Here is a 55,291-nt window from a genome sequence, read left to right on the forward strand (position 1 = left end):
TGGGCCGGAAGGGGCCACGCGGACCGGCTGGGCCGGAAGGGGCCACGCGGACAGGCTGGGCCGGAAGGGGCCACACGGACCGGCTGGGCCGGAAGGGGCCACACGAGTTCTATAGCAGATTGTTGCTGATCTATCACTATGCGTGGAAAATTCCGGACAAGAGGTGCCACTGGATTCGTCCATTTGAGACACTGCCGGGCATGCCAGCGACGGATCTTCATCTGGTCGTCGACATCGCCGCGTGGTGGATCACCGCGGTGTTCGAGTCCGGGACCGTGGTGCAGCCCGTGCTCTTCGACGGACGGGCCCGCCTACCCAGTGGAGTCTTCGACAACTCCGGCACCTGGACCGCCGGGCGTAGCGCCCTGATCGACGGGCTCCGGCGACCCGAGTCGTACCGCCCTGATCCGATGACCCTGTTACGGCACGGCGGCCCGGTCGAAGCGGTGGCCGCCGCCCTGGCCCACGTGGCCGCGGTGCCCGGCGGCCGGATCACCGCGCTGACCGTGATCACCGCGGACGCCTGGGCCCCACCGGCCCGGCACCGGCTGGAACGGGCCGCCGCCCTGGCCCGCCTCCCCCGCCCCCGGGTGGTCAGCACCGCCGCCGCGGCCGCCGGGATGACCGGCGCCGAGCTGGCCGTGGTCTGTGTGACCGGGACCGCCTGGCCGGAACTGACACTCGTCGACACCCGCGACGGCTACCGGCATCTGTCCACCGCCGCGGTCCGGGCGCCGGGGGTGCCGGCCGTCGACGAGGTGCTGCTGCGGGTGGCCGCGAGCCGGGCCGGCACCGACGCGGACCCGGACAACTGGCAGGTCAGCCGGGAGGTCGAGCAGGCCCGCGCGTTCCTGGCGGTGCAGCCCCGGGCGTCGATGCTGCTGCCCGAGCCGCACGGGGCGGTGGAACTGAACCGGGATGATCTGGCCGCGGCCACCGCCGTACATCTTAAATGTCTCCCCGACGCGGCGAAACAGCTGCTGGCCGACGCGGGCGCCGATCCGGGCACGGTCGGCGCGGTGGTGCTGGTCGGTGAGGACGCCGACCAGGTCGGCGCGGCGCTGGCCGAGGCGGCGCTGGCCCCGACCGTCACCGTGCGGGACTCGCACACCCTGCTGCGGAGTGTGGCCGGGATCCGGCCGCCGGGCCGCCCGTCCTGGCGGCCCTGGCCGCGCCGCCGGATCTGACCTGCCGGACCCTACTGGAAGACGATGGTGTGGTTGCCGTGCCGGATCACCCGGTCCTCGGCGTGCCACAGCACCGCCCGGGACAGGACCGCCCGTTCCACGTCGGCCCCCTGACGGCGCAGCTCGGCGACGCTGTGCGCGTGGTTCACCCGGACCACGTCCTGCTCGATGATCGGGCCCTCGTCGAGGTCCTCGGTCACGTAGTGGGCGGTCGCCCCGACGAGCTTCACCCCCCGCTGCGCGGCTTTGGCGTACGGGTCGGCGCCGATGAACGCGGGCAGGAAACTGTGGTGGATGTTGATGATAGGGACCCCGACCCGCTCGATGAAGTCACCGGACAGGATCTGCATGTAGCGGGCCAGCACGATGAAGTCGACGTTGCCGGTCAGCAGCCGCAGGTGCTGCGCCTCGGCGGCCGACTTGTCCGGCCCCTGCGACGGTACGTGGAAGAACGGGATCCCGAACGAGCGCACCTCGTCGGCGGTGTGCGCGTGGTTGGAGATCACCATCGAGATGTTGATCGGCAGTTCGCCGCGCCGGTGCCGCCACAGCAGGTCGAGCAGGCAGTGGTCGGCCTTGGAGGCGAAGATCGCCACCCGTTTCGGCACCGACAGGTCCCGGATCTGGTACTCCAGATCGAACCCGTTGTCCAGCTCGGCCCGCAGGTCGGCCTCGATCGCCGGCAGCGCGGCCTTGAGCCCGGCCCGGCCGAAGACGGTCCGCTGGAAGAAGGCGCCGCCGTGCGGATTATCGGAGTACTGGTCGAGGGAGACGATGTTCGCCCCGTGCCGGCCCAGCACCGCGCTGAGAGCCGCGACGATCCCGGTCCGGTCCCGTCCGTGCACGATGAGGACCGCTTGGTCGGCGGTGGGCTGCACCGTGTGCTGTGCCGGGGCGTTCTGGGTCAGGGTCACGTCGGGGCGTCCTTCCGGGTCGCGTGGTTCTTGAGCCACCGAAGTCTAGGAATCTAGCCGGATCTCGGCGCTCGGTGGCCACCTCGTGAGATAGCCCTCCGCTTTGGCTACCGTGTCTCTCGTAGGGTGTCCGGGTGCGACGTAGAACCAGCCCGGCGGCACCGACCGTGCCGGACCAGCTCGAACCCGCCCTTCCCGGCCTGGAGTCGGAGGACTTCCACGAGAAACGGTTCTTCGACGGCGCCGACCTGATCGGGGTGTTCGCCCAGGACGTCGAGTTCGCCCAGTGCCGGTTCCGGGCCGCCCGGCTGGCCGGGGCGGTGCTGCCCAAGGTCCGGTTCGGCGACTGTCTGGTGGAGCGTTCCGACTGGTCCAACACGCGCGCCGAGAGCGGCACGATGGAGCGCCTGGCGTTCACCGGCTGCCGGATGACCGGGCTGGCGTTCAACGGCGGCCTCCTGCGCGATGTCACGTTCACCGATTGCAAGGTCGACCTGACCAACTGGCGGTTCGCCAAGTTCGACACGGTCGTGCTGTCCGGCTGCAATCTGGCCGGCGCCGACTTCACCAGCACCGACCTGCGCGGCGCGTCGTTCGTCGACTGCGATCTGACCGGCGCCCAGTTCCACAACGCCACCATGCGTGGCGCCCGGTTCCAGCGCTGCGAGCTGGCCGGCATCGGCGGCATCACCAGCTGGGCCGGCGCCGTCGTGCACCCGGACGACCTGCTCGGCCTCTCCTACGCCCTGGCCGGCGCCCTCGGCATCGAGGTCAGGGCGTGAGACCCACCTCGTGGGCCCACACCGCGATCCCCACCCGGTTCCGGGTCCCCAGGCGGGCGTGGATCCCGGTCAGATAGCCCTTCACCGTGCCCACCGACAGGTGCAGCTCGGCGGCGATCTCGGCGTTGGACCGGCCGGTCCCGACCAGGCGCGCCACGTCCCGTTCCCGGCCGGTGAGGATCTCCGCGCCCGGCCGGTCCGGGCCGGGCGACCGCGCGCCCAGCCGTTCCAGCAGCCGGACCGTCACCTGCGGGCTGATCAGGGTGTCGCCGGCCATCGCCGCCCGGATCGCCTCGATCACCAGAGTCGGTCCGGACCGTTTGAGCAGGAACCCGGACGCACCGTGGCGCAGGGCGGCGTGTACGTACTCGTCCAGGTCGAAGGTGGTCACCACGACGACCCGGATCGGATCGTCGACGCCGGGACCGGCCAGCTCCCGGGTCAGGCGGAGACCGTCGATCCCGGGCATCCGCACGTCGGCGAGCACGATGTCCGGCCGCAGGTGGCGGGCCAGTTCCAGAGCGGCGGCCCCGTCGGCCGCCTCGCCCACCACGGTCATGTCCGGCTGGGCGTCGAGGATCAGCCGGAACGCCGCCCGGATACCGTCCTGATCGTCGGCCAGCAGGATCCGGATCGGTGTCATCGCCGGTCACCTCCGGCCCGGCGGCCGGAACCGGCACGCAGTGGCAGGTCGGCGCGGAGGCGCCAGCCGCCGCCGTGCGGGCCCGCGACCAGCACGCCGCCGAGGGCTGCCGCGGCCGCGGCCAGTTCGGGCAGCCCACGTCCACCACGCGCGGTCCGGGAGACGGCCTCCGGCACCGGGCCCACGGGCGTGGCCGGCGGGTGGTCGGTGACCGTCACGGTCAGCATGCCGGCGCGGGTGCGGGTCACCGCCACCGCCACGCCGGCCGCCGCCGCGGCATGCCGGCGCACATTGGTGAGCCCTTCGGTCACGATCCGGTGGGTGAGCGCCGCGACCTCGCTCGTGACGGCGTCCGCTGGAAGCGGTTCCATGTCGAGCTCGGCGCGGACCGGGCCGGCCCCACCGAATCGGGCCACCAGCAGGGACAGCTCCCCCAGCAGGGGCGTCCGGCCGGAGGCGGGTGACTCACCCGGCGCGGGCGGTTGCCCGCCGAGCATGTGAACGGTCCGGTCGAGGGTGGCCAGAGCGTGCTGCCCGGCCTGCTCGATCCGTTCGAACAGCACGGCCGCGGTCGCCGGATCACCGCCGGCCACCCGCCCGGCCTGCGCCGTGGCCAGCATCTCACTGACGTCATGAGCGACGTAGTCATGCAGGTCACGAGCGAGCGAAAGCCGTTGTCCCCGGAGGGCCTCGCCGGCGGCCCGGTCCCGGCGCCGGTCCTGGCCACGCAGGTGCAGCCCGACGGCCGCCGCCCCGGCCGCCGGAAGACTCCACAGAGCGCAGGCCCCGATCGCGGCGAGCAGCGACGGCGGCCCGGTGACCCGCAGCACCAGCAGGGCCGCCGCCGCCCCGGCCGCCCCGGCCCCGAACAACGCCGGCCACGGCCCGGGCCCGATGGGCCATCCGGGCCACGACGAGGATCAGCCCGGCGGACTCGGTCAGCAACGGCACCAGTGCCGGCCCCCACACCGGAGGCGAACCGTCCGGGCTCCGCCCACTCAGCGTGCCGAGAACCGAAACCACGACCGCGACACCCACCTCGGACAGCGCCCCGGGACCCCCGGCCGGGCCTCTGCCCCGGAAGACCATGACGGCCGCCAGGACGGCGAGGACCATCGAAGTCACCGTCATCACGATCCCACCCTAATGAGGACATCCCGCTGGACGGCACCTGCCGATCGGCCGGTCCCCGGACGCCCGAACCGGGTCCTCCGGCCTTTCGGCAGGTGCTGGCGGCGCATGCTCCGCGCCGACGCTGGGTCCATGCGAAGAAGACGAATGAACGCAGCGGCGGTGCGCCGAACCCGGGCGGGACGGACGCTGTCGGCATGGTCGGCCGTGACCGCGGTGATGGGGCTGGTGTGGGCGGCCGGTGGGCCCGGGTTCCCGTTCGCCGGCGGCTTCCGGGCGGCCCGGATGGGCGCGGTCCTGCCCGATCTCGATCCGCTCCCGGCCGGGCTCGCGGTCACCGCGCTCGGCCTGGCCGGTGTGTGGGCGGCGGACAAACGGGCGGTGCGGTACCTCGGCCCACCGGTCGCCGTCCTGCTCCTGCTGATCGTTCCGGACGGCCGCCTGCTCCTGGCCGTCGGTGAACTGCTGGTGGGAGACCCCGGCCGGGTGGAGGCGGCGGCGCCGGCCCAGGCCTGGTTCGCGGCGGGCGGGGTGCTGTGGGCCTGGCCGGCCGGCGTCTCCGCCGCCCCGGTGATGCCGAACCGGTGGTCCGGGCACGGCCGGTGACCCTCCTGGCCGCCGCATTGCCTTTCGGGTACGCGATCCCGAGAGCGCTGTGGGCCGCCGGTCATCCGTTCGGGCTCGACGCGGCGACCACCGCGATGGTGTCCTCCCCGTCCGGGCGGCTGCGTGAGCTGGTCTTCTCGATTGCGGCGGCCACTGGTGGGCTGCTGACGCTGGGGCTCACCCAGCGCTGGGGCACCCGGTTGTTCGGCGTTCCGGTGCCGCGGATGCTCGCTGTCGTACCGGCGACGGTCGTGTCCGTGCTTCTCACCGCGTCGGGCGTGACCATGTGGCGGGCGCTGGCCGGATTCGACCCGGCGAACTGGGCGGCCTGGGCCGGCAACCTGGTGTGGCTGCCGTGGGGTGTGACGCTGGGGCTGGCCACCCGGGCATACCACCGCCGCCGCCGCTCAGGCGAGGCCGGCCTCGCGGGCCAGGATCGCCGCCTGTACGCGTGACGAGCAGCCCAGTTTCGCCAGCACCCGGGACACATGGGTCTTCGCGGTCGCCTCGGTGATCGACAGGTCGGCGGCCAGATCGGCGTTGGACAGGCCCCGGCCCAGGGCGGCCAGCACGTCGCGCTCACGGTCGGTGAGGCCGGGCAGCGCCGGTGGGGCGGGCGGGGCCGCCGGGGTGGCCACGAACGCGGTCAGCAGCCGCCGGGTCACCTCGGGGGCCAGGAACCCGTCGCCGGCGGCGATCCGGCGGACCGCGTCGACCAGGGCGGCCGGCTCCACCGACTTGAGCAGGAATCCGGCCGCGCCCGCCCGCAACGCCCCGAAGAGGTATTCGTCCAGGTCGAAGGTGGTCAGGATGAGCACGTCGGCGAACCCGGCGGTGGTGATCTCCCGGGTGGCGGTGATGCCGTCGGTGCCGGGCATCCGGATGTCCATCAGCACCACGTCGGGGCGCAGCGCCGCGGCCTGCCGGACCGCGACCGCGCCGTCGGCGGCCTCGCCGACCACCACGATGTCGGTGGCCTGCTCCAGCATCAGCCGCATCCCGGCCCGGATCGCGGCGTGGTCGTCGGCGAGCAGCACCCGGATGGGCGCACCGGTCGCGGTCATCGGATCGTCTCCCCCGGCATGGCCGGCCCGGGTGTCAGCGGCAGGCTCGCCGTCACCGTCCAGGCGTCGCCGTCGCGCCCGGCGGTCAGCACGCCGCCGAGCAGGGCGGCCCGCTCCCGGATCGACCACAGGCCGGTGCCGGCACTCAGCGCCTCGTGATCGAGAGCGGTCGTGGTGGTCAGCGTGTTGGTGACCGTGACCAGTGCCCGGTCGCCGCTGGGCCGCACGTCGAGGCGCACCTCGGAGCCGGGCGCGTGTTTGGCGGCGTTGGTCAGCGCCTCCCGGACGATGCCGTAGACGGTGTGCTCGACCACGGCCGGGGCGTCGTGCACCGGCCGGATCCGCACCGTCATCCGCAGCCCACCGGCGGTCGCCGCCTCGATCAGGTCGGGCAGCCGGTCCAGGCCGCCGGGCAGGGACGGCTCGTCGGCCGCCCGCAGCAGCAGGATCATCGAGCGCATCTCCTCCAGGGCGGCCAGGCTGCTGGTCCGCACCGCCTGCAGGGCGGCCCGGTCCCGGCCGGTGTCGGGCGGCGCGGCCAGGGCGGCGCCCGAGTGCATGGCGGTGGTGGCCAGGTGGGCGGCGATCACGTCGTGCAGGTCCCGGGCCATCGCGCCGCGCTCGGCCAGGACCGCCTCGCGGGCCGAGCGCTCGGCGTCGAGCAGTCCGAGTTGCTGCTGCTGGCGCAGGTTGGCGGCCCACCACAGCGGCACGAACAGCAGGGAGGTCAGCTGGAGCCCGATGAAGACGGCGATCCGGATCTCGCCCTCGGCCAGCCCGCCGACCACGCTGGCGGTGCCGATCAGCACGAAGACCACGCTGGTCACCGCGGTCCGGGCGCGCGCCGAGGCGTACAGCCCGACCGCGAAGATCAGGTCGAACAGCACCAGCACCATCGCGACGCTGCCGCCGAACAGCAGGTCGGCGCCGAAGAACAGGGCGCCGGCGGCGAGCGCGAGGATCGGGTGCCGCCGCTTGCCGAGGGTGACCAGGCACGCGGGGATCAGCAGGAGGGTGTGCCAGGCGTCGGGGAGGTGGAAGAACGGCTCGATCCGGGGCAGGGTCCAGACGTCGGTCAGGCCGATCAGGTTGAGCAGGGTTCCGCACCCGAGCAGGCCGGCGGCGTTGGCCGTGTCTCGCAGGCGCGCGCTCGCCCGCCACCGTCCGCGCAGATCCACCCCGTCATTCCAGCACGTCAGGCGGTCCGGCCCGTACTCCGAAAGTTGTATGCCCGGTCCGGTGACACATCCTTCGGCCGACGCGCCGGGCCGCCGGATCGCCGATCGTGAATGACGTGGACATCACTCTCCTGGCCTCGCTGGCCGTGCTCGCGCTGATCGACTCGACCAGCTTCGGCACCCTGTTGATCCCGATCTGGCTGATGATCCATCCCGGCCCGGTGCGTCCCGGGCGGATCATGATCTTCCTGGGTACGGTGGCCGCCTTCTATTTCGCGGTCGGTGTCGCCGTCGCGCTCGGCGCCAACGCTCTGCTCCCGGAGATCACCCGGATCCTGGACACCCGTGCCGCACAGTGGACGCTGCTGGTGATCGGGGTGGCGCTGTTCTTCTGGAGTTTCCGGCTCGGCCGCAAGAACCGGCCCGGCACGGAGGGCCGGCTGGCCCGCTGGCGGGGAAGGGTGATGGCCGAGGAGGGCGGGGCGGCCGCGCTGGCCGGGCTGGCGCTGGTGGCCGCGCTGATCGAGGTGTCCACGATGCTGCCGTACCTGGGCGCGATCGGCCTGATCACCGCCGCCGATCTGCCGGTGCCGATGATCGCCCTGGTGATGGCCGGTTACTGCCTGGTGATGATCCTCCCGGCGCTGGTCCTGATGGGACTGCGGCTGGCCGGCGGCCGTCGCCTGGTGCCGGTCCTGACCCGGATCAGCGACTGGATGACCAACAGCGACACGGTCTCCTGGATCGTCGGCATCGCCGGTTTCCTGCTGGCCCGGGAGGCCGCCGCCAACCTCTACCTGATCGACTTCTGAGGGTACGCCGAACGGTTCGCCCGAAATGGACTGCTCGTTTTGATTTCACCACTTCCCGGAGGCCCGAAAATGGCTCGCCAGCGTCACCGAATAGGCACCTAAAGTCAAGTTGAGAACGTCCGTCCAAGATCTATATTCTGATCTTGAAGGTGCGGGCCCCGGACGCGGGAGAACCGTTGCCGCGCCGTACCCGAGCGCGGCTTCCCAGCGTTTGCGGAGGTCACCGTGTGGTGGTTCATCAGCCAGTCACTCGTCTTCATCATCCTCGCATTCATTCTCGGGGTGATTGCCGGGCGCCTCTGGAAAAAGGCGCCGGAGAAACCGGCCGAACCACCGGTGACCGATGACGAATTGGAACGGATCGAGGGCGTCGGCCCGGCGATGGCCAATGCCTTGCGGTCCGCCGGAATCCGCACCTATGCCCAGCTCGCCGAAACCGACGACGAGACCAAGCGGAACGCGATCAAGACGGCCGGGCTGAACTTCGCCCCGAGCCTGGCCACCTGGAGCCGGCAGGCCCGGCTGCTGGCCGACGGCGACGAGGCGGCGTTCGCGATCCTCACCGCCCGCCTGATCGCCGGCCGGGACACCGACCAGCCGGCCCCGCGACCGGCGCCGAAGCCCACTCCGCGGCCGGCCGCCACCGAGCCGCCGGTGACGAACGCGCCGGTGCGGGCCGTCGACCCCACCTCGTTCAGCGCCATCCCGGTCCCCGGCTCGGCGCCCGAACCCGCCGCCCCGGCGCCCGCACTCGACCCGGCGCCCACAGTCGACCCGGCGCCCACGGTCGACCCGGCTCCCGCGCACAGCCCGGAACCCACACCGAACCCGGAACCCGCGCTCGGCCCGGCGCCCGCGGAATCCGCTCCCGGCGTCGACGCCGAGCCGGCGCCCGCCCCGGCCAAGCAGGACCCGAAGAAGGCCGAGCGGAAGAAGAGCGAGAGCAAGAAGAACGGCTCCAGGAAAGGCGAGCGGAACAAGCCCGGCCGCGAGAACGAGGGCGCCAACCGATGACGCCGACCGTCTCCCGGCGCTGGATCGCGGTGCTGGCCGCGGTACTCGGGCTGGCCGTGATCATCGCCTGTCAGCTGGGCCCGAACCGGTACCGGATGGAGGACCGGCTCGCCCAGCGGGCCACCGACGCCCTGGTCGCGGCGGGCCGGCCGGAGGCACGGGTGTCGTTCGCCGGACGGGACGCGCTGGTCGTGGCCGGATCCGAGGAGCAGGCCGAACAGGCTCGGGCCGTGGTGGCCGGGGTGAGTGGGGTGCGCACCGTCGGCACCCGGGTGGACCGGCCGGCGCCGGTGCCGCCCAGCGCCGGACAACTGGCCGCCGAGCAGCGCGCCCGCGAGGACGAGGAGCGTGCCCGGAAGGAACTGGCCGAACGGCAGCGCGCTTCCGCCGTACACCATCGGCTCAAGGATCTTCCGTCGTTGACCTTCCACACCGGAGGTGCTCAGCTCACCGCGGAATCGCGGGAGACGCTGCGGGAGGTGGCCGATCTGCTGACCGAGAACGAGGGCGTCACGATCCGGGTCGAAGGGCACACCGACTCGCGGGGGCCGGCCGCCACCAACCTGGCGCTGAGCCGGGACCGGGCCGCCGCGGTCAAGGACGCGCTGGCCGGCTACGGGGTGGCGGCGGACCGGCTGACCACCGCGGGGTACGGCGAGGCGCACCCGGCGGTGCCGAACGACACCACCGGACATCGGGCCGAGAACCGTCGTGTCGAACTGAACGTCACCAGCCCGCTCGGATGAACTCGGCGGTCCGCGACGCCAGGGCCATGATGGTGATCATCGGATTGGTGCCGGACGGGGTCGGGAAGGCCGAGGCGTCCCCGATCCACACCCCGGGCGTGTCGTGCAGTTCGCCACGCGGGTCGGCGACGCTGGTGGCCGGGTCGGCGCCCATCCGGCAACTGCCCATCTGATGCGCGGAGAAGAGAGTCGCACCCCCGGCCCCCAACGGCACCCGATGGGCCAGCTCGACGAACGCGTCCAGGTCGTCACCGTGCCGCCAGACCGGTGCGCCCCGGGCCAGCAGGCGGATGGCCCGGGCGCCGGCCGCGTGATGCAACCGGATCTGCGCCTCGACCGCCCGGCGCGAGTTGCGAATGTCGAGGCCGTCGGTGAGTTCGTACCAGTGGACGGTGTCGCCGCGCCCGTCCAGGGTGACCCGGCCGTGCCCACGATCCCGGATCAGACCGATGTACGAGCCGTGGTTGCGGTAGTCGGCCATCACCCGCTTGTGCTCGGCGGCGGTGGTGAACGGCACCGACGACGCGCCCAGCCCGGTGCTGTACTGCACGCCCTCCATCAGGAAGCCGTGCCCGTCCTCCACCGCCGCGAACTCGTCGACCAGCCCCGACTGCGGGGCGCCCCACCAGGCCCGCAGGTCGGTGCCGTAGTCACCCATGGTGACCGTGCACGGGTGCAGCCGCAGGAAGTCACCGGCCGCCGGGCCGCCGATGCCCGACCGGAGCAGCACCCCCGGGGACTCCAGGGCGCCGGCCGCGACCACCACGATCGGGGCGCGGACCGTGACCGCCGCCCGGCGTAGCCCGTCGGCACTGGTCCAGGTGCCGGCGACGCCCGCCGCCCGGCCGTTCTCGATCAGCACCCGGTCGGCCCGGCAGCCGTCCACGATCCGGGCACCGTGCTCGTGCACCGCCGGGGTCAGGTAGACCTTCAGAGTGGACTGTTTGGCACCCGAACGGTCACCGAAACCGAGGTGGCCGGCGACCGCGGGATCATGCCGCTTCTGGTCCCAGTTGCGGAAGACGGTGCGGAACGACCAGTCCAGGGCCTGGGCGCCGCGGTGCATGGCCTCGTGCACGCGGTTGGGCTCGGAACACTGATCGGTGACGGAGAGTTCACGCCACACGGTGTCCAGGTGAGCGTCGAACGAGGCGGTCGCCACGTCGGTGAGGCCGTGCTCGGTGGCCCACTCACGGCGTACCCGATCGCGGGTCCTCAGGCAGTTGGTCCAGTTGATCACGGTGCCGCCGCCGAGACCGGAACCGGCCATCAGGGTGACGTTCCCGTCGGCTGTCGGATTCGGGCCGCCACGCCAGTACGACGCCAGGTAGGCCTCCAGTTCCCGCTGGTGGAAGTCGGTGTCGGCGCGATACCGGCCGGCCTCCAGGACCACCACGCGCGCCCCGGCGGCGGCCAGCCGCCCGGCGATCAGACCGCCCCCGGCGCCGGATCCGATCACCACCACGTCGGCGTCCAGGTCCAGGTCGCCGTCGACATCGACAGTTGCGGCGGTACGGTCGTCGGCGCGCACCTCGGGCGGGCCCGGATAGCCGAGCCGTGTCCAGTTCGGATTGGTCCCGTCCGGTCCGGTCAGCCCATAGGTCATCAGCAGGATGACGCTGGTCAGCGAGCCGATCCCGGCCGCCGCCCCAGGCGAGGCCTCCGATAGGGCGGCGAGGATCCGCTCGCGGGACTCCGGCGGGACGTCGGCGGTGAAACCCCGCGCGGCGAGCACGTCGAGCAGGCCGCCGATCGCCTGCCGCTGCCCGTCGGGCATGCCGGCGATCATCGCGAGCACCCCCTGATCGGCGCCGACATCGGTGGCGGTGCGCCGCCAGAACCCATCGGTGTCGCCGGGGCGGTCGAGGGCGGGGACGACGGTGTCGCAGAGCAGCCGCAGAACCTGGAGCTGGACATCGTTCACGGGGCGGTCCTCCTACATCGGTGGCCGTGCCAGCCCTCAATGTAAATCCAGAATCACCGAACGCGGGGTGTCCGGTTGTGCACCTCTGCCGTTGGGGGGACGTCGCTCTGGCCGTTCGGTTCTGGCGGTCCGGATTCGCCGAGCGTGAGATCAGGGGACACCGAGAGGAACGGGGAACCCGTGGATCCCTTGACATTCGCCGTCGCCGGACACCGGGCGGGGCAGAAGATCGCGGCGATGCAGGCCTGGGTGGACGCCAACCCGAAGAAGGTCAAGAAGGCCAGGAAGATGGCGGCCGAGCTCGGCTGGTCGGCCGTGCGGGCCTGGCTCGGAGCGGACATCGCGGAGTTCATCCGCACCCATTGACCCAGGTCGTCCGGTACGGTGCCAGCTGTGCTCAATGATGATCTGTCGGTGGCCGTCGCGGACGGGGTGGCGCTGCTGGAGATGCGGCGACCGCCGGCCAACCACTTCGACGAGGCACTCATCGGGCGGGTCGTCGACGCCGCCCGTGGACTCGACGACGATCCGGCCTGCCGGGTGATCATCCTGGCTTCCGAGGGCCGGCACTTCTGCGCCGGCGCCGACTTCGGCGGGGGCGATTTCGCCAGCGATCACGTGGCGGCGGCCGAGCGGCTCTACCGGCGGGCGGCCGAGCTGTTCGACGTGCGTACGCCAATCGTCGCCGCCGTCCAGGGGACCGCCGTGGGCGGCGGGCTCGGCCTGGCGTGCGCCGCCGACTTCCGGGTCGCCGAGGAGTCCACCCGGTTCGTGGCGAACTTCGCCCGGCTCGGCTTCCACCAGGGGTTCGGGGTCAGCGTCACGCTGCCGGAGATCGTCGGGCGGCAGGCCGCGGCGGACATGCTGATGACCGGGCGCCGGGTCGGCGGCGAGGAGGCGCTGCGGCTGCGGCTGGCCGACCGGCTCGCCGAGCCGGGACGGCTGCGGGCGGTCGCGCGGGAGCTGGCCGCCGAGATCGCCGCGTCGGCGCCGCTGGCGGTCCGGTCGATCCGGGCCACTCTCCGGCGGGGGCTGGCCGAGCGGGTGCGGGCGGCGCTGGAGCACGAGCTGGCCGAACAGAAGATCCTCTGGGCGACGAAGGACAGCGCCGAAGGCATCGCGGCGAGTCTGGCACGCCGCACCCCCGTCTTCACCGGGGAATAGCTCTTTCACCGGGGAGTTATCGCTCCCTCCATCGAGCGCAGCACCAGGCGCATCGCCTCGTGGCGGGTGACACCGACCTCGGCCACATAGTTCCACCCGGCGTAGAGCTGTGACCACATCAGATTCTGCACCCAGACGGCGGGCAGCTCGGGGTCGATGCTGCCGTCCCGGTGCCCCCGATCGACCACGGCCTCGAAACCGTCGTCCCAGTCCGGCTCGTCGTCGCCCTCCAGGTCGATCTGCTCGCGGAAGATCAGCGACAGCACGTCGCCGAGCTCGAAATACTCCTGGCAGAGGCGGCGGATCTCGCCGGCGCCGGTGCCGTCGTCGGACCGGGCGCGCTCCCGGACCTCCCGGAACCGGCGGCTGACCTCCTCCTTGAGACCCGCGATCAGATCGGAGCGCTCCGGAAAGTAGCGGTGCAGGGTGGTCCGCCCGACATCCGCCGCCGCGGCCACCTCGCCGAGCGGGGCGCCCGGATTGCGGGACAACACCTCGACCGCGGCGTCCAGGATCGCCTGGCGGGTCCGGGCGCGGCTCCCGGAGGGCACAGTCGTCACGATCCGCAGAATATCACTTGCCCATCTTGGAACATCAGTGTTCCATTATGGGTATGCCAGCCACCACAAGACTGGGAACCCTTCTCGCAATCCTCCGCCCACACCGCCGCACGATGGCGCTGGGCCTGCTGCTCGGCCTGATCGGCAACGCCGCCGGGCTGGCCAGCCCGATGGTCACCAAGTGGGTGCTCGACAGCTTCAGCGGCGGCGTCGACCTGACCGGCCCGATCACCGTGCTCGCCGCGCTGGTCGTGGTCGGCGCCGTGATCACCCTCTGGCAGTGGATCCTGATGGGCACACTGGCCGAGCGGATCGTCCTGGACGCCCGCACCTCGATCATCCGGCGCTACTTCCAGGCCCGGGTGCTGCGGTTGCAGGCCCGGCCGACCGGCGAGCTGGTCACCCGGGTCACCTCCGACACCGGCCTGCTGCACGAGGCGTCCAGCAGCATCGTCGGCCTGATCAACGCCGGCATCGGCCTGATCGGCACGCTGGTGCTGATGGCGGTGCTCGACCTGACACTGCTCGCCTGCACGCTCGGCGCCGTCGTCGTGGTCGCGATGCTGATGTCAGTGCTGCTGCCCAAGATCGGGACGGCGCAGACCGCCGCCCAGGAGGCGGTCGGCAAGCTCGGCGCCAACCTCGAGGGCGCCCTCCGCGCGATCCGCACCGTCAAGGCGTCCCGGGCCGAGACCCGGCAGGGCGACCAGATCGTCGGCAACGCGCGCGACGCCGCCCGGCACAGCGTCCACGCCGCCCGGATCGCCGCCGCGGTCTGGACCGTCGCCTCGGCCGGCATCAACATCTCGGTCATCGTGGTCCTGGCGATCGGCGCCTGGCGGGCCGACGCCGGGCTGCTCGAGGTGTCCAGCCTGGTGGCCTTCCTGCTGTATGTGTTCCAGCTGATGGGCCCGATCAGCGAGCTGACCCAGAACCTGACCGCGCTGCAGGCCGGGATCGCCGCGGCCGGGCGGATCAACGAGCTGGAGACCCTCGAACTGGAGCCGGACCTGGCCGACGCTCCCGCATCAGCTTCAGCATCGGCCGGTGACGGCGCGGTGCTGTCGCTGCGGGGTGTCACCGCGCGATACGGTCCGGACGCCCCGCGCGTGCTGCACGGCCTCGACCTGGAGATCCCGCGGCTCGGGCACACCGCTGTCGTCGGCCCGTCCGGCGCCGGCAAGACCACCCTGTTCTCGCTGCTCCTGCGCTTCCTCGAACCGGAGAGCGGCCAGATCATGCTGGACGGCCGGCCCTACACCGAGTGGAGTCACCGGGATGTGCGCGGCCGGCTCGCCTACGTCGAGCAGGAGACCCCGGTGGTCCCCGGCACGGTCGGTGACAACGTGCGGTTCACCCATCCCGACGCGACCGACGACGAGGTTCGCGCCGCGCTCAGCGCCGTCCGCCTCGACGAGCTGGACCAGGCGCTGCCCGCGACCGATGTCTCCGGTGGTCAGCGGCAGCGGATCGCGCTGGCCCGGGCGCTGCTGCGCACCCCGGAGGTGCTGCTGCTGGACGAGGCGACCGCGCAGGTCGACGGGCTGACCGAGGCGGCCGTGCAGGACTGCATCCGGCAGCACGCCCGGCGCGGGGCGGTGGTGACGATCGCCCACCGGCTGTCGACGGTCCTGGACGCCGACCGGATCGTGGTCGTGGAGGACGGGCGGATCCGCGCCCAGGGCACACACACCGAACTGTTCGAGACCGACGAGCTGTACCGGAGCCTGGTCGAGGCACTACGGATCCAGCCGGACTTCACCAAACAGGACCCACGGGCCTCCGACTCGATCAGGTTGCCCGAGATCCAGCCGACCATGCCCGGCGTGTAGACGACATCCAGCCCGAAGAGCAGGCCGAGCTGCCAGTCGGCCCAGAGCGGGATCCGCGTCCGGCCCCGGGTGTTGAAGGACATGATCCAGGCTGCGGCCTGACCGCACTGTTCATGCGATTGCAAGTTCTGCAAGGACTTGCAATCGCATCGACAATCGTTAGGCTTCGTCGCGTGAACTCATCCTCATGGAGAGCCATCTTTCCGCTCGGCAAGTTCTTGCTGGCCGTGCTCGTCGGCGCGGTCGGTGTGCTAGCGCTCGTCATGCCGGCGTCCGCGTCACCGCCGCCGCCCACCTCGCTCGGTGGGCTCGACCTGGGCGCCTACTGCCGGTCCGTCGGCTACACGGACGCCACACTGAGCGGGCCGACCGCCTACGACTGGCATTGTGTGCGCGACGGTGGTGAGCGGGGTGACGTGGCATTCGACGCGGCATGCCGGTGGACGTACGGCAGCGAACACGCCGTCGACCGGATCGCCGACTTCCACGATCCCCGTTCGGTGACTTGCTGGCTGGTTCAGCAGGACGTGGTCACCCCCGACTTCACGAAATACTGCACCGACTCGGGCTACAGCGACGCGGCCCTGCTGGGCGACACGGTCTACGACTGGCATTGCGTGCAGTACAGCCGGGCCGGCCCCACCTACTACGCCATCAACGTGGCCGCGGCCTGCACGGCCCTGACCCACGGCTACGCCAGACTGGACCGTTTCACCGACTTCCACAACGCCACCACCTGGCAGTGCCGCGTCTGACAGCCCTTCCAGCACCGCCCTTCGCACGGCCGGCCCCGCGTTCACGGCCGTGGCCGGGAGACACCCCCGGTCACGGCCGTCAGAACCTCGGACCGGTGCGCGTCGGCTACCGCCAGATGGCCGGCGCCGGGCAGCACGACGATCTCGGCGGCGGCGATACGGTCGGCATACCAGCGCCCATATGTCACCGGGCACACCTCGTCGGCGTCTCCGTACCAGAGCCTGGTCTCAGCCCTGATCCTGTCCAGATCGATGTCCCATCCGGCACCGATCGCGAGAGCGTCGAAGATCGCGCCCTCGGTGCCGTCCAGCACCGCGCGCATCGCATCCGCCATGATCGAACGATAGGTCTCGTCACCGGCCAGCGGATCATCACCGAGCCACGCTCGCAGCCGCGCCTGGCCGTCGAGGGCCCGCAGGTCAGCCTGCCAGACGTTCTCGATCAGGTGGCGCATGCCGTCCCGGGCGCCCGCGAGATCACCGGCGTCCAGCCGGGCCAGGCACGCGCGTTCCTCCGGCTCGAACGAGGCGTCAGCGATCTCCCGCCACGGCCCGGCCCCGGCGACCACCGCGAGGGCACGCACCCGCTCGGGGTCGGCAGCCGCTGCCGCAACCGCGAACGGCCCACCACCCGACGACCCGACCACCCCGTACTCCTCGATCCCGAGCAGATCGGCCAGGTCAGCGATGTCAGCCCCTGCCATCGACAGCATCGGCCGCCCGACGACAGCGGTCGACCCGTCATACCCCGGACGGCTGACAGCGATCAACCGAGCCCCGGCCGCCACCGCCGCCGGATGCCACAGCCGCCCCATGATCCGCGTGTTGGGCGATCCCGGCTGAAAGAAGACCGGCACCCCCGACAGATCACCCACATCGAGAATCTCGACGACACGACCACCGGGCAACCCCAGACTCGCCTCACCGCCGAACCCGAACCCCACTCCCCCGGCCCGCCCAGAGGTGAACCCCGCTCCATAGGATCGCCCGGGGCCGGGGCCTGTTCCCCCCGCCACGCTCACCGATGCTCGCTCTTTCGGCACTTTCACCCTCGGCCACCGACGGCCCTACTCTTCGGACTCGGCGCCCGGTCCCCAGGTGCCGTCGTCGCGGACTCGGTAGGTGCGGCCGCCCATCGTCAGGATCTCCAGAGCCTCCAGGTAGGTGTCGGCCACGAACCACTCGCCAGCCTGATCCAGGTCGAAGATCCGGCCGTGCTCATCGATGGCCAGCACCGACTCGTTGTTCACCCGGCCCAACGGAAGCAGCCGCGCACCGATCACCTGGCCGAACTCGTGCAGCAGGTCAGCGGTATGCGGCGCCTCGGTGGGATCGATCTCGAAAAGGCGCGACCGCTGTGCCAGACCGGGAACCCGGCGGGCGCCCACGACCGGCCCGGTATGGCCCACTGCCTCGGCCAACGCCGGAAATGACTCATGCTGGTACTGCTGGCCGACAACTGGCAGAACCTCGTCATCCAGAGTTATTTGTGCCATTTCGGCAAGGATGCCCTCTGGTAGGTCCGTCATGGGAACTCCGCCGAGCAATTCCGAAGCGACCACATCGGAGAACCGGGAGGGATCCGGGTTGAACTTCGGCTGCGCCGTGAACCCGTGCAGCGCGCCGGTCAGGTGCCACGGCAACAAGGCCAGTTGAGTCAGCGCATAGATGCACGTCTCACACGGGTCGTTGGGTTTGCCGGCTCGCGGGTCGCCGGGGCCCTGGATCTGGAAGGTCTGGAATTGCGAGTTCCGGAACAGCACCCGCGCCTCGTCCAGCGTGATCGGCGGCTGCCTGTCTATTGCCCGTCGTCGATCCACGTCGTGCAGGGCGTCGGAGCAGGCGATCAGTTCGGCGTGCCGTTCGTGGCCGCGAACTTTCTCCTGCGGAGTCTGCTCGGCCAGCCGCTCCAGCACCAGGCGGTGATGGTTGAGCTTCTGGTCGCCCTTCGCGCCGCGTGCGGTGTAGACCCGCCCGTCCACTGTCGCGTGCGCGGCGATGCTCGGCGCCACCCGCCGGTGGATCTCGCGCCGCAGTTGCACCTCGGCATCGGCGGTCCGTGGCGGGTCGACGATGTCGGCGCGCCGTTCCCGGTACATCCGCTGCACGTTCTCCGACGGCACCGGCGGCCACGTGGACAACCGCCCGGTCTCCCGGTCGATCACCTGGACGCCACCGCCGCTCTCGATCGGCGGCGAGTCCGGCCCGGTCGGGGCGGGCGCGGTCAACCGGACGATGAAGCCGAGGTCGAACTCCTCGACCCGGGCATCGCGCGCCCGGCCGGCGAGGGTGTAGGCACGGGCCCAGGTCGCCGCGATGGCGTCGGCCTCCGCACGGGTGATCACTGCTGACTCCTCCAGGTGCCGTCGTCACGGATGCGGGCGGCCGGCAGGCCCATGACCAGCGCGATGATCGCCTCGTCGAGGGTCTCCCCGACGAACCACTCGCCGCCCTGGTCGAGCGAGAAGACACGGCCCCGCTCGTCGATCGCCAGGATCGCCTCGTCGAAGCCCTCGGTGCCGAGGGGGAACAGCCGGGCGCCGACGACCCGGCTCAGGTCGTGCAATGGGTCACCCATGCCGGCGATCGAACCCGACCCGATCTGGAACCATCGGACGCGTTGCGCCTGGCCGGGGCCGTTGCGGTCCGGCCCGGTGTCGTGGAACTGGAGGAACGCCTCACGCGCCGCCGGGAACTCCCGGACCGGATGCTCCGCGTCGGTGGGATCCTGCAGGTACGCCAGGTACCACTCGGCCCGCTCCGAGCGGCCCCAGTTCCGGGCGGCGAGTTCCCAGGCCACCTCGGCCGGGAATCGCCCCGGTTGCGGATCGTCGCCCGAGGTGAGCCGCCGGATCACGTGGTTGGCCCGGTGGACCCGGTCCGACGCCGGCATCAATCCCAGCTCCACCAGGATCGCCGAGCAGGTGGCACACGGCGGGGCCGGCTTGCCGCCGCGCGGATCACCCTCCTCGCGGATGTGGAACGTCTCGAACCCCCCGTGACTCAGCAGCACACGGGCTTCGTCGAGGCTGAGCGGCGCCAGAGCGTCGGAGGTGCGGGTCTTGTCGGCCGCATAAAGGACATCGGACACGACGAGCAGTTCAGCGTGCCGTTCGGCACCACGGATGCGGGCGGGCGGTGGGATCGCCTCCAGCAGTTGGGCGACCAGCGGGTGGTGCACCAGTTCCTGGTCACCTTTGGCGCCACGGGCACGGAACAGACGGCCGCCCAGGGTGACGTGTGCGGCCACCGATGGGCTGACCCGGCGGTGTGCCTCACGGCGAAGCTCGGCGATGGGGTCGGAGGTCCGGTGCGGGCCGATCACGGCGGGACGGCGCTCGGTGTAGAGCCGGTCCAGTTCGTCGAAAGGCGCCGGCGGCCATTGGGTCAGACGGCCGGTCTCCCGGTCGATGATGGTGGTCAGGTCCTCACCGGGCTGGGTCCTGACCTGTGGCGGCAACCGCATCCAGACCGCGAACCCGAGCGTCAGCTCGTCGACGTGCGGCGTGCACTCGTAGCCACGCCGGAACGACTGCCGGTGGGCCCACCCACCGGCGATGTCGCGTGCCTCGGCCAAGGTGATCATCAGGCCGCCCCCTTCGGTCCGTCCGTGCGAGCTTAGAGCCCTCAGCCCTCGCCAGCCGGGGGCGGGCCAGGGTTGATTTCTGCTGGTACGTTCACTCAGTCAATTCGCGAGTCCTCGGGGAGACAGCCGTGAGCAGACAGGCCGACCGCGACGCGAACCACCCACTTCGCGCGCGTTTCGACGATGTGGTGTCGCAGTACCAGCGCCTCCGGCTGGGCCTCGACGACCTGCAGGAACGCCTGTCGACGATGAATGTGACGGAGGAGTCCCCGGACGGGCTCGTCCGTGCCACCGTCGGCCCCCGCGGCCAGCTCGTCGACCTCAAGCTGGATCATGAGGTCTACCGCCGTCACGACCCGGATCAGCTGGCCCGCACCATTCTGCGGACCGTCGAGGCGGCCGTCGCCAAGACCACCGACCAGGTGCAGGAACTCGTCGGCGAGATCCTGCCCGCGGACTCCGGCGCCGCCCGTTTCATGCGCGACGGCCAGTTCGGCAGCTTGCTGGCCCGTCAGGACCGGGTGATGCGCGAGGCGGGTGACGACGGTGACCGGTGAGTTGTACCTCGATCCGCAACGTGCTGCCGCGGGCGGGCGGAAGCTGTCGATGGTAGGGGCTGACCTGGTCAGCATCAACAACAGCACAGTGGCTGACATCGCCATGACCAGCGAGGGCAGGCCGTGGGGCAACGATGACATCGGCGCGGCCTTCCAGAAGAACTATGCTCCGCTGCTCCAGCAGTTCACCGAGGCGTTCGGCAACATCGCCCGCTATGTCGAGGGCATCGGTGAGGCCGCGGTCGCAACGGTCGACGACAACATGAATGCGGACGCCCGGGCGGGCGACACGATCCAGCAGGCGTACCGGACCTGAGGCCATGACGATCCTGCCGAGTCCCATCCCTCATCCTCTCGACTTCTCCCCCTTCGATCTCCCGGGCTGGGCATACGAGGCCCTCGAATGGGCCGTCGGCTTCGACTGGCCGGAGGGCGACGAGAAACTGACCTGGGATCTCGCCGACCAGTGGTACGCCCTGGCCGATGCCATGGTCGCGCCCCGCGACGACGCCGTGACGGCCGCGCAGCAGATCATCGACGCTTACGGCGGCAGCGGCACCACGATCGACGCCTTCATCGCCGCGTGGAACCAGGTCGCCGCCGGCGGGAACGAGGCGCCGCTCAATTCGCTGATCACCTTCGCCGACGCGATGGCCGAACTGGTGTGGGAGTGCGCCAGCGACATCGAGGCCGCCAAACTCGAGGCCTGGATCGAGGTCGGCCTTTTCGTCATCGAGCTGATCGGCCTGGCCGCCACTGTCGCACTCACGCTCGGCGCGGCCTCGCCCGCAGCCGCCGGCATCATCGCGGCCACCCGTTTCGCCATCCAGCAGATCTTCAAGAAGCTCGTCGCCCAGCTCGCCAAGAAGACGATCAAACAGGGGCTCAAGGACGCCGGCAAGCGGGTCGCCAAGGACCTCACCACCAGGAGCGGACTCAAGAACCTCGGCCGGAACGCACTCCGCGAAGCCAAGGACGAGGCCCGTGAAGAGGCGATCACCAACTTCAGCGTGCAGGCGTATCAGGACGCGGTCGGGCACGGCGACTTCTCCTTCAGCGAACTGGGCATGTCGGCGCTCGGTGGCGCAGCCGGCGGTGCGGCCGCCACCGGCGCCGGGATCGGAGCGGGCGGGAAGAACGGCATCTTCCGTGGGGCCGCTGCCGAGGTGCTCGGGGAGATGGGCGGATCGGCGGTCAGCGGCCAGTTCCCGAGCTTCGAGGACCTGGCCAAAGCCGGCACGTCGGGTGCCGTCGGCACGTCGGTGTCCAACACCAACAGCGCTTTCCAAGACCTGGGCGCCAGTCTCAACGGAGGCGATCTAAAGCTCAGCGGCCCGCTTCCGGCTTCATCCGGACCATCAACATCCTCGTCCGGTACGGGTGGCGGCTCGCCGGTGCTGGATCTCTCCGGTGGGGGCGACTCCGCCTCTGCGGGTTCGCCGGCCTCCTCGTCGAGCAGCAGCGGTTCGCCGTCGTCCGCCTCTCCCGCTGGGACGTCATCCGCCCCGGCCTCGTATTCCTCGCACGGCTCGCCCTCCTCAGGTGACAGCGCCTCTCACTCCACCGTGTCCGCTGCCTCCGGGACATCTCTCTCGCCCACCGGCTCCGACAGCGGCTCTGGCCTTTCGACCTCTTCATCGTCCTCGCCGAGCGTGCCCTCCGCCTCGGACCCAGGTCCTAATTCGACGCCGCAACCCTCGTTCGACCACGGCGGCCGACCAACGAACGATGTCACTCTCTCGGCGGTCGCACCTCCGGCCGAAGCCCCGGCACAGACCAGCGGCAACACCGGTATGCCGTCATCGACATCACCCGTACACACCTCGCCTGCCGGCAGCACCTCGACCAGCGGACCGGTGGCGTTCACGCCCGGCACCGGCAACAACGGGCCCTTGGGCGGACCACCCAACCCGAACGTGTCACTCGCAGGCGGCGGTCCCTCCCCGATCACCGCCACACCGACGGCCCCTCCCACCGGCCCGACCACCATGTCGCCCACCGGCCCCAGCGTCACCACACCGCCGAACAACCCGGCACCTACCGGCGCTCCTTCGCCGGGACCGGCCCCCACGGCATCCGGCCCCACCACTTCCACACCGATCTCGGCCAACCCCGGTCCCGGTCCGGGATACGCTCCGGCAAAATCGCCGTCAATCCCCGGCACGCCGACCCCATCCGGCCCCTCGCCCATGAGCCCCGATGGGAACGTGCAAACTCCAAGACACCCGGCGAGCGCCGGGCCGTCGCCAGACCCCGCGCGCACCAACGATGTAATCACTCCCACAGGCCCGCATCGTGCACCAAACCTGATAACCCGGACTCCAGAGCAGGCAAAAGCCGAACAGGATTACCTCAGCCGGGCTACGCGCAACAAGCGGACCGTCGAGAACGATATCTGGGATCGGACGCTCCGGCCGCTGGACGCCAAGATCGCAAAAGCCCAGCAGAAACAGGCTGAGGCACGGCACGAAGCTCACCGAGCGTCACTGCGGCTCAACTTCAGCAAGCGGGACCGTTTCCGGGCTATGGAGGCCTATCACCAGCAGAAGGAGCAGGACGCTCAGCGGGAACGCTCGCAGGCCATCAACGATCTGCGAAGCCCACACAGGATCAATCTCGTCGGGCCAGATCATCAGATCGCCAATGACGAGTCGCTGTCCATATACGCCGACCGCCCCATCTGGCACAACGACCAGTCCGCGCTGACCGGCACCACCAACCCGCCCAACATCCGGACGACACGGCCGTACCTCAAATGGGGTGGCCTCCGCAGACCGCTCCCCATGCACCAGGAAGACCTGGAACGGATTTTCCCCTACGACCAGAACGGGCGGCCGCTGCGGGCTGCGGATCCCCGTCTTCCCTATCTGCGGCTGATGAACGACGGCGGTTCCAGCGCCGACCCGCTCCGGGGCGTCAACTGCCTGGACTGCTCGCTGTCGTTTCTGGAGACGTATGTGCACGGACGCCCGACCGTGTCCGCTCCGCGAACCGTGGACACCTACGGCTTCGGCACACCCGACGCCCTCAAGGGCGAGAACCTGGGGCATCACCGAGCCGAAACGGCTACCGGTAGCGGTTTCACCAGTGTCACGCCGCGATGGTTCGCCAACTCCGGCCGGCCCGAGGCCGACATCAAAGCCGACGTCGACGCCGGTTTCCAGATGATCATCGACACCTTGCGAATGGGTGGTCACGGATCCACGGCGATCATCATCAACATTTGGCACAATAATTCCGCCCACGCCTGGAACGCCGTCAACCACAACGGTGACATCATCTTCGTCGACCCGCAGACCGGCGAATTCTTCGACCACACCACCATGGCGCACTCCGCCATCAATCCGCAGTTCAGCACCCTCTACGGTCACACCGGTGTCGCGAACGACTCCAATGTCGTCGAGTTGAACGCGCTGATGGTCGATGGCCAGGGCAATCCGATGTCGGTGCCGAATACGCCGTCTTCGCACTACAGCCAGTATTTGACCCCGCCTCCTCCACCGCTGGCGTGGCAGCGACAGCAGCAGGCCCGATTCCAGCAGCAGACGGCCCCGTTGCCTCCGCCGCCGCCATTGCCCCCGCCGCCACCCGCCCCGGGTCCGCCGGTCACCCCGCAGCCAGCCCCGATTCCGCCGGTGGAGACGCGACCGGATCCGGCGCCGACGGTCAATACCGCGCCGTCGCCTGAAAACGACACGCCGCAGTCCGAGCGGTTCGACCCGCTGTCGGTGCTGGATCCGGATTCGATGCGGTCCCAGCCCGCGAACGACCCATTGTCGGTGCTGGATCCCTCGCCTCGGCCGGCGCCGGAGAACGACGTCGAACTCGCGGTCACCACCCCGGACGTGCCCGCCCCGCAGCCGCCGCCGATGGATCGGGAGGCCGAACAGCGCGCGAAAGCCGACTACCACTTCGAACTCGACAGCAAACGCCGCAATTTCGACACCGAGATCCGCGAGCAGAAAGCGCGGGATCTGCGCACCGAGGCCGGGGCGAGAATCGACGAGGCGGACGGTCTGGCTCAGACGTACCGAATCGATGGTGCTCTGGGTGACCCGGCGGAGACCGCGAGGCGCGAGCAGGACCGCATCCGGATGTACGCCGAGGCGGAGGAGCTGCGGCAACAGGCGTCCGACATCGAACGTGGCGGCCCGATCGGCGATGTGGAACTGACCGGCGCGGATTGGGAGAGGGTCAACGAGACGTGGGCGGCCACCACGCCCGGACCGGTGGAGACGGGTGACCGTTCGGCGTTGGCCGGCGACGACGGCCCGCGTTCGGTCGACACCACTCGCCGCTATAACGAGCGGGGTGGCCTGCGCCCGCCGTTGCGGATTCACCAGACCGACCTGGAGCGGGCGATGCCCCGTGACGAGCACGGCAATGTGATCCGTCTGGCGGATCCGCGCGACGGCGACTGGTTCGGCCTGCAGAACGACGGCGGCCCGGAAGCCGACCCGACGAGATCGAACAATTGCGGCGACAATGTGTTGTCGTTCTACGACTCGTACATGCATGCCCGCCCGCGCGTTTCCGCCCCGAGAACGTTCGACGGCTACCACCGCGGTGACGTCACCAGCCCGATCGACCCGGAGAAGGGCGTCACCCGACGAATCGAGCGTACGACCGGGGCGGAGTTCGAAGGCCTCACCGATGTGGGCGACCTGTCTCCGGACGACGCCCGCACCGAGATCCGGATGGCCGAGAGCCGCCTGCATCATCATCTGCTGGGCACGGGCCACGGTTCGTTCGCGTTCATCACTACGCAGGACCAGGCCGGCCGAACCCACGTCCATACAGCGGTGAACCAGAACGGCACGATCCTCTACCTGGACCCCCAGACGAGATCGGTCCGAGAGAATTCCCCGCTCTACACGAACACGGGCCGCGACGTGGCCCCCGACGTGGTTCGCATGGACGCCCTGACGTTGGACGGCCTGAACCGCCCCCGCCCCCTCCACACCGGCGACGCCCCACACATCGCCATCGACCCTTCCGGCGGTAACCCCGAGAAGGAAAGGCTCAAACGGTTCCCGGACATCTCTCATCTGGAAGGGGCAGACCCGGACGATGTACTGGACGCAATTCCCGATCATTGGACCGTGAGAGACCCGAGCAAGATGCCTACGCATGGCGGAATCTGCTTTGAGAATCCGAAGGCCAAAGGACAGATGATCATTCTTGAAATGGGATGGGACAACTTTGACGACCCCTCCCACCAAGGACCATACCTACGGGTTTCAGACGGCAGATCGAGGGCTTATAGGATTCTGTTGAAGGGAAACCCGGGTCTCATTGTAGATGACACGTAGAACGTGAGAACAACATGACTGAAGAGAACGACAGCAACGTGCCGAATCAATTAGAAAAAAATCTCTTATGGCTCGGATACGAAGAATACACGGGACTTTGGCAAGTCGTAATCGAGGTAAGCGATGAAACCGAACCGGAAACTGGTGAAAGCCAACGAGATCTTGCCCGAAATCTCATACAAAAACTACTCGATCGCGGCTGGATCGAGATCTATCTCAGCGACGGCCCCCTAGGCGATGGCAAAATCATGCTGATTCCATTAGAGGAACGACAAAATTTCCTAGACAGCGAAAGAAGCTGGAACCTCGACGAGGAGGACGAGCAGTCTGTATGGTTTGCCACCACCGACGAAGGAATTACAGCCTACCGGCGGCGATAGCGAGGAGAATCAATGGAAATATCCTGCCTTCCTGAGCCGTTCCGATCCCGCGCCATGGAGTTGACCGAACGTCCTCCGATGGAGAAGGTAAGATCGCTATTCCGCGCACATGTCGACGACTCCTCGACCTTGGAGGAGGTCCGGGAGGAGTTTCGGTCGGCGGCACGATTCGAGACTTTCTTCCTGCGGCAGGCTCTTGTCGCGTTGGAGACGATCCTGACCGAGCCACATCCTTCTGGAACACTGCTCCGGCTCGCAGCGGGCGACGCCAACTGGGATATGGACCAGGACCCGACCGACCGCGGCGCATCCGTCTTTCTTCGCGGGATCGCCGAGATGCTTCGTGCGGCCATCGAGGAAGCCGAAGGAGCTTCCGGACAGTGATCGGAAACGGGACGTGTCGGGGTGGCGGTGAAAGTGAGCCGGTATGAGCGTCAGTACCGGCATCCGAACTGGGTTTCGCCATCGCTCTGCTGGCTGCGGTCCTTCCCGGGTCGACCGGATTCAGCCCGGACCGGATCGCCGGGCACACGCCCGTCGACTGGCAACGGTTCGATCTTGAAACGCGCGACATGGATGACATCGAGGACGACCTGCTGAGTCGCTGCGCCGACATGACCGGGCCGCTCATCGTCGTCAACGATCCCAGTTACGACTCCAGCCTGCAAAGGACTTCGGTGAGCGGGTCGGCTCGTACATGATGGATGGCCACGTCATCATCGTCTCGCCCGTCACGGGGCTTGTCGTGATGGTGATGGATGACGGGATCATTGCGAAGGTTCAGGGCCGGCCGGCCCTGGCGATGTTGTGAATCAGGTGAAGTCGGATGTGTCTGCTCTGGCTGCGGGACGACCCGGATCAGGAGCGGCTCGCTGTCGCGCTGGCCGGGGTGTATTCGGTTCCGGTGGAGTCTGTCGACGTCTGCGGCAATCGGGTCGCTGACCGGAATTGGCGGGCGCCGGTTCTGTGCACCGTCACTCCGCTCGGCGGGGATCTGCGTCAGCATCTGGACATCTATCTCGCACCCGAGGCCGGTGAGCGGCCCTCATACGAGGTAATGGCCGCGGACCTGGCCGGACGACTGGGTAGCGCGGTCGCCTACCAGTCCGCCCCATCGTGGCCGGACGCGTTCTGGCTGGTCGGGCCAGACGGCAAACGGACACGGGCGGTCATCCACGACGACGAAGTGGACGAAGAGAAGGATCTCGTCCTGTGTCGCATCACGGCTGCCGAATATGCCGTCGACGGGATTCCGGGGATTCCAATAATGCCGATTCCCGAGGTCATCCCCGAGTATCGGATGCCGACACCGCTCGCCGATCGCGTACGAGGGGATCGGGAGATCGTCGGGGCGCTGGCCGCCTGGGAGAGTCTGGTGACCCGGCTGGAGCGGGGCTGGCCGCCGGACGGCTGGTATCCGGCCGACTACTACCGTGACCACCTGGGGTATCGCGACGAACTGACCGGCCTGGAGGGCAACCAGGTGCTGGCGATTCTGGACCGCCGCTTCACCGACGCCACCGTCGACGACGGGGGCCGGGCGCTGGCGGCACGGAGCGGACCGGTCCCGGACCGCTGGTGGTGGCACCGGATCACCCGGCCGCTCCCCTGGGACGGCACACCTGGTGAGAAATCGTGAAGTATGCGGATCTGCCCGAGCCGCTCCGGAACCGGCTCGAGGAAATGCTGACCTTGCCTCCGATCGACAGCGTCACGGCACTGCTCAGTGGCCGCGTCCAGGACACCGTCAGCCTCGACGAGGTCAGGCGCAGCTTCGCGTCGGGCGCCAGCCAGAGCATCATCATTCCCCACCAGTACGCGGACCTGGTACGCATCCTGACCGAGCCACAGCCCCCGGGCACCCTGCACTGGCTGGTCGAGGGTGTGATCGGCTGGGGCATCGACCACGATCCGAGCGATCGCGGCGCCGCCGTGGTTCTCTGGGAGATCGCCGGCCTGCTGCGCGAGGAGTTGGAGAAGGTGGGACGGCTGAACGACTTCTACTGGCCGGACATCGGATAGGCGCGGGTCTCGGTGGCTTTGACGGCAACCCAGAGGCGGCGGCCCGGGGACAGGTCCAGTTGGGCGGCGGCGGCCGGGGTGATGTCGGCGGCTACCGATACCGGGCCGTCCAGGCGTACCCGCAGATTGTCTCCGTGGTGTTGGATGTCGGCCAGGACGGCCGGCCAGGTGTTGCGGGGGCTGCCGGACGGCTGCTCCGGGTGCAGCGCCACCGCCGACGGGGAAAAAGCCACAAAAGCCTCGCCCGAGACCGTGTCGGTGCTGGTCAGGGTGAAGCCGTCGGCGACTGTCACGGTGTGGCCGGCGCCGGTGCCGCGGTACAGGTTCAGGCCGACGAGCCGCGCCACGTAGTCGGTGCGGGGGCGGGCCGTGATGGTCGCCGCGTCCCCCTCCTGCACCACCCGCCCCTGCTCGACGATGACGAGGCGGTCGGCCAGTACCAGGGCATCCAGCGGATCATGGGTGACGAGAAGTGTGGCGCCGGGATGGTCGGCCAGGTGATGCCGCAGCTCACCGCGGGTCTCCAGCCGGGTGCGGGCGTCCAGGGCGGCCAGCGGCTCGTCCAGCAGCAGCAACTGCGGGTCGACGGCCAGCGCGCGCGCCAGCGCCACCCGCTGCGCCTGCCCACCGGACAGCTGTCGCGGTTTCCGGGCGCCGTGTTCGCCGAGGCCGACACGCTCCAGCCAGCGGGAGGCGATCGCGTGCGCCGATTTGCGGTCCATTCCGTGGCGGCGCGGGCCGAAAGCGACGTTGTCTCTGGCGGACAGGTGCGGGAACAGCAGGTAGTCCTGGAAGACCACACCGATCGGGCGTTTCTCCGGCGGTGTGGCCGACAGATCTTTTCCGTCTACACGAAGGTGACCACCGGTCAGATCGGTGAGGCCGGCCAGCGTACGCAATGCGGTGGTTTTCCCGGCGCCGTTGGGACCGAGAAGCGCGACCGTCTCGCCCGCCGCGATGCGCAGGTTGATGTCCAGGGTGAACGCGCCGCGGGTGGCGACCAGATGCGCGTCGAGCAGCGGGGTCACGGCGCGGTCAGCCAGCGGTCGCGCAGTCCGGCCAGAATGGCGACCGAGACGACCAGCAGAATCAGGCTGAGCACTACCGCTCCCTCCAGATCGCCGCTCTCCATCGTCTGATAGACGGCGAGCGGCATGGTCTGAGTGATGCCCGGATAATTGCCGGCGAAGGTGATGGTGGCCCCGAATTCGCCGAGTGCCCGCGCCCAGCACAGCACCGCGCCGGCCGCGATTCCGGGAGCGACGAGCGGCAATGTGACATGGGTGAATGTGGTCCAGCGGGTGGCCCCTAGGGTGGCGGCGGCCTCCTCGAAACGGCTGTCGGCGCCGCGCAGCGCACCCTCGACGGCGATCACCAGGAACGGCAGCGCCACGAACGACTCGGCGATCACCACACCGGTGGTGGTGAACGGCAGGGTGATCCCGAACGTCTCGTCGAGCCACTGCCCGACCAGGCCGCGGCGGCCGAGGGCGAGCAGCAGGGCGATGCCGCCGACCACCGGTGGCAGCACCAGCGGCACGGTGATCAGGGCGCGGACCAGCCGCCGGCCCGGGAACTCGACCCGGGCCAGCAGCCATGCCAGCGGCACCCCGAGGAAGAGGCACAACACCGTCGCCAGGGTGGAGGTGAGCAGGGACAGTTTGAGGGCTTCGACGACCCCGGGCTCGGCCAGCCGGGCCGGCAGGGTCGCCCACGGCGTGCGCACCAGCAACCCGGCCAGGGGCAGGACCAGGAAGATCAAACCCAGAATCGCGGGAATCAGCAGAGGTACGGGTACACGAGCCGTTTTCATGATCAGGGGGCCTGGAATCCCGCTTCGGTGAGGACCTCGACGCCGTCGGCGGAGAGCACGTAGTCGATGAACTTCTGCGCGCCGGCCGGGTTCGCGGCGTTCTTCAGCACCACGATCGGGTAGTCGTTGATCGCTTTCGCCGACTCGGGGAACTCGACCGCGTCCACGTCGGCCGCGGACGCCTTGGCGTCGGTGCGGTAGACAAGTGCCGCGTCCACCTCGCCCAGCTTGACCTTGGACAGGGCCGCCTTCACGTCCTGCTCCAGGGTGACCGGGGTGAGCTTGACGGAGGACGCCTCCAGAGCCGTCTTGGCGGCCGCGCCACAGGGCACCGCCTCGGCGCAGAGGGCCACCTTGAGGTCGGGCTTCGTCAGGTCGGCGAGGGCGGCGACGCCCTTCGGGTTGCCCTTGGCGACCGCGATGACCAGCTGGTTCTTGACAAAGGTGGTGGGGGAACCGGCTCCGGCGACGGATTCCATGTTCTTCGGGGAGGCCGAGGCGAACACGTCGGCGGGTGCGCCCTCGTTGATCTGGGTGGCCAGGGCCGAGCTGCCCGCGAAGTTGAAGACGACCTTGGTGCCGGGGTTGGCGCTCTCGAAACTCTCACCGATCGTGGTGAACGACTCGGTGAGTGAGGCGGCGGCGAAAACACTGATCGACGACGGGGCCGCCGGCTCGTCACCACATGCGGTGAGCGCCAGCAGAGCCGCCAGCCCTGTCGCTGCCAGCCGGAATCTTTTCAACTGGTCCTCCCCTTGACGAGCTCCACGACGACCGTGGTCGATTTGATCACTGCCACGGCGACCGAGCCGACCTGGAGGTCCAGCTCGTCGACGGCTTCCCGGCTCATCAGCGACACCACCCGGAACGGCCCGCACTGGATGTCGACCTGAGCCATGACGGTGTCCTTGACCACGGCGGTCACGATGCCCCGCAGCCGGTTGCGCGCCGACACCTCGTCCGACCGCTCGTCCGGGTCGTTGCCCTTGGCCCGCACGAACGCGGCCAGCTCGGGCCCGTCGATCACCCGGTGGCCGCCCTCGTCCCGGCCCGCGGGCAGGCGACCCGCGTCGATCCAGCGGCGCACCGTGTCCGCACTGACACCGAGCAGTTCCGCGGCCTCACCGATCCGAAACACCGTCACGCCGGAAACTCTAACTGTCCCGCAGGTGCGAGCGGAAGAAGCCTCGATCGTTTGCAGATTCGGCTCTCTATCCCCGATGGCGCCGCAGATGCATGATGAGTCCATGGATCGCTGGTCTCTCGTGCTCGATCATCTCGCGAGCGCCCTGCCGTACCACGGAAGATTGGTCCTGATCGACGGCCGGGCGGTGGGACCTGGCGGTCCGGGTCCGCACCGGGCCCGGTCATCGCGTCGACGACGCGCACGTGGTGATGGATCTGCACGACCCGGAGTGGCCGGTGATCCGGCACATGGATCCGGTGCTGGTGCCCGGTGATCGCTGGTACCGGACCGAGTCCCGGGCGTTCTTCGCCACCCGCGCCGCCACCTGGGACGTCAAATTCGGATCAGACCTTCCCGCGTACGCGTCCGCGATAGCCGAGTCGGGTCTGGTGGTGGGCGGCACCGCCGTGGACGTGGGCTGTGGCACCGGGCGCGCACTGCCGGCGTTGCGGGCCGCGGTCGGGCCGGCCGGCACGGTGCTCGGCGCCGATCACACACCGCAGATGCTGGCCGAGGCGTCGGTGCGGGCCCGGCAGAACGGCGCATTCCTGATGCTCGCCGACGTCCGGCATCTGCCGTTGCCGGGCCGGAGCGTGGACGCGGTGTTCGCTGCCGGGCTGCTCAACCACCTGCCGAACCCGGCTAACGGTCTGCGGGAGCTGGCCCGGATCACCCGGCCGGGCGGGCGGCTGGTGCTGTTCCACCCGTCCGGCCGGGCGGTGCTGGCCGCCCGGCACGGCAGACGGTTGCGCGATGACGAGCCGCTCGCCGAGCCGGTGCTCCGGGTGTCGACCGCGGAGACCGGCTGGGAGCTGCTGCGATACGAGGACGGACCGTCCCGGTTCTATGCGGTGGCGGTCCGCGGGTGAGACGGGGCAGCGGCATGCTGATGGGACACCGCGGGCTGTGGCAGGGCGGCGGCGAGACGATCGGCCTGGGCGCGGATCTCCGGGATGGCCGTCGACTCCCACACGTGGCCCTTGCGCAGCGGGCCGATCAGCCAGAGCCCCGGTGCCGCCCGGCCGTCCGGATCGGTGTCGATGCCGAGGCCGTGCGGGCCGGTGCGGACCAGTCCGTCCGCGATCAGATCGGCCAGCAGCGGGCCGGCCGAGCCGGGCAGCGGGCCGGGACCGGTGCAGGTGATCACCGCGCCGTACCGCTTCGGGGCCTCCCCGTCGACGTGCACGAGCAGGCCGCCACGCGGGTCCGGCTCGATCGCGGTGATCCGCCCGGAGCGGGTCAGCAGGGCTCCGGTCTCGCGGAGTTCGGTGACGCGGGCCGCGACCGGCGGGGCCATCCGGTGCCGGTGGACCTCCCAGTAGCGCTGGGCGTGCCGCAGGAACCGCTGCTGCGCCCCGGCGTCGAGGCCGGCCCAGAGGCGGTCGGCCCGGGTGCGTACGAAATCGATGACAGCGGTCCAGTGGGCGCCGTCGGCGACCGCCTGCCGCAACCGGCGGATCAGCGGCGCGAGGGTCGCCGACTCGGGCAGGTCGAGGTGGACGGCGGGCGCCGGGACGGCCGGGTGGGCCCGGGGCAGCAGGCCGCGGCGGGACAGGGCCTCGATCGGCGCGTGCCGCGGATCCCGGGTGAGTGTGAGCGCGACGTCGATCGCGGTCAGCCCGGTGCCGAGCAGGAGGACCGGCTGGTCGGCGGGCACCGCGTCGAGCGCACCGGGCGCCCACGGGTCGGCCACGAACGCGACGTCGTTGCGGGCCTCCGCGGTGACCACCGCGGGCACACTCGGGGGCGGGTTGCCGAGGGCCAGGATCAGGTGCTCGGCACGGATCTCACTGTCCGTGTCGTCGCTGATGACGTATCCGGCGCCCGCACGGCGTACCGCAATCGCGGTGGCCCGGTGGTGGGCCGACCGGGGGCCGGCCGCGTCGGCGAGATAGTCGCCGTAGACCGGCCGGGGCAGGAAGCTCGCCGGGCCGGCCTCGATGCCGCGCTCGTGGCACCAGCGCGACAGGTGGTGCGGATCGGCGGCATCGACGCTCATCGCGGCGGCACGGGAGTTGAGCAGGTGCCATTCCTCGGCGGGGCCGTAGGCGACACCGCGGCCGAGCTGGTTCTCCGGGGAGATGACGACTGTCCGCCATGCGGAATTCCTCGATATCGCTCGCGCGGCGAGCACACCGGCGGCGCCTCCGCCGATGATCGCGACAGTGCCGGGCTCATGTCCGGTTCGTTCGGCGGCGACCGAATCACGGACGACGGCGCTGGTCACCGTGGTGCCTCCGTGTTCAGTGGCCGCTTGGTACAGCAAGTTGGCATCGCACACTCCCTTGGGCCGAACCTCGGACCAGCAAACCATATATCCCGTCGGGTTTATAGGTTATCCGGCTGCGAATTCCACTGTTCACCGGCCCTGGTATGACTTCCGCGTGGAGATGAACGAATACCAGCGGGCGGCACTGCGGACCGCCGCCCCGCGCGACAAGAGCAACGAGGTGTTCCACCTGCTGCTCGGCCTCGTGGGCGAGACGGGCGAGCTCGCCGAGAAGGCGAAGAAGATCGTGCGCGACAAGGGCGGCGACTTCGCCCAGTGGGACACCGAGGACCTGAAGAAGGAACTCGGTGACATCCTCTGGTATCTCACCATCCTCGCCGACCATTTCGGGCTGACCCTCGACGAGGTGGCGACGACGAACGTGGCGAAGCTAGCCGACCGGCAGGCCCGTGGCGTCCTCGGCGGCAGCGGCGACGACCGCTAGCCAGGCCTCAGTTCTTGTGGCGATTTCCGGCTCGGATCGAGCCGGAAATCGCCACACGAACCGGCCTACGCCGCGCCGGTGACGGCCGACCGGCCCTTGCCGGTCGCCTGACCCGGGCGGTACGTCAGCACCTGCGGCCCGGCCTCGGTGATCGCCACGGTGTGCTCGGAGTGCGCGGTGCGGCAGCCGTTCGCGGACCGGATGGTCCAGCCGTCCTTGTCGAACTTGATCTTGTCAGTGGTGGCACAGAACCACGGCTCGATCGCGATGGTCAGGCCGGGCTGGAGCTTCATGCCCCGGTTCGGCCGGCCGTCGTTGGGGATGTGCGGGGCCTCGTGCATGGTCCGGCCCAGGCCGTGGCCGCCGAACTCGCCGTTGATGCCGTACCCGTAGCGCCGGGCCACATCGCCGATCGCCGCCGAGATGTCACCCAGCTTGCCGCCGACCACCGCCGCGGCGATCCCGGCCTCCAGGGCGACCTCGGTGCACTCGATCAGCACCAGGTCGGCCGGGTCGGGCGTGCCGACAACCACCGAGAACGCCGAGTCGGTGACCCAGCCGTCGATGCCGACCGCCATGTCGACGCTGAGCAGGTCGCCGTCGCGCAGCACGTAGTCGTGCGGGAGCCCGTGCAGCACCGCGTCGTTGACCGACAGGCACAGCACGTTGCGGAACGGGCCGCGGCCGAACGACGGCTCGTAGTCCCAGTAGCAGGACTCGGCGCCGCGCTCCTTGATCCGGCGCCGGGCATACTTCTCCAGGTCCATCAGGTTGACGCCGACGTCGGCGATCCCCTTCAGCTCACCGAGCAGCTCGCCGACGAAATGGCCGGTCACGGCCATCCGCCCGATCTCCTCCGGGGACTTCAACTCGATCACGACGGTTCCTTCCTCTCCAGACCGGTATAGTTATACCACCGCGTCCGGCAGGATATCCTCCTCCCATGGTTCGCCCACCGCTCACCCCTGAACAGATCGCCGCCGGCCAGCGCCTCGGCGCCGCGCTCCGGTCGGCGCGGGGCACCCGGGGCCTCGCCGAGGTGGCGGTCGAGGCCGGCATCTCCCCGGAGACACTGCGCAAGATCGAGGGCGGACGGCTGCCCTCCCCCGCCTTCGGCACCGTGGTCTGCCTGGCCGGTGTGCTGGGCATCCCGGTCACCACTCTGGCCGAGGTCTGGCTCGCCGACAGCGAAATGCTCCAGGCGTCCTGACGCCGGTTCAGCGCGGCGTGTTCGGCCCGCCCGGTAGAACGAGAAGGCCGGATTGGCCGGATGCCCGATTCATCCCCAGACCTCCTCGGCGGTCTCGGCGATCAGGCGGAGTTTGGCGACCTGTTCGTCGTAGGTGAGGGTGTTGCCCTCGACCGTGGAGGAGAAACCGCACTGCGGGGAGAGGCAGAGCTGGTCGAGCGGGACGTAACGGGCCGCCTCGTCGATACGGCGTTTCAGATCGTCCTTCGACTCCAGTTCGCCGCGTTTGGTGGTGACCAGGCCGAGCACCACGGTCTTTCCCGGGGGCACGAACCGCAGTGGGGCGAAACCGCCGGACCGGTCGTCGTCGTACTCCAGGAAGAAACCGTCCACCGCCAATTCGCTGAACAGCGCCTCGGCGACGAAATCGTAGCCGCCCTCGGCCGCCCAGGAGGACCGGAAATTGCCCCGGCACATGTGCGTGGTGACGTTCAGCCCGGCGGGCCGGCCGGCGATCGCGGCGTTGATCTGGCGAATGTAGCGCAGATGCTGATGCTCGGCGTCGTCGCCACGCTCGGTGAGCAGCTGTCGCTGGGCGGGGTCGTTCAGATAGGCCAGGCTGGTGTCGTCGAGCTGGAGGTAGCGGCACCCTAGCGCGGCCACCCGCTCGATCTGCTCGGCGTACGCCGCGCTCAGATCGGACCAGAAGACCTCCTGGTCGGGGTAGACCGCCGGATCGATGGCGGCCCGGCCACCCCGGTAGTGGACCATGCTCGGCGACGGGATGGTCAGTTTCGCGGTGGTCCCGGGAGCCACCTCACCGGCCAGGAACGCGAAGTCGGTCCCGAAGATCGTCTCGCCGAGGGTGATCGGACCGTCGACCGCGAGCGCCGCCGACTCGAAATCCAGCTCGCCTTTCTCGTTGCGGAAATGTACCTGGATCTTCTCGTCGGTGGGACGGATCCCGCCGAGCCGGTAGATGAAGTCCATGTGCCACGAGGTGCGCCGGAATTCGCCGTCGGTGGCCGCGCGCAGGCCGATATCCTGCTGCATCCGGATCACGTCACGAATGGCGTCGTCCTCAACGGCCCGTAACTGCTCGGCGGTGATCCGGCTCTCCCTGGCGCGCAACAGCCGGGGCGGGCGCAACAGGCTGCCGACGTGGTCGGCCCGGAACGGAGGTTGGTCACGGAACGTCATTGGCGCGGCCTCCTCGGGTAAGGGATCACCCATCAACCTACGCCTATCGATCAGTCGCGGCCTGGAGGTCGAGGACGAATCGGGAACCACCCGCTGGATTCGGTTCGTAGCGGATGTCGCCGTGATTGGCGTGCGCCAGCCCGCGCACGATGTAGAGGCCGAGACCGGTGCCGTTGACGCTTCGCGCGTCCCGGTCGGCTCGGGTGAGCCGGTCGAAGAGCCAGTCGCGGAACTCCTCCGGAACGCCCGGTCCGTGATCCTCGACGGCGATCCGGATCCGCCGGCCGGCCGCGACGATCCGGATCGCGGTCGCGCCCCCGCCGTACTTGGCGGCGTTGGTCAGCAGGTTGGCCAGGATCTGCTGGAGATGCCCGGGGTGCGCGACCACCCGCCGGTCCTCCCCCAGCACCGGGACGCTCGCGTCGAGAAGGGACAGGGCACGGCCGATCTCGGTACGCACCGACAGCGCCTGCCGATCGGCCCGGATCGTGCCGGACTCGATGGTGACCATCGCCAGCACCTCCTGGACGATGTCGTCGAGCCGCCCGGCCTGCCGGTAGATCGCGTCGATGGCGCGCGCCCGGCGCTCGTCGGTGAGGCGCGGCCAGTCGTCGACGAGCACTTCGGCGTGCCCCCGGATCGCGGTCAGCGGGTTGCCGATCTCGTGGCCGAGCATCCCGATGATGTCGAGTTTGAGCTGGTTGGCGGCCTCCAGCTCGCTGGCCCGGTCGGCGAGGGCGACGGCCGCGTCGTCCCGGGCGCGTTCGGCGGCCCGGCGGCCGGACACGTCGGTGACGACGGCGATCAGATGTTTGGGGCGGTCGGCGTTGTCGCGTACCAGCGAAACGGTTGCTTCGGCGTCGATCCAGCGACCGTCGGCGTGCCGCAGCCGGCTCTGATGGGTGTAGGCGTCGGCCTCTCCGGCGAACAGCCCGGCCATCAGACCGGTGTGCTCGATCTGGTCGTCCGGGTGGAGCAGGTCGGCGTTGTCGAGATGGGTGATCTCCTCGATGGTCCGGCCGAGCATCGCGGCGTACGCCGGGTTCACCGCCAGCAGGTGCCCGTCGAGGCCCTGGATGACCTGCCCGACGGCCGAGTTGGTGAACTGGCCCCGGAACCGCTGTTCACTCTCGGCCAGCGCGAGTTCGGCGGCACGGGCCGCCGTCACATCGGTGTTGATCTCCAGGATCTGCGGGCCGCCGTCGTCCGGCTGGTGCAGGACCTGCCGGCTGAGCACGGTGACGGTCCGGCCGTCGGCGGTCAGATGGTCGATCTGCCCCTCCCACCGGCCGTCGCGCAGCATCACCGCGGCATGGTCGTCGCCGGTCATGCCGTCCGGGAACGCGGTGGCCAGCAACTGGTGGGTGATCTTGCCCTGGACGGCGGCGAGCGGCCACCCGTACAGGCCGGTGGCGCCGTGGTTCCACCACCGGATCGTCCCGTCGAGTTCGCGGACGATCACCGCGGCCGGGATCAGCTCCAGGGTGCGGGCGTGCCGGCGCAGTTCGGCGTCGGCGGCGCGCCGGGCGGTGACGTCCTCGACCTGGTCCACCACATACCACGGGGTGCCGTCCGGTCCGTGCACCACCGCGCTGCGCACCGACACCCCGATCGGGTGGCCGTCGCGGTGCCGGTAGCGGCGCTCCGGCCCGGACTCGGCGGAGATCTCCAGGTCGGCGGCGGTCATCCCGGTCAGTTCCGCCGCCGAATACCCGGTGATCGCCGTCATCGCCGGGTTGACCTGCAGGTAGCGGCCGGTCTCGCCGGGTCGCAGGCTAGACAGGGCGATCCCCAGCGGCGAGTTGTCGAAGGTCAGCCGGAACCGGTTCTCGCTCACCTCCAGCTCGGCCAGGGCCCGGGTGCGCTGGGCGGTGTCGTCGGCGTGCCGCATCGCCGAGCTGAGACTGTCGGCGAGCAGTGCCAGCTGCTGTTCGTCGGCGTCGTCGAAGGCGCCCGGCCGGGACGAGGCCACCTTCAGCACACCGATGCCGACCGTGCCCAGGTGCAGTGGGGCGATCAGCATCGAGCCGGCGTCGTTCTGCCACTGCACCACGGTGTCGGCGAGCAGGGCGCGGCCGGAGGCGGAACCGGCCAACGGCGTACGGCCGCCGCCTCCGGTCCGCAGGCCGCCCGCGGTGGCGACGTCGACGAGATCCGCGCCGTCGACCAGTTCGACCGCCGCGCCCTCGGCCGCCGCGAACAGGTCGACGGCACGTTCGGTGACCACCCGGACCGTGGCGTCCCGGTCGGCGGCCACCGCCAGGACCTCACGCTGGACCGCGAGAGTGTGCCGCAGCCGCTGCAACTGCCGGTCCGCCGCGGCCCGCGCCTCCCGCTCGGCGGTCATGTCGAGCAACTGGATGACCGCGCCGGTCACCCCGTCGTCGTCGGTGATCACCGAGGTCGCCGACATCGCCGACAGGTGGGTGCCGTCCCGCCGCACCAGCACCGACTCCCGTACACCCCGGGTCTGGGTTCCGCTCTCCAGGACCTCCAGCGCCTGCTCCAGCTCCTCCGGCGGCCGGGTGGTGATGTCCCACAGCCGCAGCGCGACCGTCTCCGAAGGTGTGTAATCGAGCAGCCGGCAGAACGCCGGATTGGCCATCAGGATCCGGCCGCGGTCGTTGCCGTGCACCCCGACCACGATCTTGGCGATCGGGCTGTGATCGAACACCTCGGCGAACTGCCGCTCACTGCGGGCCAGCTGGTGCAGAGCGGTCATCACCGCGGCCCGCTCCCGTTCCAGCGAGCGCAGCGCGGAGTTCGAGCGTTCCAGCGATTCATCGCGGGCCGCGATGTCGTCGGCGTGCCGCAAAGCCGCGCCGAGCGTGTCGGCGAGCAGCGTGAGCTGCTGTTCATCGGATTCGGTGAACGCTCCCGCCCGGCTGCTGCCCACCATCAGCACCCCGGCCGCCACACCGCCGGGCGCCCGCATCGGCGCGGACAACAACGAGAGCGTGCCACCGTCGTCCGGCGTGACCGGCTCCCCGGCCGGCCGCACCCGCGCCCACTCCCCGGCGGGCAACACCGGCAACACCCGATCCACGATCAAACCCAGCATCGCCGTACGGTCGTGGGCCACCGCCGCGATCTCCCGCTGCACCGCGATCGTGCCCCGCAACCGCTCGGTCTCCCGGTTGGTGGCCGCGGTCACGTCCACGATCTGCGCCAGGATCTGCACCGCGATCCCCGGGCCACCCCGCAACGCGGTCAGGTTGAGCAGGCAGGTCAGCTCCTGACCGTCCTTGTGCAGAAACCGGCGCCGCTCCCGGTAGTCATCGCGCTCGGCGGCTACCAGCTCGTTCAGCGCGACGATCAGCCGGTCCCGTTCCGCCGGGTGGATCAACGCCGGCAACGGCGCCGAGGACAGCTCCGGGCCGGTGTAGCCGAACAGCGCCGACACCGCCGGGTTCGAGCGCAGCCAGTCACCGTCCGGCCCCAGCACCGCCATCGCGATCGGCGATGAATCGATCATCGTGCGGAAGCGGGCCTCACTCTGGGCGAGCGCCTTCCGGCCGCTGCAGTCGATGATCTCCCCGACTGCGTACGCTCGTCCGGCCCCGTCGCTGACCAGCACCGTCTGGGCGCGTACCCAGATCGGGGTCCCGTCACTGCGCAACAGCACCCGCTCCATGCTGATCTCGCGGACCTTGCCGCCGGCCAGCGAAGCGATGATCGTGTTCACCGCGGGCACGTCCTCGTCCGGCACCAGCCCACGCCAGGAACGGCCGATCAGCTGATCACGGCGGTACCCGAGCAGCGCACAGAAGGCCTCGTTGACCTCGGCCAGCGTGCCGGCCTCGCCGGGGGTCAGGCTCGTGACGGCCTTCGGCACCGGACTGCGCGCGAAGGCCTCCGCCAGGACCGGGCGGTCGACGAGCGGCTCGAGAAATCCGACACCCACACTCACCTGATCGGCCGACCGTCCCGGTTCGTGAGCGCGTGGCCGCCCGGCCGGTGGCCGCCTGTTCACTCTTCTCCGCGCTGTTCACTCTTCTCCGCGGCGCGGCCGATGATCGCGCCGCTCCCTTACGGCGGGAGCCGTTACCGACTGCGGATCCGGCGGGGCAGCCGTGACTACATCCGGGACGTCGACCGCCCGGACCGCCCGGCCCGCCACCGACTTGGACGCCGACGACCACACCGCCGACGTCGCTTATCCGAACGGCGAGGTGACAGCCCTGTCGCTGACCGACGGCACAGTCAAGTCCGCTGGCGCGCCTGCCACTCGTACGGCTCCCCCGTCCCCCTTCTTCGCGAAACCTCCGACGGCCGGATCCTGGACTGCTCAGTCCCCCGACCCACCCTTTCCGATCGCCTTCGCCAGCACCGAACCGCACGTCAGCGCACTGATCCGGCTCCTCATCACCGGCCGGCCCCGTTTCGTCGCCGAGTGGGCCGGCCCGTCCGCGCTTCTCAGCCCTCGGTCATCGGCTGGCCTACTTCCAGGCGGGGCCATGTGGACAGGTCGGCGAGCAGCTGCCGGTCGTGGGTGGCGATCACCACGGCCGCCGGGGTGCCGAGCAGGGCCTCGGTCAGTTCGTCGACCAGCGCGGACGACAGGTGATTCGTCGGCTCATCGAAGATCAACAGGTCGGGTCGTTCCGCCAGCCGCAACGCCAGGTCCAGCCTTCGTTGCTGCCCTTGAGAGAGCAACCGCACCGGCGTACGCAGCGCCTCGGCGTCGAGCAGGCCCATCGTGCCCCGCCCGGCGAGCAGACGGTGCGCGGTGGTGTCGGCCGGCCATTCCGGGACCTCCTGCGCGACCAGCGCCACCCGCGTCTCCGCCGACCGGTGCACCGACCCGGACCCCGGTTCCAGACACCCCGCCAACACGGAGAGCAGCGTGGACTTACCGGTCCCGTTGGCCCCGGTCACGAGCAGCCGGTCTCCTCCGGTGAGCGCGAGGGTCACCGGGGTGTCCAGGCGCCCCGGGACGCGTACCCCCTCGGCGCTCAACAACGGCACCCCCTTGCGGGTGTCCAGCTCCGGCCATCGCAGCGCCGGCGGCGGCGCCGGAACCGTGATCCGATGGGCCTCCAGCGCCTCCTTCTCCCGGTTCAGCGCCTGCACTACCCCGGGTGTGTGCGACTGGCGTTTGTGCTTGTCAACCCCCTTGTCCGGCCGCCATCCGGTGGTGAGCCGGGCCCGAGCCCGGTCCACCGCCGCCGACAACCGCACGTGTTCGGCCCGCTGTTCGGCATAGCCCTGCTCCCAGGAGGCCCGATCCCGCAGCCGTCCGGCCTGCCATTCGTCGTACCCGCCCGCATACACCCGCGCCCTCCCGTCCTGACTGGGATCCAGATCGAGGAACTGCCGCGCGACATCCCGCAACAACTGCCGGTCGTGGCTGACCACGGCCAGCCCACCCGCATGCTCCCGGAGACGGCCGGTCAGGAACGCCAGCCCACCGGCATCGAGATGGTTGGTCGGCTCGTCGAGCAGCAGGATGTCGTGGTGCGCCCCGAGCAGGCACGCCAACCGAACCCGGTACCTCTGCCCCACCGACAACGTCCGCAACTCCCGATCCCGGTCGGTGCAGGCGTCGAGCGCCTCCAGTGCCACGTCGACCCGGCGCTCGGCATCCCAGGCGTCCAGCCGCGTCACGGTCTCCAGCGCCGCCGCATACCACTCGTCAACATCGCGGCACCCGGTCGTCCCACCAGCGGCCACCACGTCCTCACGGCGCCCCACCGGCCCACCGCCGCCCAGCCCATCCCCCGCCATCCCACCACCGGCCATCACGCCCTGACGGCGCCCCGCCGACCCGCCGCTGCCCGGCACGTCTCCGGGATCCCCCGTGGGATGGTGACCGGCGGCCAGAGCCAGCGTGGCTTCGTCCAGGTCCGCCAGGGCCGACAGCGAGTCGGCCAGGGCGGCGTCGGTGAGGGTGCCCACCGTGTCACCGGGAGCGGCTTGCAGCGCCTGGGCCGCCAGCCCGATGGTTCCGGACCGGTGCACCGACCCCTCGTCAGGAATCAGCAGTCCGGCCAGGACGTGCAGCAGTGTCGTCTTGCCCCGGCCGTTCTCGCCGACGACGGCGAGACGGGTGCCGGGTGAAACAGTGACGGAGACCTGGTCGAGGACCAGACGCGCTCCGAGTCGGACAGAGACGTTATCGGCACGCAGGTGCGCAAAAGACATGATCGGGAAGCTCCGCAGCTCGAAATGAGCCGGGAAGCCTTGTGGGCCGCCCGGCAGGACCGAGACGGCGGGGCAAAACCGCAGGTAGCGCCGCCGTCAGCGGCTGCTGCGGATCCTGAAGAACGCGAACGCCTTGAACATGGCGGCAACGTTAGCGGCCCGCCGGAACCCTCGCCAACCCATTTTCAGATGTTCTTATCATCCAGATGTTGGGTGTATCGTTTCCGGCATGGTCCGACTGACACGAGCACAGCAGCAGGCCCGCACCCGTGCGACGGTGCTGGGCGCGGCGGCAGCGGAGTTCGCCGAGCACGGTTATGCCGACGCGAAGATCGACCGCATCGCATCGCGCGTCGATCTGACCCGGGGCGCCGTCTATTCGAACTTCCCGAGCAAGCGATCGCTCTACCTGGCGGTTCTGCTGGACTCGTGGCCACACGCCCCACACGGGAGCGTCGAGGCCCTGCACACCGATGCCGCCAGTGCCTCGGAGGCGTTCGCGCGGACCTGGCTGGAGCGCCTGCCACTCGCTGCCGACGACGCGGCGACGGCCCGGCTGCGCTCCGGCTCGGTGACCGGGGTCTTCGACGACGACAACGGCCGGGCGGTGCTCGGTGAGCTGACCCGTCTCGAGGCGCTGATGCTCGCGCTGTCGCTGGAGTCCTGTCCGCCGTCAGCGGCTCGCCGGGTGCGCGTCGCCGAGCTGATCCTCACCATGCTGCACGGCGCCGACCATCTGGCCGGGGCCGCTCCCGGCTTCGGTGATCCCTTCGACGTGGCGCGGGCCTGCGGTCACCTGGCCGGGCTCGATCTGGCCGACACCTGGGATCCGCCCCATCTCGGTTTCATCAAGGCCGCCGAGCTGTGCGACGACCCCTGGCCGGAGCCGGAGGACGGCATCGTCGTCGTCCTGGGCGCCGCGCGTCTCAGCGCTGCCGAGGAGGCGGTTCGTGCCGCGGCACCGGGCGAGCGGGTGACGATCGCCGTGGTGACCGACAGCCCCACCGAGACCGGTGCGCTGGTCCGGTTGCGGATCACCGGTCTCGCCGCCTGCCTGCGCCGGACGTTCCCGGCGGCCGCCGCTCCCCCGGTCCACGTCGACCTCGACGAGGGGCCCGCACTGGCCACCGCCATCGGCGCGGCGATCGCCGACGACACCGAGGCGGCCGTCCGGGTCCGCGCCGGCCGGGTCCTGGCTCGCGCCCGGGGCCGGGGTGCGGGCCACGCCGTCGCCGTCGCCATCCCACCGGCCGACACTTCCACGGGGAGGGACCCGTCATGACAGATCTTCTGGTGCTGCACACCTTGCGCTGCATGGGCTACACCGACCTGGAGCGGATCGCCGGCGTCACCGGGATCCTCCCTGGCGAGGTGGAGTCGCGGCTGATCGACCTGGCGATCGACGGCCTGGTGACGAAGGTCCCCGGACCGTTCGGCGGCTGGGGCCTGACCGAGGAGGGCAAGACCGAGGATGCCCGTCTGATCGCCGAGGAGTTGTCCGCCTCGGGCGCCCGCCCCTCTATGGTCGAGGCGTTCGAGCAGTTCATGGTCCTCAATCCCGAGCTTCTGGATCTCTGCTCGGCCTGGCATCTCCGCATGGTGAACGGGGTGGCTTCGCCTAATGATCACCAGGATTCCGCGTATGACGGCCGGATTCTCGTCCGCTTCACCGACCTGGACAGGCGGGCCGTCCCGGTCTGCTCGGCACTGACGACCGCGCTGCCCCGCTTCGTTTCCTACCGCCCTCGGCTGGCGACAGCGCTGGCGCGGGCAGAGTCGGGTGCGATGGAGCACCTGGCCGAGACCACAACGTCGTATCACGCGGTGTGGTTCCAGCTCCACGAGGATCTGCTGGTCACGTTGGGCATGCCGCGATGAGGTTCATCCATCCGCTGATCCCGGCCCCGATCCCCGGCGCGGCCGGTTCCGATGCCTCTGGTCCGCCCGCACTCGACCTGATCGGGGCCAAGGCTGATGGCTTGATCACCCTGATGAGCCTGGGCCTGCCGGTCCCGGCCGGCTTTGTGATCTCCACCGAGGCTTGCCGCGCGTTCCTTCGCGACGGCCGGCTCCCGGAGAGCCTGGATGCCGAGCTGACGGCTGCTCTCGCGACGTTGCAGTCCGGCCGAGATCAGGCCACCGACCCCTCGCCACCGCTGCTGGTGTCCGTCCGGTCCGGCGCGGCCGTCTCCATGCCCGGCATGATGGACACCGTCCTCAATGTGACCACCGCAAACGTGACCACCGCGCCCCCAGTTGAGACCGCACCTAAGTCAGAGACCACAGACGAGACCGGAACCACCGCCGTGCCCGACGATCACGTTGGGCCCGACGATCACGTTGGGCCCGACGATCACGTTGGGCCCGACGATCACGTTGGGCCCGACGATCACGTTGGGCCCGACGATCACGTTGCGCCCGACGATCAGAACTGTTCGGCGGACCCGGCTGACTCCGCCGACCTGGTCCGGCGCGCCGTGCGGGAGGTTTTCGCCTCCTGGAACACCCCTCGGGCCGTCGCCTACCGGGAGTTGCACGACATACCCCATGATCTCGGCACTGCGGTGATCGTGCAGGTCATGGTCCTCGGTGATCGTGACTCCCACAGCGGGAGCGGGGTCGCCTTCAGCCGTGATCCGAGCACTGGCGCGAACGTCCCGTTTGGGGATGTGCTCTTCGGGAGTCAGGGCGGGGACGTGGTCTCCGGCCGGTTCCCGACCCGGCCACTGGCTGAGCTGGCCGACCGGGAGCCAGCGGTCTGGGCGGCACTGCTCGCGGCGCTGTCCCGGCTGGAGCGGCACTATCGGGACGTCTGCCATGTCGAGTTCACCTACGAATCCGGACGACTGTGGTTTCTTCAGGTCCGGCCGGGCGGGCTGTCCGGGCGTGCGGCGGTCCGGGCCGCTGTCGACCTCGCCGACGAGGGGATCACCGATCGTGAAACCGCACTCACCCGGGTGACGCCGTGGCAACTGCGCGCCGCCCGGATTCCACGGATCCGGCTGGACGGCGACATCACGATCGTCGGGCGCGGGATCGGCGCCAGCCCGGGCGCGGCGGACGGCCGGATCGCGGTGACCGCCGACCAGGCCGCCCGGATGGCCACCACCGGGCCGGTGATCCTGGTCCGGCCACACACCTCTCCGCTGGACGTTCACGGCATGGCAGCAGCGGCCGGCATCGTCACCACGGTCGGCGGTCCCACCAGCCATGCCGCGGTGGTGGCCCGTTCCCTGGGGCGCCCAGCCGTCGTCGGGGCCACCTCGCTCCGCGTCGACACGGCGACCGGTTGTGTCGACTCTCCGGCCGGTCCCCTGGCCGAGGGCACGTGGATAACCATCGACGGGACGGGCGGCGAGATCGTTCTCGGTCGGCCGGAGATCATGTCGGGGGAAGCCGATCCGCACCTGGCCCGCCTCCTCTCCTGGGCGGCCGCATCACTGGCGTGAACGGCGATCAGGCTGGTTGGGACAATCGTGTTCACCGATGATCTGCCTATTGGCGAATCGCCGGCTGCGATGTCTTCGGTCGAGGGCGTCGACGGCATCAAGGTTCCGAAAGGATCTGAGGGTTACACCGTGGATGTCCATCACTGTGGCCGGATCGACGACCCAGGTTGTCCGGGCCGTGGAACGCCATGTTGTGGATGAACTGGACGACCGTGATCGTGCTGTTGTCCGAGCGGCCCTCGGTGAGGATGTAGCCACCGGAATGGCACCCGAGGTCGCCACGGCACTGGGCGAAGACGACGGCCACGTCCTCGTCCGTGGAGTTCCTGGTCTACGCCTTCCTGCCGTGCATCTGGCGAACACCGTGACGACGCGAGATGGCCGCGCCCCAGCGAAGGGCTGGGCAGGCGACCGGCCAGGCAGGCGACCGGCCGGGCGGGCAGGCGACCGGCCGGGCAGGCAGGCGACCGGCCGGGCGGGCAGGCGACCGGCCGGGCGGGCAGGCGACCGGCCGGGCGAACAACTTCGCGGAGGGGGTGCCGGGTGCTAGCCGGGTTCTCGCTGACGTATCAGGTCGATGAGGGCGGCCATGGCTACCAGGGACAGGGTCAGGATCGCGAGCCAATGGCCGTATGCGAGGGAGAAGGAGTCGTTCAACAGGTTGTAGTGCTCCCAAGCTCGTGGGTCTCGGCCTGGTGGGATGCGGCCGATAGAGGTCGCCGCCGTGTCCACCGCGGCGGATCGGGCCAGGAGGGTGGCGCCGGCCAGGACGATGGCGGCGGCTACCGCGAAGCCCGCGGTCAATGCCGGGCGCCAGATACGGGACGGTGACGCTGACGCGGCCAGTGACGCCAGCATCAGCGTCACCGCCAGCCACGCCACCGGCTGCGGTGGAACGGTGGGTGGTGTCGGGGTGCCCAGCAGGTCCCGCACGCCCTCGGCGTCCAGGCGGCGCATCGGTTCCTTGTCCGAGTCCTGGGTGAAGTCCAGGTCCGGGCGGCCACCGGCGAGGAGGTCCAGGCCGGTCCAGGTGATCTTCCACTGCATCCGGGGCTGTTCCGGGGCGGTGCACGAACCGGTCACGAACGGCAGTAGCAGGCACAGGCCGGCCAGGACCAGACCGGTCGCTCTTGACCGTGTCCCTAGGACATGGTTTCTCATGGGTCGCGCCGTCCCTGTGGTCGAGCCGAAACCTGGAGCGAGAGATGTTCAAGCAGTGGCGGCGTCGCCGCGCGATCGAGCGGGTGCGGGCCGGAAACGGTCGGCCGCTGAAACGATTCCGCTGGTGGCAGCCGTTGAGTCGATCGCTGATGTATCTGCCTGCCGATGCCCCGGGGCGGCCGGCTGAGTATGCCGTCGACGTGCGGCACATGCGTTCCGAGAACGATATGGGAGAGACCGGGGCGCATCTCTACCGGGACGGTTATCAATACGCCCGGTCGGTGGTTCCGGCCGTCTTCCCGATCGAGGGTGGCGCGATCGAGGTGGCCACCACCACGTTCGGCTTGCGGCGCTGTCACTACGTCGCCGACGACGGTACGGAGCGGCAGCTCGTCCCGGACCCGCGCTCCGGTGAGGGGCGACGTGCCCGCCTCGATCGGGACCATCCGGTCCTCAGCCGCTGGATCGGCGTCGTCTCGGTCATCCTGCTCCTCGTCGCCCTGCTGCTCGGGCTGCCGGCACTCGTCGAATCGCTGTCCCGGATCCCGCCGGTGGCCGAGCGCTGGGGCACCTTCACCTCACCCCTCGACCTGCCGGTCTGGTCCACGGTGGTCATCGGCCTCGTCGCAGCGGTCGCCAGCACCGAACGGGCGCTGCGCCTGCGTTACAGCGCCTGGCTGGACGAGAACTGACCCCCGCCTCCATGAGAGGCATCGATCGGGCGGCACTCCGGCTGGCCAGGATAGCCGCCGCGCCCAGCCGCACGCTGCCCCGCTCGACACCCGAACACGCGGCGGGCAGGACAGCGAACGGAAGCGGCGAGAGGCAGCGCAGCAGGCCGGGACCGGGGCGGGAACAGCAGAGACTGAACAGCGAACGGGAGCGGTAGGCGGCCGAGCGGTTAGCGACCGAGAGGCGGGCGCCGATAGGGTGCTCGTGTGTCGGGGCGGGCTGTGGATTCTGGTGGGAGCGCTCAGCGGGGCTCGGTACGCGTACACCGTCAGTGATGAGATCTCCTTGTTGTTCGATCCTGGATTCTGGATGTTCGGGCGCAAGCTGGAGAAGCTGGTCTCCGTGTCGGCGGGGCTGGCCAGTGCCGGGTTCACCCTGGAGAGCGGGATCCTGGGTCATTTCGACTCGCGGGTCTGGATCGGGGCCACCGTCGAGGATGTCGCCGACTACTTCCAGTGGCGGCAGGCGGACGCCGGGCGGTCGGCGCTGCACGGCTGGTGTTACTGGACGCTTCGGCAGGACGGGGCGACGAGGCAGCGGGCCACCGAGGCGCTGAGCGGGTTGAGCACGGCGGGCAAGAACGAACTGCTGCACCGGAGCGGTGTCAATTTCAGTGCCGTTCCGGCCTGGCAGCGGCGCGGGATCGGGTTGTGGGGTGACCGGGTGGAATGGGAGTTGCCGATGCGCCGGGAGTACCGGGAACTGGTCGTGCGGCTCGCGGGCTGGCGGGCGGAATCTACGATCGGGGCGTGATCGATTTTTCCAGCCCGTCTGTCTTCAAGCTCACCCCGGTCGACCCGGGATCGGTGTACCAGCAGGTCGCACCCCTGTTGATCAACGGGGAGCAGTTGTTGTACGCGTTCAAGACCACCCGGGATTTCGTGGCGTTCACCAACAAGCGGCTGATCGCGGCGAACATTCAGGGGATGACCGGTAAGAAGGTGGATTTCACCTCTCTGCCGTACAACAAGATTCAGGCGTTCTCGATCGAGACGGCCGGTAATTTCGACCGGGACGCCGAGTTGGAGTTGTGGTTCAGCGGGCTCGGCAAGGTGCGCCTGGAGTTCAAGGCCAGTTCGGATATCCGCCAGCTCGGGCAGATGATCGCCACCTATGTCCTTTAATCGAGGGAAGACCATCGAACGAGGGAAGACCATCGGGCTGCTCGGCGGAATGAGCTGGCAGTCGACCGCCGAGTACTACCGCATTCTCAACGAACTGACCGCGGAACGGCTGGGCGGGTTGCATTCGGCGCGCTGCGTCATCCATTCCGTCGACTTCGCGGAGATCGAGACCCTCCAGTCCGAGGGCCGGTGGGATGAGGCGGGCGCGCTGCTGGGCGAGGCGGCGCGGAGTCTGGAGGCGGCCGGCGCCGACTTCGTGGTGTTGTGCACGAACACGATGCACAAGGTGGCCGATGACATCCAGCAGGCGATCGGCGTTCCGCTGCTGCATCTGGGCGACACCACGGCCGAGGCGGTGAAACGGCGGGGCATCGCGACGGTCGGCCTGCTGGGCACCCGGTTCACCATGTCCGAGGAGTTCTATCGGGGCCGGATGGCCGCGCACGGGCTGCGGGTGCTGGTCCCGGACGCCGACGGCCGGCGGATCGTCAACGACGTCATCTACGACGAGTTGTGTCTGGGGATCGTCAGACCGGAGTCGCGTGTGGCGTACCGGCAGGTCATTCAGCGCCTGATCGACGCGGGGGCGGAGGGGATCGTCTACGGCTGCACCGAGATCGAGCTGCTGGTGGATCAGAGTGACAGTAGTGTTCCGGTCTTCCCGACGACACGGTTGCACTGTGAGGCCGCCGTCGCAACGGCTCTGGCCGGTTCCGGGGTTTTCGGCGACTGGCCGTGACTGGATCACTACGCTCGCAAACATGAAAAAGTGCCTGGTGTGCGCGGCCACTACCGTTATGGCCGTCGCCGGTGTCACCGGCCCGGCGTACGCCGCCCCGCAGACCCTGACGTTGAACAGCTCCTTCGGCGTGAGCGGTGGTGGGAACACGCTCGTCGGCACCGTTCCGGCCTCGGCGCCGAACACGTTCGCGGCCGGCAGTGTGCCGGTGGTCCAGTTCCAGTCCGGGAGTTGCGCCAATCAGTCGAAGCCGGTCGCCCCGATCGTGGCCGGACCGGGCGGAACCCTGACCGCGGGCGCGGTGACCGTACGCCCCAACGACGTGACCCGCATCTCCGGTACGAAGGTGGCCTTCAAGGTGCCGTCCCGCTCGTACCCGGAACTCGACTCGAACGGCAGTCCCAGCACCGTCAACACCGACGGCCTGGCGCTGGTGAGTGGCCAGACGTCGGCGAAGTGGTCGGTCTGTCTGTACGACACCGACACGCCGGGCGGTTCGCTGCTGGCGTCGACCACGTACAACCTGGTCCAGAAGCCGACAATCACCGGTGTCACCCCGGCGGCCAGCCCGGCCGGCGGCGGGACGACGGTCACGGTGACCGGTAGCGGGTTCCAGTCGGCCACGGTGGGCGGGCCGCCGATCACCGCCTCGATCGGCGGGTCGCCGCTGACCAACATCAAGGTGGCGGCGAACGGTTCCAGCTTCACCGCGACGACCGGGCCGCGGGCCGCCGGGAGCAATCTGTTCCTGACCGTCAACGCCGCCGGCGGTACGGTGGTCAGCTCCGACCCGGACAACGACCCGACCACGTACGAGTCGCCGGTGCTGTTCGAATACAGCAACGGCATCACCGTCACCCCGTCGCTGACGCCCGGCGGCAGCACCGTCACGCTGGACATCGTGGGTGCCGGTTTCTCGTCGCTCACGTTCGACGCCAACGGTGGCCCGACCAGCGCCAACGCGCACGTCTTCCTGGTCCGCGGCGCCTACGTGGCGGCCGGCAACCGGGGTGTGGCCGAGTGCACCGGCGTCGTGGTGATCGCCGACACCGAGCTGATCTGCACCCTGGATCTGTCGGGTGGTTCGCTGAACCCGGTGACCAGTGCGGCGGCGCCGTCGGTGGCGGTGCCGGACGGGGCGTACACGGTGACGGTCGTCAAGAACGGCTCGACGAGCGTGGGTTCGGACGCCGAGCCGTCCATCGTCAGCAGCGGCTCGACGTTCACGGTGGGGCCCTACTGATTCTCCGGAGTCGATCGAGGACCACCGCCCGTACGGGCGGTGGTCCTCAATTGGCTGTGGGCAGCGTCAGCGTGAAGGTGCTGCCGCCGGGGTCGCCGGGCCGGAAGCCCGCGCTGCCGTGGTTGGCCTCGGCCAGCCCGCGCACGATGTAGAGCCCCAGCCCGGTCCCCTTGATGGTCATGCTGGTGTCCGGGTTGCGGGTGTACCTGTCGAACAGTTGCGGGCGCAGTTCCTCGGGGATGCCCGGCCCGTCGTCGTGCACCGCGATGGTGGCGAACTCACCGTCCCGGCGTACGGTGATGGCGGTGGCGCCCCCGGCGTACTTGGTGGCGTTGGTGCAGTAATTGGTGACGATCTGCTGCAGGTGGCTGGGGTGCACCAGCACGGTCAGCCCGGCCGGGCAGTCGACCGGGACGGTCAGTTCCAGGCCGGCGACCGCGTCGGCGAGCGCCTGCGCGACGTCCACCGGCTCGGGTTCGACGCTGAGCTGCCCGGCGTCCAGGATGCACATGGTCAGGATCTCGGCGCGCAGCAGTTCCAGCTTGCGGGCCGACCGGGCGATCACGTCGACCGCTTTGCGCTGCGGGCCGGCGAAGTTGTCGCTGTCACCGAGCAGGAGTTCGGCGTACCCGGTGATGGTGTTGAGGGGTGTCCCGATCTCGTGCGAGAGCATCCCCATCAGGTCCATCTTCATCGCGTTGGCGGCGGCGAGCTGGATGTTGCTGTCCTGGAGTTCGGTGTTGCGCTGGGCGAGCTGGGCGTCGGCGAGGTCGCGTTCGCGTTCGGCGGCCAGGCGGGCGGTGACGTCCTGGATCACGGCGATGAAGCCGACCGGCTGGCCGTCGCTGTCGCGGACCAGGGACATGCCGACCTCGGCGTCGACGATGCCGCCGTCCGCGTGCAGCATCCGCAGGCTGCGGTCCATCGGCAGGTCCTGGGTGAACAGCAAAGCGGCGGCGCGCTGGTTGCCGGCCCGCTCGTCGGGGTGGGTGATGTCGTCGAAGGTCATCGTCTCCAGCTCGCCGACCTGCCGGCCGAGCATGTTCGCCAGGGCCGGATTGACCTGCTGGAAGACCCCGTTCATGCCGATCGTGGCCTGGCCGACGGTGGCCAGCGCGAACTGGGTGCGCAGCCGCTGCTCACTGTCCGCCTGCTGACGCTCGGCCTGTTTGCGGGCGGTGACGTCGACGTTGACCTCGAGGATGGCCATCGGGGCACCGTCCTCGTCCCGCTGTACCGCCTGATGGGACAGCACGATGATGCGGCTGCCGTCGCTGCGCAGGTGGCTCAGCTCGCCGTGCCACTCGCCCTCGTCGGTGAGCGCCCGGTCGACCAGGGTGCGCAGCACCGGGAACCGGGTGTCGAGCAGCCGGTGGGTGGGGCAGCCGACGGCGGCCTCGGCGCTCCAGCCGTAGGTGGTCTCGGCCCCGCGGTTCCACCAGGTGATCCGGTCGTCCAGATCGCGGACGATCACCGCGGTCGGGGCGAGGTCGAGCAGTTCGGCCTGCTGGCGCAGCCGGGCGTGGTCGTGATGACGCTGGGTGACATCACTGACGACACCGTCGATGTGCAGGAAGCCGTCCTCGCGGCGTGGGAAGGCCCGGCACCACAGCCAGCGGGTCACCCCGTCGAAGCCGACGAAACGGCACTCCGTCTCGGCCGGCTGTTCGGACATCAGGGTGCCGAAGAAGCTCTGGAACGAGTCCTGGTCGTCGGGGTGCACCATGCCGGCCATGAACATCAGGTCGCCGCTGTCCGGGACGGGGCCGCCGAAGACGCCGGCGTTCGGGCTGTCGTACACCCGGTGCACCTCGCCCTCCGGGGTGACCCGGGCGGTGAACAGGTAGTCGGCCAGGTTCGACACGATCCGGTCGAACTCGCGCCGGGCCCGGCTCAGTTCGAGTTCGAGTTCCTCGGCGTGCCGGCGGTGCACGTACTGCCCGATGCAGGCGGCCACCGTGTCCAGGGTGGCCATCAGGTCCGGGTCGAGTTCGGTGTCGCGCCGGTCGAAGACGGCCAGCACGCCGACCACGTCGGTGCCGTTGCGGACCGGGACGGCGGCGGCGGTGCGCAGACCGGACTGGCGGGCCGCCTCGGCGCGCTGCCCGCCGTGGCTCGGCACGTCCGAGATCCAGCGCCCGGTGCCCGCGTCCCACTCCTCGCCGACCACGCCCTGACCGCGCACGATGGTGCTGAAGCCGGTCATCCGGGCGGTCACCTCCGGGTCCCGGGACCACACCGCGAGACGTTCCAGATCAACGCCTTCGGCGTCCAGGTGCCAATATTCGGCGTACGGCCAATGCAGGGTCTCCCCCACCGCCGCCACCACCGCCGCCGTCGCCTGCTCGACGTTGGGCGCGGTGGCCAGCGCGTCGGCCACCGAGTACTCCAGGCTGCGCAACCGCTCGTTGTGCCGGGCCGCGGTCAGGTCCCGCACGAACATGTACGCTTCCGGCCCGCCCGGCTGGCTCAGCACGGTCAGCGAGAACTCCACCGGGAACCGCCGGCCGCCGCCGCGCTGGATCGCCTGGAACGCGATCCGCCGCCCGGCCGCCGCGGTCTGCGCCCCGGTCCGCGACATCCATGTCAGGTACGCCTCCCGGTCCTCGGGGGCGATCACCAGCTCGCTGAAGACCCGGCCGACGGCTTCCGCCTCGGTCCAGCCGAACATCCGCTCGGCCTCCCGGTTCCAGGAGGTGACCAGCCCGGCCGGGTCGGTGGAGAGGAACGCGTCCAGGGTGCTGTCCAGGATCTGCTGGATCAGGTCGGCGGCACGGGACGCCTCGTGCGCGCTGATCCGGGCGGCGATCTCGGCGGTGGCCGCGACGGCCAGGTCCTCCATCGCGGCGACGTCGCCCTCGGTCCACGGCTGCGGTTCGGTGCCGGCCGCGCACAGGGTGCCGAGGATGTGCCCGTCCGGCGACCGCAGCGGCACCCCCAGGTAGGAGATCGCCTGGTAGTCGGCGATCGCCGGGCTGTCGCGCAGCAGCGGGTGTTCGCGGGCGTCCGGAACCACCAGGGTCCGGCCGCTCTGCACCACGTATTTGCAGTACGAGTGGGTCAGCGGGGTCTCCCGGACCTCCGCCGTGGCGCCCGGTCCCCCGCTGCTGACGAAGCACTGCCGGTCCTGTTCGACAAGAGACACCAGGGTCACCCGGCCGCCGACCAGACGGGACGCCAGCGCGGTGATCCGGTCCAGAACCGGCGAGCTGGGCAGGTCGATCAGCCCGGTCGCGGCCACCGCGGCGAGCCGTGCGGGGTCCGAGACGGCCTCGGTCACGGCGCGGGACGGGACGGCTATCTTCATCGAGTCCCCCATCGGCCGCGAGCGCGCCGATCTGAGTTGGGAGAATCGCGGCGTGAACACCCCATGGCTATCTTCCGAGCAGCTGGCGGCATGGGTGCGCTTCATCGGTGTGGTCGAACTGCTCCCGGGCGTTCTCGACAGCCAGTTGCGCCGTGACGCCCAGCTGACCCACTTCGACTACTACGTGCTGGCGCAACTGTCCGAGGTCGAGGATCACACGCTGCGGATGACCGCGCTGGCCGAGCGCACCGCGGCGACGCTGGCCCGGCTCTCGCACGTGGTGCAGCGGCTGGAGGCCCGTGGCCTGGTGGACCGTTTCCCCTGTCCCCAGGATCGCCGGGCGACCAATGCCCGGTTGACCGAGGCGGGCTGGGCCAAGGTCCAGGAGAGTGCGCCAGGGCACGTCGACACCGTTCGTGAGTACGTGGTGGATGTGCTGACCCCGGAGCAGCTGGCCCAGCTGGGGTCGATCAGTGACGCGCTGTTGCGCAAGCTCGATCCGGGGAACGGGCGGGCTGAGATCTACCGCCGCTACGACCCGGTGTGACATCCCCCATACGGTTGAAACTTCAATTGTTGTTGCCACAAGCGAATCCCGTCGCAATAGTTGTCACTTCAACTATCGACTGTGAAGGACGGATTCGTGACCAACAGCATCCCCCGTGACGTAGCCCTGCTGATCGCCCGCGTCGTCGTCGGCGTGGTCTTCATCGCCCACGGTTGGCAGAAGTTCAACGAATGGGGCCTGGTGGGCACCGGCGCGTCCTTCGACCAGATGGGTGTCCCGCTGCCCACGGTGAGCGCCTGGTTCGCCGCGATCGTCGAGCTGGCCGGCGGGATCGCCCTGGTCGCCGGGGTCGCCGTGCCGCTGGTCTCGCTGCTGCTGTTCGTGAACATGCTCGGCGCGTTCCTGATCGTGCACGCCACCAACGGCGTCTTCGTCGGTGACGGCGGCTTCGAACTGGTCGCCACCCTGGGCGCGGCCGCCCTGCTGTTCGCCGCGCTGGGCGCCGGCCGCTACAGCGTGGACCGCTTCCTGGCCCCGCGCCTGCCCGCCCAGCTGACCCGCCAGACCGTCAACGCCTGACGCCGGCTCGGTGTTCGTGTGGCCCGTTGGGGGG

The 55,291-nt window shown here is 70.0% G+C and carries 53 protein-coding genes and 1 pseudogene; 33 read left to right on the top strand and 21 right to left on the bottom strand.

Going from position 1 to position 55,291, the window contains the following annotated elements; genetic code table 11:
- Positions 1-200 precede the first annotated feature (200 nt).
- Positions 201-1,187, top strand: a complete 987-nt coding sequence (locus ACQ0O7_RS36085) for a hypothetical protein (protein WP_430789197.1) — start codon at positions 201-203, stop codon at positions 1,185-1,187.
- 11 nt (positions 1,188-1,198) lie between these two features.
- On the opposite strand, the gene purU is transcribed toward ACQ0O7_RS36085, so the two are convergent.
- Positions 1,199-2,101, bottom strand: coding sequence for a formyltetrahydrofolate deformylase (gene purU / locus ACQ0O7_RS36090; RefSeq protein WP_430789199.1), 903 nt, complete (start codon positions 2,099-2,101; stop codon positions 1,199-1,201).
- Positions 2,102-2,235: 134 nt separating this feature from the next.
- On the opposite strand from purU, the gene ACQ0O7_RS36095 reads away from it, so the two are divergent.
- On the top strand, positions 2,236-2,883 hold the full coding sequence (locus tag ACQ0O7_RS36095; RefSeq protein WP_430789201.1) for a pentapeptide repeat-containing protein: 648 nt from the start codon (positions 2,236-2,238) through the stop codon (positions 2,881-2,883).
- On the opposite strand, the gene ACQ0O7_RS36100 is transcribed toward ACQ0O7_RS36095, so the two are convergent.
- The gene (locus ACQ0O7_RS36100; RefSeq protein ID WP_430789203.1) at positions 2,873-3,526 is read right to left on the bottom strand and encodes a response regulator; all 654 of its coding nucleotides are present in this window, start codon (positions 3,524-3,526) and stop codon (positions 2,873-2,875) included. The genes ACQ0O7_RS36095 and ACQ0O7_RS36100 overlap by 11 nt on opposite strands.
- Entirely contained in the window at positions 3,523-4,398 is an 876-nt protein-coding gene (locus tag ACQ0O7_RS36105) for a sensor histidine kinase (RefSeq protein ID WP_430789205.1), read from the bottom strand. The genes ACQ0O7_RS36100 and ACQ0O7_RS36105 overlap by 4 nt, the downstream gene beginning before the upstream one ends.
- Positions 4,399-4,804: 406 nt before the next feature.
- Between ACQ0O7_RS36105 and ACQ0O7_RS36110 the strand changes: the two genes are divergently transcribed.
- Both ACQ0O7_RS36110 and ACQ0O7_RS36115 read left to right on the top strand, forming a co-directional pair.
- Positions 4,805-5,263, top strand: coding sequence for a hypothetical protein (locus ACQ0O7_RS36110; RefSeq protein ID WP_430789207.1), 459 nt, complete (start codon positions 4,805-4,807; stop codon positions 5,261-5,263).
- Positions 5,260-5,718 carry a hypothetical protein gene (locus ACQ0O7_RS36115; protein ID WP_430789209.1) on the top strand — a complete coding sequence of 153 codons (459 nt, stop codon included), beginning with the start codon at positions 5,260-5,262 and terminating at the stop codon, positions 5,716-5,718. The genes ACQ0O7_RS36110 and ACQ0O7_RS36115 overlap by 4 nt, the downstream gene beginning before the upstream one ends.
- Here ACQ0O7_RS36115 and ACQ0O7_RS36120 read toward each other — a convergent pair.
- Positions 5,671-6,327: a response regulator gene (locus ACQ0O7_RS36120; protein ID WP_430789211.1), complete on the bottom strand. Its 657-nt coding sequence runs from the start codon at positions 6,325-6,327 to the stop codon at positions 5,671-5,673. The genes ACQ0O7_RS36115 and ACQ0O7_RS36120 overlap by 48 nt on opposite strands.
- Entirely contained in the window at positions 6,324-7,505 is a 1,182-nt protein-coding gene (locus ACQ0O7_RS36125; protein WP_430789213.1) for a sensor histidine kinase, read from the bottom strand. Before ACQ0O7_RS36125 ends, ACQ0O7_RS36120 begins: the two co-directional genes overlap by 4 nt.
- Positions 7,506-7,621: 116 nt before the next feature.
- Between ACQ0O7_RS36125 and ACQ0O7_RS36130 the strand changes: the two genes are divergently transcribed.
- The 3 genes from ACQ0O7_RS36130 (at position 7,622) to ACQ0O7_RS36140 (ending at position 10,077) form a co-directional block, all read left to right on the top strand.
- Positions 7,622-8,317, top strand: coding sequence for a GAP family protein (locus tag ACQ0O7_RS36130; RefSeq protein ID WP_430789215.1), 696 nt, complete (start codon positions 7,622-7,624; stop codon positions 8,315-8,317).
- A 225-nt stretch (positions 8,318-8,542) separates the two neighbouring features.
- Entirely contained in the window at positions 8,543-9,331 is a 789-nt protein-coding gene (locus ACQ0O7_RS36135) for a helix-hairpin-helix domain-containing protein (RefSeq protein WP_430789217.1), read from the top strand.
- Entirely contained in the window at positions 9,328-10,077 is a 750-nt protein-coding gene (locus ACQ0O7_RS36140) for an OmpA family protein (RefSeq protein ID WP_430789219.1), read from the top strand. The genes ACQ0O7_RS36135 and ACQ0O7_RS36140 overlap by 4 nt, the downstream gene beginning before the upstream one ends.
- On the opposite strand, the gene ACQ0O7_RS36145 is transcribed toward ACQ0O7_RS36140, so the two are convergent.
- Positions 10,058-12,001, bottom strand: a complete 1,944-nt coding sequence (locus ACQ0O7_RS36145) for a GMC family oxidoreductase N-terminal domain-containing protein (protein ID WP_430789221.1) — start codon at positions 11,999-12,001, stop codon at positions 10,058-10,060. The two genes, ACQ0O7_RS36140 and ACQ0O7_RS36145, sit on opposite strands and share 20 nt — an antisense overlap.
- A 180-nt stretch (positions 12,002-12,181) precedes the next feature.
- Here ACQ0O7_RS36145 and ACQ0O7_RS36150 point away from each other — a divergent pair, with 180 nt between their 5' ends.
- Both ACQ0O7_RS36150 and ACQ0O7_RS36155 read left to right on the top strand, forming a co-directional pair.
- Positions 12,182-12,367, top strand: coding sequence for a hypothetical protein (locus tag ACQ0O7_RS36150; RefSeq protein WP_430789223.1), 186 nt, complete (start codon positions 12,182-12,184; stop codon positions 12,365-12,367).
- Between the two features lie 27 nt (positions 12,368-12,394).
- Positions 12,395-13,165 carry an enoyl-CoA hydratase/isomerase family protein gene (locus ACQ0O7_RS36155; RefSeq protein WP_430789226.1) on the top strand — a complete coding sequence of 257 codons (771 nt, stop codon included), beginning with the start codon at positions 12,395-12,397 and terminating at the stop codon, positions 13,163-13,165.
- A 5-nt stretch (positions 13,166-13,170) separates the two neighbouring features.
- On the opposite strand, the gene ACQ0O7_RS36160 is transcribed toward ACQ0O7_RS36155, so the two are convergent.
- The gene (locus ACQ0O7_RS36160; protein WP_430789228.1) at positions 13,171-13,725 is read right to left on the bottom strand and encodes a TetR/AcrR family transcriptional regulator; all 555 of its coding nucleotides are present in this window, start codon (positions 13,723-13,725) and stop codon (positions 13,171-13,173) included.
- A 113-nt stretch (positions 13,726-13,838) separates the two neighbouring features.
- On the opposite strand from ACQ0O7_RS36160, the gene ACQ0O7_RS36165 reads away from it, so the two are divergent.
- Together ACQ0O7_RS36165 and ACQ0O7_RS36170 are read left to right on the top strand one after the other, a co-directional pair.
- Positions 13,839-15,557 (top strand): ABC transporter ATP-binding protein, encoded by a 1,719-nt coding sequence (locus ACQ0O7_RS36165; protein ID WP_430789230.1) that lies wholly within the window; start codon positions 13,839-13,841, stop codon positions 15,555-15,557.
- A 173-nt stretch (positions 15,558-15,730) separates the two neighbouring features.
- Positions 15,731-16,312 carry a hypothetical protein gene (locus tag ACQ0O7_RS36170; protein ID WP_430789232.1) on the top strand — a complete coding sequence of 194 codons (582 nt, stop codon included), beginning with the start codon at positions 15,731-15,733 and terminating at the stop codon, positions 16,310-16,312.
- Positions 16,313-16,353: 41 nt separating this feature from the next.
- Here the strand turns inward: ACQ0O7_RS36170 and ACQ0O7_RS36175 are convergent, their stop codons facing one another.
- From ACQ0O7_RS36175 to ACQ0O7_RS36185, 3 genes are all read right to left on the bottom strand, one after another.
- Complete coding sequence (locus tag ACQ0O7_RS36175; protein ID WP_430789234.1) at positions 16,354-17,361, bottom strand: alpha/beta fold hydrolase; 1,008 nt, start codon at positions 17,359-17,361, stop codon at positions 16,354-16,356.
- A gap of 18 nt (positions 17,362-17,379) precedes the next feature.
- The gene (locus ACQ0O7_RS36180; RefSeq protein WP_430789236.1) at positions 17,380-18,540 is read right to left on the bottom strand and encodes an SUKH-3 domain-containing protein; all 1,161 of its coding nucleotides are present in this window, start codon (positions 18,538-18,540) and stop codon (positions 17,380-17,382) included.
- A 113-nt stretch (positions 18,541-18,653) separates the two neighbouring features.
- Positions 18,654-19,898, bottom strand: a complete 1,245-nt coding sequence (locus ACQ0O7_RS36185) for an SUKH-3 domain-containing protein (RefSeq protein WP_430789238.1) — start codon at positions 19,896-19,898, stop codon at positions 18,654-18,656.
- A 128-nt stretch (positions 19,899-20,026) separates the two neighbouring features.
- Here ACQ0O7_RS36185 and ACQ0O7_RS36190 point away from each other — a divergent pair, with 128 nt between their 5' ends.
- The 8 genes from ACQ0O7_RS36190 to ACQ0O7_RS36225 all read left to right on the top strand — a co-directional run bounded on the left by ACQ0O7_RS36190 (position 20,027) and on the right by ACQ0O7_RS36225 (position 28,169).
- Positions 20,027-20,455, top strand: a complete 429-nt coding sequence (locus ACQ0O7_RS36190) for a YbaB/EbfC family nucleoid-associated protein (protein WP_430789240.1) — start codon at positions 20,027-20,029, stop codon at positions 20,453-20,455.
- Positions 20,445-20,771, top strand: coding sequence for a hypothetical protein (locus tag ACQ0O7_RS36195; RefSeq protein ID WP_430789242.1), 327 nt, complete (start codon positions 20,445-20,447; stop codon positions 20,769-20,771). Before ACQ0O7_RS36190 ends, ACQ0O7_RS36195 begins: the two co-directional genes overlap by 11 nt.
- Positions 20,772-20,775: 4 nt before the next feature.
- Entirely contained in the window at positions 20,776-25,767 is a 4,992-nt protein-coding gene (locus ACQ0O7_RS36200) for a toxin glutamine deamidase domain-containing protein (protein WP_430789244.1), read from the top strand.
- Between the two features lie 14 nt (positions 25,768-25,781).
- On the top strand, positions 25,782-26,147 hold the full coding sequence (locus tag ACQ0O7_RS36205) for a hypothetical protein (protein ID WP_430789246.1): 366 nt from the start codon (positions 25,782-25,784) through the stop codon (positions 26,145-26,147).
- 54 nt (positions 26,148-26,201) lie between these two features.
- Positions 26,202-26,531, top strand: a complete 330-nt coding sequence (locus tag ACQ0O7_RS36210) for a hypothetical protein (RefSeq protein WP_430789248.1) — start codon at positions 26,202-26,204, stop codon at positions 26,529-26,531.
- A 188-nt stretch (positions 26,532-26,719) separates the two neighbouring features.
- Positions 26,720-26,848, top strand: coding sequence for a hypothetical protein (locus ACQ0O7_RS36215; RefSeq protein WP_430789250.1), 129 nt, complete (start codon positions 26,720-26,722; stop codon positions 26,846-26,848).
- A 125-nt stretch (positions 26,849-26,973) separates the two neighbouring features.
- A complete protein-coding gene (locus ACQ0O7_RS36220) occupies positions 26,974-27,786 on the top strand; it encodes a hypothetical protein (RefSeq protein WP_430789252.1) in 813 nt (270 codons plus the stop codon).
- Between the two features lie 44 nt (positions 27,787-27,830).
- Positions 27,831-28,169 carry a hypothetical protein gene (locus ACQ0O7_RS36225; RefSeq protein WP_430789253.1) on the top strand — a complete coding sequence of 113 codons (339 nt, stop codon included), beginning with the start codon at positions 27,831-27,833 and terminating at the stop codon, positions 28,167-28,169.
- On the opposite strand, the gene ACQ0O7_RS36230 is transcribed toward ACQ0O7_RS36225, so the two are convergent.
- From ACQ0O7_RS36230 to ACQ0O7_RS36245, 4 genes are read right to left on the bottom strand one after another with little or no spacing between them, the layout of a single operon-like run.
- Positions 28,148-29,197, bottom strand: a complete 1,050-nt coding sequence (locus tag ACQ0O7_RS36230; RefSeq protein WP_430789255.1) for an ABC transporter ATP-binding protein — start codon at positions 29,195-29,197, stop codon at positions 28,148-28,150. The two genes, ACQ0O7_RS36225 and ACQ0O7_RS36230, sit on opposite strands and share 22 nt — an antisense overlap.
- On the bottom strand, positions 29,194-29,982 hold the full coding sequence (locus tag ACQ0O7_RS36235; protein WP_430789257.1) for an ABC transporter permease: 789 nt from the start codon (positions 29,980-29,982) through the stop codon (positions 29,194-29,196). The genes ACQ0O7_RS36230 and ACQ0O7_RS36235 overlap by 4 nt, the downstream gene beginning before the upstream one ends.
- 2 nt (positions 29,983-29,984) lie before the next feature.
- Positions 29,985-30,725, bottom strand: coding sequence for a molybdate ABC transporter substrate-binding protein (gene modA / locus ACQ0O7_RS36240; protein WP_430789258.1), 741 nt, complete (start codon positions 30,723-30,725; stop codon positions 29,985-29,987).
- Positions 30,722-31,126, bottom strand: a complete 405-nt coding sequence (locus ACQ0O7_RS36245) for a TOBE domain-containing protein (RefSeq protein ID WP_430789260.1) — start codon at positions 31,124-31,126, stop codon at positions 30,722-30,724. The genes modA and ACQ0O7_RS36245 overlap by 4 nt, the downstream gene beginning before the upstream one ends.
- A 251-nt stretch (positions 31,127-31,377) precedes the next feature.
- Here ACQ0O7_RS36245 and ACQ0O7_RS36250 point away from each other — a divergent pair, with 251 nt between their 5' ends.
- Positions 31,378-32,037, top strand: coding sequence for a class I SAM-dependent methyltransferase (locus ACQ0O7_RS36250; RefSeq protein WP_430789290.1), 660 nt, complete (start codon positions 31,378-31,380; stop codon positions 32,035-32,037).
- Here ACQ0O7_RS36250 and ACQ0O7_RS36255 read toward each other — a convergent pair.
- A complete protein-coding gene (locus ACQ0O7_RS36255) occupies positions 32,013-33,395 on the bottom strand; it encodes an FAD/NAD(P)-binding protein (RefSeq protein WP_430789262.1) in 1,383 nt (460 codons plus the stop codon). The two genes, ACQ0O7_RS36250 and ACQ0O7_RS36255, sit on opposite strands and share 25 nt — an antisense overlap.
- 163 nt (positions 33,396-33,558) lie before the next feature.
- Between ACQ0O7_RS36255 and ACQ0O7_RS36260 the strand changes: the two genes are divergently transcribed.
- Positions 33,559-33,882 carry a nucleoside triphosphate pyrophosphohydrolase family protein gene (locus tag ACQ0O7_RS36260; protein ID WP_430789292.1) on the top strand — a complete coding sequence of 108 codons (324 nt, stop codon included), beginning with the start codon at positions 33,559-33,561 and terminating at the stop codon, positions 33,880-33,882.
- Positions 33,883-33,947: 65 nt separating this feature from the next.
- Here ACQ0O7_RS36260 and map read toward each other — a convergent pair whose 3' ends face one another.
- A complete protein-coding gene (gene map / locus ACQ0O7_RS36265; RefSeq protein ID WP_430789264.1) occupies positions 33,948-34,760 on the bottom strand; it encodes a type I methionyl aminopeptidase in 813 nt (270 codons plus the stop codon).
- A 65-nt stretch (positions 34,761-34,825) separates the two neighbouring features.
- Here map and ACQ0O7_RS36270 point away from each other — a divergent pair, with 65 nt between their 5' ends.
- Entirely contained in the window at positions 34,826-35,092 is a 267-nt protein-coding gene (locus tag ACQ0O7_RS36270) for a helix-turn-helix domain-containing protein (protein WP_430789266.1), read from the top strand.
- Between the two features lie 69 nt (positions 35,093-35,161).
- Here the strand turns inward: ACQ0O7_RS36270 and ACQ0O7_RS36275 are convergent, their stop codons facing one another.
- From ACQ0O7_RS36275 to ACQ0O7_RS36285, 3 genes are all read right to left on the bottom strand, one after another.
- Entirely contained in the window at positions 35,162-36,271 is a 1,110-nt protein-coding gene (locus tag ACQ0O7_RS36275) for a 5-methyltetrahydropteroyltriglutamate--homocysteine S-methyltransferase (RefSeq protein ID WP_430789268.1), read from the bottom strand.
- 43 nt (positions 36,272-36,314) lie between these two features.
- Positions 36,315-40,175, bottom strand: coding sequence for a PAS domain S-box protein (locus ACQ0O7_RS36280; protein WP_430789269.1), 3,861 nt, complete (start codon positions 40,173-40,175; stop codon positions 36,315-36,317).
- 512 nt (positions 40,176-40,687) lie between these two features.
- Positions 40,688-42,415 (bottom strand): ATP-binding cassette domain-containing protein, encoded by a 1,728-nt coding sequence (locus tag ACQ0O7_RS36285; RefSeq protein WP_430789270.1) that lies wholly within the window; start codon positions 42,413-42,415, stop codon positions 40,688-40,690.
- Between the two features lie 229 nt (positions 42,416-42,644).
- On the opposite strand from ACQ0O7_RS36285, the gene ACQ0O7_RS36290 reads away from it, so the two are divergent.
- The 4 genes and pseudogenes from ACQ0O7_RS36290 (at position 42,645) to ACQ0O7_RS36305 (ending at position 45,864) form a co-directional block, all read left to right on the top strand.
- Complete coding sequence (locus ACQ0O7_RS36290; RefSeq protein ID WP_430789271.1) at positions 42,645-43,697, top strand: TetR family transcriptional regulator; 1,053 nt, start codon at positions 42,645-42,647, stop codon at positions 43,695-43,697.
- On the top strand, positions 43,694-44,293 hold the full coding sequence (locus ACQ0O7_RS36295; protein ID WP_430789272.1) for a transcriptional regulator: 600 nt from the start codon (positions 43,694-43,696) through the stop codon (positions 44,291-44,293). Before ACQ0O7_RS36290 ends, ACQ0O7_RS36295 begins: the two co-directional genes overlap by 4 nt.
- A 113-nt stretch (positions 44,294-44,406) precedes the next feature.
- Positions 44,407-45,072, top strand: a pseudogene (locus ACQ0O7_RS36300) (PEP/pyruvate-binding domain-containing protein); the annotation flags it as partial.
- Between the two features lie 12 nt (positions 45,073-45,084).
- A complete protein-coding gene (locus ACQ0O7_RS36305) occupies positions 45,085-45,864 on the top strand; it encodes a PEP-utilizing enzyme (RefSeq protein ID WP_430789294.1) in 780 nt (259 codons plus the stop codon).
- A gap of 546 nt (positions 45,865-46,410) precedes the next feature.
- Here ACQ0O7_RS36305 and ACQ0O7_RS36310 read toward each other — a convergent pair.
- Positions 46,411-47,025 carry a hypothetical protein gene (locus tag ACQ0O7_RS36310; RefSeq protein ID WP_430789273.1) on the bottom strand — a complete coding sequence of 205 codons (615 nt, stop codon included), beginning with the start codon at positions 47,023-47,025 and terminating at the stop codon, positions 46,411-46,413.
- Between the two features lie 44 nt (positions 47,026-47,069).
- On the opposite strand from ACQ0O7_RS36310, the gene ACQ0O7_RS36315 reads away from it, so the two are divergent.
- From ACQ0O7_RS36315 to ACQ0O7_RS36335, 5 genes are all read left to right on the top strand, one after another.
- A complete protein-coding gene (locus ACQ0O7_RS36315) occupies positions 47,070-47,717 on the top strand; it encodes a hypothetical protein (RefSeq protein WP_430789275.1) in 648 nt (215 codons plus the stop codon).
- A 271-nt stretch (positions 47,718-47,988) separates the two neighbouring features.
- Positions 47,989-48,510, top strand: a complete 522-nt coding sequence (locus ACQ0O7_RS36320) for a tRNA(His) guanylyltransferase Thg1 family protein (RefSeq protein WP_430789277.1) — start codon at positions 47,989-47,991, stop codon at positions 48,508-48,510.
- Entirely contained in the window at positions 48,507-48,881 is a 375-nt protein-coding gene (locus ACQ0O7_RS36325) for a PH domain-containing protein (protein WP_430789279.1), read from the top strand. Before ACQ0O7_RS36320 ends, ACQ0O7_RS36325 begins: the two co-directional genes overlap by 4 nt.
- Positions 48,871-49,620 (top strand): aspartate/glutamate racemase family protein, encoded by a 750-nt coding sequence (locus ACQ0O7_RS36330; protein ID WP_430789281.1) that lies wholly within the window; start codon positions 48,871-48,873, stop codon positions 49,618-49,620. Before ACQ0O7_RS36325 ends, ACQ0O7_RS36330 begins: the two co-directional genes overlap by 11 nt.
- A gap of 22 nt (positions 49,621-49,642) precedes the next feature.
- Positions 49,643-50,863, top strand: coding sequence for an IPT/TIG domain-containing protein (locus ACQ0O7_RS36335; protein WP_430789283.1), 1,221 nt, complete (start codon positions 49,643-49,645; stop codon positions 50,861-50,863).
- A gap of 46 nt (positions 50,864-50,909) precedes the next feature.
- On the opposite strand, the gene ACQ0O7_RS36340 is transcribed toward ACQ0O7_RS36335, so the two are convergent.
- Positions 50,910-54,170 (bottom strand): PAS domain S-box protein, encoded by a 3,261-nt coding sequence (locus tag ACQ0O7_RS36340; protein ID WP_430789284.1) that lies wholly within the window; start codon positions 54,168-54,170, stop codon positions 50,910-50,912.
- Positions 54,171-54,222: 52 nt separating this feature from the next.
- On the opposite strand from ACQ0O7_RS36340, the gene ACQ0O7_RS36345 reads away from it, so the two are divergent.
- Both ACQ0O7_RS36345 and ACQ0O7_RS36350 read left to right on the top strand, forming a co-directional pair.
- A complete protein-coding gene (locus tag ACQ0O7_RS36345; RefSeq protein WP_430789286.1) occupies positions 54,223-54,717 on the top strand; it encodes a MarR family winged helix-turn-helix transcriptional regulator in 495 nt (164 codons plus the stop codon).
- A gap of 96 nt (positions 54,718-54,813) precedes the next feature.
- Complete coding sequence (locus ACQ0O7_RS36350) at positions 54,814-55,257, top strand: DoxX family protein (RefSeq protein ID WP_430789288.1); 444 nt, start codon at positions 54,814-54,816, stop codon at positions 55,255-55,257.
- Positions 55,258-55,291 lie beyond the last annotated feature (34 nt).

It is taken from the genome of Actinoplanes sp. G11-F43 (assembly GCF_050589265.1).
In the GTDB taxonomy this organism is placed as follows: domain Bacteria; phylum Actinomycetota; class Actinomycetes; order Mycobacteriales; family Micromonosporaceae; genus Actinoplanes.

Excerpts from the sequence above, each read along its gene's own strand:
- ACQ0O7_RS36085 (WP_430789197.1), top strand. The coding sequence starts at position 201 with ATGCCAGCGACGGATCTTCATCTGGTCGTCGACATCGCCGCGTGGTGG.
- ACQ0O7_RS36100 (WP_430789203.1), bottom strand. The coding sequence starts at position 3,526 with ATGACACCGATCCGGATCCTGCTGGCCGACGATCAGGACGGTATCCGG.
- ACQ0O7_RS36110 (WP_430789207.1), top strand. The coding sequence starts at position 4,805 with ATGAACGCAGCGGCGGTGCGCCGAACCCGGGCGGGACGGACGCTGTCG.
- ACQ0O7_RS36120 (WP_430789211.1), bottom strand. The coding sequence starts at position 6,327 with ATGACCGCGACCGGTGCGCCCATCCGGGTGCTGCTCGCCGACGACCAC.
- ACQ0O7_RS36140 (WP_430789219.1), top strand. The coding sequence starts at position 9,328 with ATGACGCCGACCGTCTCCCGGCGCTGGATCGCGGTGCTGGCCGCGGTA.
- ACQ0O7_RS36165 (WP_430789230.1), top strand. The coding sequence starts at position 13,839 with ATGGCGCTGGGCCTGCTGCTCGGCCTGATCGGCAACGCCGCCGGGCTG.
- ACQ0O7_RS36185 (WP_430789238.1), bottom strand. The coding sequence starts at position 19,898 with ATGATCACCTTGGCCGAGGCACGCGACATCGCCGGTGGGTGGGCCCAC.
- ACQ0O7_RS36200 (WP_430789244.1), top strand. The coding sequence starts at position 20,776 with ATGACGATCCTGCCGAGTCCCATCCCTCATCCTCTCGACTTCTCCCCC.
- ACQ0O7_RS36205 (WP_430789246.1), top strand. The coding sequence starts at position 25,782 with ATGACTGAAGAGAACGACAGCAACGTGCCGAATCAATTAGAAAAAAAT.
- ACQ0O7_RS36210 (WP_430789248.1), top strand. The coding sequence starts at position 26,202 with ATGGAGTTGACCGAACGTCCTCCGATGGAGAAGGTAAGATCGCTATTC.
- ACQ0O7_RS36215 (WP_430789250.1), top strand. The coding sequence starts at position 26,720 with ATGGATGACATCGAGGACGACCTGCTGAGTCGCTGCGCCGACATGACC.
- ACQ0O7_RS36220 (WP_430789252.1), top strand. The coding sequence starts at position 26,974 with ATGTGTCTGCTCTGGCTGCGGGACGACCCGGATCAGGAGCGGCTCGCT.
- ACQ0O7_RS36225 (WP_430789253.1), top strand. The coding sequence starts at position 27,831 with ATGCTGACCTTGCCTCCGATCGACAGCGTCACGGCACTGCTCAGTGGC.
- ACQ0O7_RS36235 (WP_430789257.1), bottom strand. The coding sequence starts at position 29,982 with ATGAAAACGGCTCGTGTACCCGTACCTCTGCTGATTCCCGCGATTCTG.
- ACQ0O7_RS36250 (WP_430789290.1), top strand. The coding sequence starts at position 31,378 with ATGGATCTGCACGACCCGGAGTGGCCGGTGATCCGGCACATGGATCCG.
- ACQ0O7_RS36260 (WP_430789292.1), top strand. The coding sequence starts at position 33,559 with ATGAACGAATACCAGCGGGCGGCACTGCGGACCGCCGCCCCGCGCGAC.
- ACQ0O7_RS36270 (WP_430789266.1), top strand. The coding sequence starts at position 34,826 with ATGGTTCGCCCACCGCTCACCCCTGAACAGATCGCCGCCGGCCAGCGC.
- ACQ0O7_RS36275 (WP_430789268.1), bottom strand. The coding sequence starts at position 36,271 with ATGACGTTCCGTGACCAACCTCCGTTCCGGGCCGACCACGTCGGCAGC.
- ACQ0O7_RS36285 (WP_430789270.1), bottom strand. The coding sequence starts at position 42,415 with ATGTCTTTTGCGCACCTGCGTGCCGATAACGTCTCTGTCCGACTCGGA.
- ACQ0O7_RS36290 (WP_430789271.1), top strand. The coding sequence starts at position 42,645 with ATGGTCCGACTGACACGAGCACAGCAGCAGGCCCGCACCCGTGCGACG.
- ACQ0O7_RS36295 (WP_430789272.1), top strand. The coding sequence starts at position 43,694 with ATGACAGATCTTCTGGTGCTGCACACCTTGCGCTGCATGGGCTACACC.
- ACQ0O7_RS36310 (WP_430789273.1), bottom strand. The coding sequence starts at position 47,025 with ATGAGAAACCATGTCCTAGGGACACGGTCAAGAGCGACCGGTCTGGTC.
- ACQ0O7_RS36315 (WP_430789275.1), top strand. The coding sequence starts at position 47,070 with ATGTTCAAGCAGTGGCGGCGTCGCCGCGCGATCGAGCGGGTGCGGGCC.
- ACQ0O7_RS36330 (WP_430789281.1), top strand. The coding sequence starts at position 48,871 with ATGTCCTTTAATCGAGGGAAGACCATCGAACGAGGGAAGACCATCGGG.
- ACQ0O7_RS36335 (WP_430789283.1), top strand. The coding sequence starts at position 49,643 with ATGAAAAAGTGCCTGGTGTGCGCGGCCACTACCGTTATGGCCGTCGCC.
- ACQ0O7_RS36340 (WP_430789284.1), bottom strand. The coding sequence starts at position 54,170 with ATGAAGATAGCCGTCCCGTCCCGCGCCGTGACCGAGGCCGTCTCGGAC.